The sequence below is a fragment of the Geobacillus sp. CX412 genome, from assembly GCF_027942335.1.
Taxonomy (GTDB): Bacteria; Bacillota; Bacilli; order Bacillales; family Anoxybacillaceae; genus Parageobacillus_B; species Parageobacillus_B toebii.
The window spans coordinates 2,248,441-2,306,111 of sequence record NZ_CP103461.1 but is presented as its reverse complement, the minus strand read 5'-3'; the positions used below and the strand labels follow the sequence as shown (position 1 = coordinate 2,306,111).

The 57,671-nt window shown below is 42.8% G+C and carries 50 protein-coding genes, 8 pseudogenes and 1 riboswitch (2 of these 59 only partly in view); of the genes and pseudogenes, 52 read left to right on the top strand and 6 right to left on the bottom strand.

What is annotated here, in order from left to right:
- From yfmF to NXM86_RS11885, 24 genes and pseudogenes are all read left to right on the top strand, one after another.
- Positions 1-360, top strand: the end of a protein-coding gene (yfmF, locus tag NXM86_RS12000) for an EF-P 5-aminopentanol modification-associated protein YfmF (protein ID WP_171698677.1). It extends 921 nt beyond the left edge of the window; 360 of the gene's 1,281 nt are visible here — the last part of the coding sequence; its start codon lies beyond the left edge, outside the window; it ends in the stop codon at positions 358-360.
- A 2-nt stretch (positions 361-362) separates the two neighbouring features.
- Positions 363-1,655, top strand: a complete 1,293-nt coding sequence (yfmH, locus tag NXM86_RS11995) for an EF-P 5-aminopentanol modification-associated protein YfmH (protein WP_015863513.1) — start codon at positions 363-365, stop codon at positions 1,653-1,655.
- A gap of 40 nt (positions 1,656-1,695) precedes the next feature.
- Positions 1,696-2,412 carry an elongation factor P 5-aminopentanone reductase gene (ymfI, locus tag NXM86_RS11990; RefSeq protein ID WP_015863514.1) on the top strand — a complete coding sequence of 239 codons (717 nt, stop codon included), beginning with the start codon at positions 1,696-1,698 and terminating at the stop codon, positions 2,410-2,412.
- 61 nt (positions 2,413-2,473) lie between these two features.
- A complete protein-coding gene (locus NXM86_RS11985; RefSeq protein WP_062678189.1) occupies positions 2,474-2,722 on the top strand; it encodes a DUF3243 domain-containing protein in 249 nt (82 codons plus the stop codon).
- 132 nt (positions 2,723-2,854) lie between these two features.
- The gene (locus NXM86_RS11980) at positions 2,855-3,646 is read left to right on the top strand and encodes a DUF3388 domain-containing protein (RefSeq protein WP_015863516.1); all 792 of its coding nucleotides are present in this window, start codon (positions 2,855-2,857) and stop codon (positions 3,644-3,646) included.
- 24 nt (positions 3,647-3,670) lie between these two features.
- Positions 3,671-4,555 (top strand): helix-turn-helix domain-containing protein, encoded by an 885-nt coding sequence (locus tag NXM86_RS11975; protein WP_081188547.1) that lies wholly within the window; start codon positions 3,671-3,673, stop codon positions 4,553-4,555.
- A gap of 56 nt (positions 4,556-4,611) precedes the next feature.
- Complete coding sequence (gene pgsA / locus NXM86_RS11970; RefSeq protein ID WP_015863518.1) at positions 4,612-5,190, top strand: CDP-diacylglycerol--glycerol-3-phosphate 3-phosphatidyltransferase; 579 nt, start codon at positions 4,612-4,614, stop codon at positions 5,188-5,190.
- 36 nt (positions 5,191-5,226) lie between these two features.
- Positions 5,227-6,477 (top strand): competence/damage-inducible protein A, encoded by a 1,251-nt coding sequence (locus NXM86_RS11965; protein WP_498958084.1) that lies wholly within the window; start codon positions 5,227-5,229, stop codon positions 6,475-6,477.
- A 163-nt stretch (positions 6,478-6,640) separates the two neighbouring features.
- Positions 6,641-6,928, top strand: a pseudogene (locus tag NXM86_RS11960) (recombinase RecA); the annotation flags it as partial.
- A 975-nt stretch (positions 6,929-7,903) separates the two neighbouring features.
- Positions 7,904-8,668: pseudogene (recA, locus tag NXM86_RS11955) on the top strand (recombinase RecA); the annotation flags it as partial.
- Between the two features lie 460 nt (positions 8,669-9,128).
- Positions 9,129-10,685 carry a ribonuclease Y gene (gene rny / locus NXM86_RS11950; protein WP_015863523.1) on the top strand — a complete coding sequence of 519 codons (1,557 nt, stop codon included), beginning with the start codon at positions 9,129-9,131 and terminating at the stop codon, positions 10,683-10,685.
- 83 nt (positions 10,686-10,768) lie between these two features.
- A complete protein-coding gene (locus NXM86_RS11945; RefSeq protein WP_015863524.1) occupies positions 10,769-11,563 on the top strand; it encodes a TIGR00282 family metallophosphoesterase in 795 nt (264 codons plus the stop codon).
- Between the two features lie 114 nt (positions 11,564-11,677).
- On the top strand, positions 11,678-11,938 hold the full coding sequence (gene spoVS, locus NXM86_RS11940; RefSeq protein ID WP_015863525.1) for a stage V sporulation protein SpoVS: 261 nt from the start codon (positions 11,678-11,680) through the stop codon (positions 11,936-11,938).
- A gap of 92 nt (positions 11,939-12,030) precedes the next feature.
- Positions 12,031-12,954 (top strand): dipeptidase, encoded by a 924-nt coding sequence (locus NXM86_RS11935; protein ID WP_081189847.1) that lies wholly within the window; start codon positions 12,031-12,033, stop codon positions 12,952-12,954.
- 202 nt (positions 12,955-13,156) lie between these two features.
- Positions 13,157-14,893: a 2-oxoacid:acceptor oxidoreductase subunit alpha gene (locus tag NXM86_RS11930; protein ID WP_081189848.1), complete on the top strand. Its 1,737-nt coding sequence runs from the start codon at positions 13,157-13,159 to the stop codon at positions 14,891-14,893.
- A gap of 2 nt (positions 14,894-14,895) precedes the next feature.
- Positions 14,896-15,762: a 2-oxoacid:ferredoxin oxidoreductase subunit beta gene (locus NXM86_RS11925; protein WP_089097088.1), complete on the top strand. Its 867-nt coding sequence runs from the start codon at positions 14,896-14,898 to the stop codon at positions 15,760-15,762.
- A 184-nt stretch (positions 15,763-15,946) separates the two neighbouring features.
- The gene (gene miaB / locus NXM86_RS11920; RefSeq protein WP_081189850.1) at positions 15,947-17,518 is read left to right on the top strand and encodes a tRNA (N6-isopentenyl adenosine(37)-C2)-methylthiotransferase MiaB; all 1,572 of its coding nucleotides are present in this window, start codon (positions 15,947-15,949) and stop codon (positions 17,516-17,518) included.
- A 1-nt stretch (position 17,519) separates the two neighbouring features.
- Entirely contained in the window at positions 17,520-17,957 is a 438-nt protein-coding gene (locus tag NXM86_RS11915; RefSeq protein WP_081189851.1) for a YlbF/YmcA family competence regulator, read from the top strand.
- A 177-nt stretch (positions 17,958-18,134) separates the two neighbouring features.
- The gene (locus NXM86_RS11910; RefSeq protein WP_015863531.1) at positions 18,135-18,683 is read left to right on the top strand and encodes an outer spore coat protein CotE; all 549 of its coding nucleotides are present in this window, start codon (positions 18,135-18,137) and stop codon (positions 18,681-18,683) included.
- 921 nt (positions 18,684-19,604) lie between these two features.
- A complete protein-coding gene (locus NXM86_RS11905; RefSeq protein WP_498958082.1) occupies positions 19,605-20,774 on the top strand; it encodes an ISL3 family transposase in 1,170 nt (389 codons plus the stop codon).
- A gap of 59 nt (positions 20,775-20,833) precedes the next feature.
- Positions 20,834-21,343 (top strand): acetone carboxylase subunit gamma, encoded by a 510-nt coding sequence (locus NXM86_RS11900; protein ID WP_062678181.1) that lies wholly within the window; start codon positions 20,834-20,836, stop codon positions 21,341-21,343.
- 386 nt (positions 21,344-21,729) lie between these two features.
- Positions 21,730-24,311, top strand: a pseudogene (gene mutS / locus NXM86_RS11895) (DNA mismatch repair protein MutS).
- A 13-nt stretch (positions 24,312-24,324) separates the two neighbouring features.
- Positions 24,325-26,184: a DNA mismatch repair endonuclease MutL gene (gene mutL / locus NXM86_RS11890; RefSeq protein WP_089097092.1), complete on the top strand. Its 1,860-nt coding sequence runs from the start codon at positions 24,325-24,327 to the stop codon at positions 26,182-26,184.
- A gap of 197 nt (positions 26,185-26,381) precedes the next feature.
- The gene (locus tag NXM86_RS11885; RefSeq protein ID WP_156482437.1) at positions 26,382-26,540 is read left to right on the top strand and encodes a hypothetical protein; all 159 of its coding nucleotides are present in this window, start codon (positions 26,382-26,384) and stop codon (positions 26,538-26,540) included.
- A 600-nt stretch (positions 26,541-27,140) separates the two neighbouring features.
- On the opposite strand, the gene NXM86_RS11880 is transcribed toward NXM86_RS11885, so the two are convergent.
- Positions 27,141-27,500 carry a response regulator gene (locus tag NXM86_RS11880; protein ID WP_062753312.1) on the bottom strand — a complete coding sequence of 120 codons (360 nt, stop codon included), beginning with the start codon at positions 27,498-27,500 and terminating at the stop codon, positions 27,141-27,143.
- Between the two features lie 106 nt (positions 27,501-27,606).
- Positions 27,607-27,679: riboswitch (cyclic di-GMP riboswitch) on the bottom strand.
- Between the two features lie 97 nt (positions 27,680-27,776).
- On the opposite strand from NXM86_RS11880, the gene NXM86_RS11875 reads away from it, so the two are divergent.
- The 3 genes and pseudogenes from NXM86_RS11875 to NXM86_RS11865 all read left to right on the top strand — a co-directional run.
- Complete coding sequence (locus NXM86_RS11875; RefSeq protein ID WP_081189809.1) at positions 27,777-27,980, top strand: WGxxGxxG family protein; 204 nt, start codon at positions 27,777-27,779, stop codon at positions 27,978-27,980.
- A 203-nt stretch (positions 27,981-28,183) separates the two neighbouring features.
- Positions 28,184-28,318, top strand: a complete 135-nt coding sequence (locus NXM86_RS11870; RefSeq protein ID WP_498958081.1) for a transposase — start codon at positions 28,184-28,186, stop codon at positions 28,316-28,318.
- Positions 28,319-28,550: 232 nt separating this feature from the next.
- A pseudogene (locus tag NXM86_RS11865) lies at positions 28,551-28,802 on the top strand (helicase); the annotation flags it as partial.
- A gap of 124 nt (positions 28,803-28,926) precedes the next feature.
- Here NXM86_RS11865 and NXM86_RS11860 read toward each other — a convergent pair.
- Positions 28,927-29,067 carry a hypothetical protein gene (locus tag NXM86_RS11860; RefSeq protein ID WP_498958080.1) on the bottom strand — a complete coding sequence of 47 codons (141 nt, stop codon included), beginning with the start codon at positions 29,065-29,067 and terminating at the stop codon, positions 28,927-28,929.
- Between the two features lie 775 nt (positions 29,068-29,842).
- On the opposite strand from NXM86_RS11860, the gene NXM86_RS11855 reads away from it, so the two are divergent.
- Both NXM86_RS11855 and NXM86_RS11850 read left to right on the top strand, forming a co-directional pair.
- Entirely contained in the window at positions 29,843-30,235 is a 393-nt protein-coding gene (locus NXM86_RS11855; RefSeq protein WP_141103841.1) for a phosphate-starvation-inducible PsiE family protein, read from the top strand.
- Positions 30,236-30,379: 144 nt separating this feature from the next.
- Positions 30,380-30,613: pseudogene (locus NXM86_RS11850) on the top strand (tyrosine-type recombinase/integrase); the annotation flags it as partial.
- A 214-nt stretch (positions 30,614-30,827) separates the two neighbouring features.
- On the opposite strand, the gene NXM86_RS11845 reads toward NXM86_RS11850, so the two are convergent.
- Both NXM86_RS11845 and NXM86_RS11840 read right to left on the bottom strand, forming a co-directional pair.
- Positions 30,828-31,643 (bottom strand): DUF817 domain-containing protein, encoded by an 816-nt coding sequence (locus tag NXM86_RS11845; protein ID WP_081188988.1) that lies wholly within the window; start codon positions 31,641-31,643, stop codon positions 30,828-30,830.
- Between the two features lie 16 nt (positions 31,644-31,659).
- The gene (locus tag NXM86_RS11840; RefSeq protein ID WP_498959037.1) at positions 31,660-31,824 is read right to left on the bottom strand and encodes a helix-turn-helix domain-containing protein; all 165 of its coding nucleotides are present in this window, start codon (positions 31,822-31,824) and stop codon (positions 31,660-31,662) included.
- A gap of 69 nt (positions 31,825-31,893) precedes the next feature.
- Between NXM86_RS11840 and NXM86_RS11835 the strand changes: the two are divergent.
- The 10 genes and pseudogenes from NXM86_RS11835 to NXM86_RS11790 all read left to right on the top strand — a co-directional run.
- Positions 31,894-32,022, top strand: a pseudogene (locus NXM86_RS11835) (ISNCY family transposase); the annotation flags it as partial.
- 153 nt (positions 32,023-32,175) lie between these two features.
- On the top strand, positions 32,176-33,060 hold the full coding sequence (locus NXM86_RS11830; protein WP_015863536.1) for a YitT family protein: 885 nt from the start codon (positions 32,176-32,178) through the stop codon (positions 33,058-33,060).
- Between the two features lie 520 nt (positions 33,061-33,580).
- The gene (locus tag NXM86_RS11825; protein ID WP_062753305.1) at positions 33,581-33,895 is read left to right on the top strand and encodes a hypothetical protein; all 315 of its coding nucleotides are present in this window, start codon (positions 33,581-33,583) and stop codon (positions 33,893-33,895) included.
- Between the two features lie 420 nt (positions 33,896-34,315).
- Positions 34,316-36,139: a potassium transporter KimA gene (locus NXM86_RS11820; protein ID WP_171699246.1), complete on the top strand. Its 1,824-nt coding sequence runs from the start codon at positions 34,316-34,318 to the stop codon at positions 36,137-36,139.
- A gap of 302 nt (positions 36,140-36,441) precedes the next feature.
- Positions 36,442-37,293 carry a LysM peptidoglycan-binding domain-containing protein gene (locus NXM86_RS11815; protein ID WP_498958079.1) on the top strand — a complete coding sequence of 284 codons (852 nt, stop codon included), beginning with the start codon at positions 36,442-36,444 and terminating at the stop codon, positions 37,291-37,293.
- Complete coding sequence (locus NXM86_RS11810) at positions 37,218-37,457, top strand: C40 family peptidase (RefSeq protein WP_498958078.1); 240 nt, start codon at positions 37,218-37,220, stop codon at positions 37,455-37,457. Before NXM86_RS11815 ends, NXM86_RS11810 begins: the two co-directional genes overlap by 76 nt.
- Before the next feature lie 214 nt (positions 37,458-37,671).
- Complete coding sequence (locus NXM86_RS11805; protein ID WP_498959036.1) at positions 37,672-38,301, top strand: YhbD family protein; 630 nt, start codon at positions 37,672-37,674, stop codon at positions 38,299-38,301.
- A gap of 4 nt (positions 38,302-38,305) precedes the next feature.
- Complete coding sequence (locus NXM86_RS11800; protein ID WP_498958077.1) at positions 38,306-39,010, top strand: bactofilin family protein; 705 nt, start codon at positions 38,306-38,308, stop codon at positions 39,008-39,010.
- A 15-nt stretch (positions 39,011-39,025) separates the two neighbouring features.
- The gene (locus NXM86_RS11795; RefSeq protein WP_498958076.1) at positions 39,026-39,751 is read left to right on the top strand and encodes a bactofilin family protein; all 726 of its coding nucleotides are present in this window, start codon (positions 39,026-39,028) and stop codon (positions 39,749-39,751) included.
- Between the two features lie 54 nt (positions 39,752-39,805).
- A complete protein-coding gene (locus NXM86_RS11790) occupies positions 39,806-40,036 on the top strand; it encodes a hypothetical protein (protein WP_498958075.1) in 231 nt (76 codons plus the stop codon).
- 49 nt (positions 40,037-40,085) lie between these two features.
- Here the strand turns inward: NXM86_RS11790 and NXM86_RS11785 are convergent, their stop codons facing one another.
- Entirely contained in the window at positions 40,086-41,600 is a 1,515-nt protein-coding gene (locus NXM86_RS11785) for a glycine betaine uptake BCCT transporter (protein ID WP_089097102.1), read from the bottom strand.
- Positions 41,601-41,834: 234 nt separating this feature from the next.
- Here NXM86_RS11785 and NXM86_RS11780 point away from each other — a divergent pair, with 234 nt between their 5' ends.
- The 11 genes and pseudogenes from NXM86_RS11780 to NXM86_RS11730 all read left to right on the top strand — a co-directional run bounded on the left by NXM86_RS11780 (position 41,835) and on the right by NXM86_RS11730 (position 55,258).
- On the top strand, positions 41,835-43,187 hold the full coding sequence (locus NXM86_RS11780; protein ID WP_089097484.1) for an MDR family MFS transporter: 1,353 nt from the start codon (positions 41,835-41,837) through the stop codon (positions 43,185-43,187).
- Between the two features lie 97 nt (positions 43,188-43,284).
- Positions 43,285-44,976, top strand: a complete 1,692-nt coding sequence (locus NXM86_RS11775) for a methyl-accepting chemotaxis protein (RefSeq protein ID WP_089097103.1) — start codon at positions 43,285-43,287, stop codon at positions 44,974-44,976.
- Between the two features lie 151 nt (positions 44,977-45,127).
- Positions 45,128-46,075 carry a tRNA (adenosine(37)-N6)-dimethylallyltransferase MiaA gene (gene miaA / locus NXM86_RS11770; protein WP_062678323.1) on the top strand — a complete coding sequence of 316 codons (948 nt, stop codon included), beginning with the start codon at positions 45,128-45,130 and terminating at the stop codon, positions 46,073-46,075.
- A gap of 34 nt (positions 46,076-46,109) precedes the next feature.
- Positions 46,110-46,334 (top strand): RNA chaperone Hfq, encoded by a 225-nt coding sequence (gene hfq, locus NXM86_RS11765; protein WP_498958074.1) that lies wholly within the window; start codon positions 46,110-46,112, stop codon positions 46,332-46,334.
- Positions 46,335-46,613: 279 nt separating this feature from the next.
- Entirely contained in the window at positions 46,614-47,546 is a 933-nt protein-coding gene (gene spoVK / locus NXM86_RS11760) for a stage V sporulation protein K (protein WP_015863549.1), read from the top strand.
- A 198-nt stretch (positions 47,547-47,744) separates the two neighbouring features.
- The gene (locus NXM86_RS11755) at positions 47,745-49,304 is read left to right on the top strand and encodes a fatty acid--CoA ligase (RefSeq protein ID WP_081188994.1); all 1,560 of its coding nucleotides are present in this window, start codon (positions 47,745-47,747) and stop codon (positions 49,302-49,304) included.
- Between the two features lie 15 nt (positions 49,305-49,319).
- Entirely contained in the window at positions 49,320-50,465 is a 1,146-nt protein-coding gene (locus NXM86_RS11750; protein ID WP_081188995.1) for an acyl-CoA dehydrogenase family protein, read from the top strand.
- Positions 50,466-50,480: 15 nt separating this feature from the next.
- Positions 50,481-51,629 (top strand): annotated as a pseudogene (locus NXM86_RS11745) (CaiB/BaiF CoA transferase family protein).
- Positions 51,565-53,184, top strand: coding sequence for a long-chain fatty acid--CoA ligase (locus tag NXM86_RS11740; RefSeq protein ID WP_498958073.1), 1,620 nt, complete (start codon positions 51,565-51,567; stop codon positions 53,182-53,184). Before NXM86_RS11745 ends, NXM86_RS11740 begins: the two are co-directional and overlap by 65 nt.
- A 55-nt stretch (positions 53,185-53,239) precedes the next feature.
- Entirely contained in the window at positions 53,240-54,091 is an 852-nt protein-coding gene (locus tag NXM86_RS11735; RefSeq protein WP_498958072.1) for a 3-hydroxyacyl-CoA dehydrogenase family protein, read from the top strand.
- Between the two features lie 18 nt (positions 54,092-54,109).
- Entirely contained in the window at positions 54,110-55,258 is a 1,149-nt protein-coding gene (locus NXM86_RS11730; RefSeq protein ID WP_498958070.1) for a thiolase family protein, read from the top strand.
- Positions 55,259-55,298: 40 nt separating this feature from the next.
- Here NXM86_RS11730 and NXM86_RS11725 read toward each other — a convergent pair.
- Positions 55,299-55,917, bottom strand: a pseudogene (locus tag NXM86_RS11725) (trimeric intracellular cation channel family protein).
- Between the two features lie 181 nt (positions 55,918-56,098).
- Here NXM86_RS11725 and hflX point away from each other — a divergent pair.
- Positions 56,099-57,346 (top strand): GTPase HflX, encoded by a 1,248-nt coding sequence (hflX, locus tag NXM86_RS11720; protein ID WP_081189001.1) that lies wholly within the window; start codon positions 56,099-56,101, stop codon positions 57,344-57,346.
- 16 nt (positions 57,347-57,362) lie between these two features.
- Positions 57,363-57,671, top strand: the 5' portion of a protein-coding gene (locus NXM86_RS11715; RefSeq protein WP_498958069.1) for a methionine gamma-lyase family protein. The gene runs 960 nt beyond the window's last position; the window shows 309 of its 1,269 coding nt (coding positions 1-309); its start codon is at positions 57,363-57,365; the stop codon falls past the right edge of the window.

The window sequence follows — 57,671 nt, the reverse complement described above, 5'->3', positions numbered from 1 at the left end:
TCGCGTTTAGAAAGCCATAAAGGGTTATTAATGGTGATGTCCGGCATCGAACCGTCCAATTATCAAAAAGCGTTGCAAATTATTGAAAAACAAATGGAAGCGATGAAAAACGGTGATTTTACCGATGAAGAAATCACGCAAACAAAAGCGGTTATTCGCAATCAATTGTTAGAAACGATCGATACGCCGCGCGGATTGGTGGAAGTGCTTTACCATAACGTTGTCTCAAAGCGGAAACGGCCAATTGAAGAATGGCTATCAGGTGCAGATCGCGTATCGCGGGAGGAAATCGTGCGCGTTGCAGGCAAGGTCGAGCTCGACACGATTTACTTCCTGACCGGAATGGAGGGAGCGGAATAATTATGGAGAAAATTGTATACGAACAGCTGCAAGAACAACTGTTTTATGAAAAAATGGAAAATGGTTTAGATGTGTACATTTTGCCAAAAAAAGGGTTTCATAAAACGTACGCAACGTTTACGACCAAATATGGATCGGTCGACAATCAATTCGTTCCGCTCGGAAAGACCGAGATGAAGCAGGTGCCGGATGGAATCGCTCACTTTTTAGAGCATAAACTGTTTGAAAAAGAAGATGGCGATGTGTTCCAGCAGTTCAGTAAACAAGGAGCATCCGCAAACGCCTTCACCACGTTTACGCGTACGGCCTACTTGTTTTCGAGTACAGCAAATGTGGAAAAAAATTTAGAAACGCTCATCGATTTTGTGCAAAGCCCATATTTTTCCGATCAAACGGTAGAAAAAGAAAAAGGAATTATCGGCCAAGAAATTCGCATGTATGATGACAATCCGGACTGGCGCGTTTATTTCGGCGTCATTGAAAGCTTGTATCAAAACCATCCGGTGAAAATTGATATTGCCGGTACGGTTGAATCCATTTCTCATATTACGAAAGAATTGTTATATGAATGTTACGAAACGTTTTACCATCCGAGCAATATGCTGCTTTTTATCGTCGGGCCGGTCGATGAACAAAAAATAATGCAGCAAATTCGCGATAACCAAGCAAAAAAATCGTTTCCGCAAGCTAGTGAGATTCAGCGCTTTGTGTACGATGAACCGAAAGAGAGAGCGGAAGAAAAGAAAGTCATTCCGATGCACGTGCAAACGAGTAAATGTCTTGTCGGAATCAAGGCGCCAACTGTTCACCCAGCCGGTAAAGAAAAATTAATTCATGAGTTAGCGTTCAATGTTTTGTTAGATTATTTATTCGGAAAAAGTTCGCCGCATTATGAACGGTTGTATCAGCTTGGGCTTATTGATGAAACATTTATGTACGATTATACAGAAGAGCGGGAATTTGGCTTTGCCATGGTCGGCGGGGATACGAGCGATCCAGATCGGCTTAGCGAAGAAGTGAAACAAATATTGTTGTCGTTTTCCGGTGATTCCATGACAGAATCAGAATTAGAGAGAGTGAAAAAGAAAAAAATCGGTGCGTTTTTACGCTCGCTTAACTCTCCAGAATATATCGCCAACCAGTTTACGCGATACGCATTTAACGAAGTAAGCTTGTTTGATGTTATTCCAGTATTACAATCATTAACGATCGAACAGATGGATCAAATTGCAAAACAATGTTTCCGCGAATCCCAAATTGCGGTATGCCAAGTTGTTCCAAAAGAAAGAAAGTAGCATCCTTCATTATGGAGGGTGCTTTTTTAGGGGGATTATCATGAAATATGCGCTTATTACTGGAGCAAGCGGAGGAATTGGGACAAGCATCGCCCGCCAACTTGCTTCTGATGGTTACGGGCTTTTTTTGCATTATCATCGCCGGTATGAACGAGTAGAAAAACTGAAAAACGAGTTAGCAAATGTCCATGTCATTCCTGTCCAAGCGGATCTTTCGGATGAAAATGGAGCAAGCATGCTTCTTTCTCAAATCAATCGTCCCATCGATGTCATTATTCATAATAGCGGAAACAGCTATTACGGTCTCATTACGGATATGAGCGATGAGCTTGTTAGGAAAATGGTTCAGCTTCATGTGACAAGTCCGATTTTATTGACGAAAAAACTACTGCCGCGGATGATTGCGAACAAGCGGGGAAACATCGTTGTTATTTCTTCGATTTGGGGACTTACAGGTGCTTCTTGCGAAGTCGTCTATTCCATGGTCAAAGGCGGACAAAATGCGTTTGTAAAAGCGCTCGCAAAAGAAGTGGCGCCCAGCGGAATTCGTGTGAATGCCGTCGCTCCAGGGGCCATTGATACAGATATGTTGCGCCGGTTCAGTGATGAGGAATTGCAATCCATTGCGGACGATATTCCGATCGGGCGTATCGGCACACCCGATGAGGTTGCGAAAACAGTGTCATTTTTGCTTTCCGATGCTGCTTCATACATAACGGGACAAATTATTTCCGTCAATGGCGGTTGGTACTGTTAAGTATATTTTATCAAAAAGCAGGCAAACTATCCTTGAAACGAAAATGAAGGAGGTTAAACATATGTCTGTATTAGATAACTTTGAACAATGGAAAGACTTCCTGGCAAATCGTCTTGAACAAGCGCAACAACAAGGATTAAGCCAACAAGTGATTTCAGACATCGCTTATCAAATCGGTGATTACCTAGCAAAACAAGTAGATCCAAAAAACCCGGAAGAACGGTTGCTTGCGGACCTTTGGAAGGTTGCAGACGAACAAGAGCAGCACGCTATCGCCAACATGATGGTAAAATTAGTGCAACAACAATAACGTGTAGAGAGGGGTTCCCTCTCTTTTTTCATTCCAGTCCCTTTTCTGTTGCTTTTCCATTCGATATTATAGTAGTATGAATTTATCATAGGGAGTTTGTGCGGGCATTAAGGATGAGGGAGGAAAGATGGGATGGGGAAGCAAGAGTGGTATTTGGAATATGAGATACATATTAATCGCCCGGGTTTGTTAGGCGATGTTGCTTCATTATTAGGAATGCTGTCTATTAATATCGTTACGATTAACGGTGTCCGCGATTCGCGGCGCGGCATGCTTCTACTTTGTGATAATAACGAACAAATCGAACGATTGTCTACCATTTTGCAAACGATGGATAATATTACAGTGACGAAGCTGCGCCAGCCAAAACTGCTTGATCGCCTTGCCGTCCGCCACGGCCGCTACATTCAGCGGGATGCCGATGACAAAAAAACGTTCCGCTTTGTCCGTGACGAGCTTGGGCTGCTTGTTGATTTTATGGCGGAAATTTTTAAAGAGAAAGGCCATAAACTTATTGGCATCCGCGGAATGCCGCGCGTCGGCAAAACCGAGTCGATCGTTGCGGCAAGTGTTTGTGCGAATAAACGATGGCTTTTTGTATCCTCAACGCTGATTAAGCAGACGGTGCGCAGCCAGCTGATCGAAGGCGAATATAGCGAAGATAATATTTTTATTATTGACGCCATCGTGTCTACTCGGCGGGCAAATGAGAGACATTGGCAACTGATTCGCGAACTGATGCGCCTTGAGGCGACAAAAGTGGTGGAACACCCAGATATTTTTGTCCGCCATACCGAATACACTCTTGATGATTTTGACTATATTATTGAGTTGCGCCATGATCCAAATGAAGAGATTACGTACGATGTCATTGATCAGCCGTCACTGTTTGGAAACGATGTTTTTTCAGAATTTGATTTTTAATCAAAAAATGGAAGGTGTTTGTCGTTGACGGAACTAGGTAAACGTTTGAAGGAAGCAAGAGAAGCGAAAAACATTAGTTTGGACGAGTTGCAAGAGATGACGAAAATTCAAAAGCGCTATTTAATCGGTATTGAAGAAGGAAATTATGCGATTATGCCGGGGAATTTTTATGTTCGGGCGTTCATTAGGCAATACGCCGAAGCAGTTGGGCTTGACCCGGACGAAATATTTGAACAGTACAAACAAGATATTCCACAATCATATGATGAAGAAATCCCTCAGCAATTATCGCGAGTAAAAACGCGGCAACAAATTTCACCGAACAGCACGAAATGGTTAGATTTGCTTCCAAAATTGCTTATTGCTGCAGGGATTGTCGGCATTGCTGTTGTGATTTGGCTGTTTTTGCAACAAAATAACGCAGAGGACAAACCGCAAAATCAAATTGCCGGGGAGACGACGGAGGTAGAACGCTCGAAAAATTCACCGCTTGAAAAAGCGAAAAAAGAAGAAAAAGAGAAAAAACAAGAAGCTGAGGACAAACAACCAAAAGCGGAAAAAGAAACGGAAAAATCACCTTCTTCAGCTGCGACGCTTACTGTTGTCGAAACACGCGGTAATTTATCGACAATCGAATTAACAAATACAAACGAATTTGTTATTGAATTGACGTCAAAAGGAAACTCTTGGGTAGAGGTATATAATACAAAAGGCCACTCCTTTTTCAAAGGAAATTTAACGAACGGGCAAACGCAAACGTTTGACTTATCAGCAGAGGCGGAAGTGTTTGTAAAAATCGGGAGAACGCTCGATGTCGACATAAAAGTAAATGGACAACCTTTCACCTATCCAATGGACCCAAAAGACGAAGTATATCAAAAAATGAAATTTATCTTTAAAAAATCATAAAGTCATCTTTCCTGTAGATGGCTCTTTTCACATGTTTGCTAGCGGAGGTATTCAGAGTGAATTTACCTAATAAAATAACAGTCGCAAGAATTATGCTAATACCGTTATTTTTGATTGTCATGTTAGTTCCGTTTGGATGGGGCAGCGTGAAAATAGGAACAGACACGCTGCCAATTGCCCATCTGATTGGTGCGCTTATTTTCATTATTGCCTCGACAACTGACTGGATTGACGGATATTATGCCCGTAAATATCAGCTAGTAACTAATTTAGGAAAGTTTTTAGATCCGCTTGCGGATAAACTGCTTGTATCGGCAGCGCTCATTGTACTTGTTGAGCTAAAGGCCGCTCCTTCATGGATGGTGATCATCATCATTAGCCGTGAATTTGCGGTTACGGGGCTTCGGCTTGTGCTTGCAGGAGAAGGGGAAGTAATGGCTGCCAACATGCTTGGTAAAATTAAAACATGGACGCAGATTGTCGCCATTTCCGCCCTTCTTTTACATAATTTCCCTTTTTCTCTTATTTCATTTCCGTTTGCCGATTTAGCGCTTTGGGTTGCAGTCATTTTTACGATTTGGTCCGGATGGGATTACTTTGCGAAAAATAAACATGCTTTTTTGCATTCAAAGTAGAAAGATGTACGCAGTCAAACAAAGGGGGCATTTTCATTGAATGCGGAGATTATTGCTGTCGGCTCTGAGTTATTGCTTGGGCAGATTGCCAACACGAATGCACAGTTTTTATCTGAAAAGCTCGCTGAACTTGGAATCAATGTCTATTTTCATACCGTTGTAGGCGACAATGCCGGCCGGCTCGAACAGGCGGTAAGAGTGGCGCAGGCGCGTGCCGAACTCATTATTTTTACTGGCGGGCTTGGGCCGACGAAAGATGATTTAACGAAAGAAACGATCGCCCGCCTGTTAGGGCGCGAGCTTGTGATCGATGAGGAAGCGCTTCGTTCCATTGAAGCATATTTTGCCCGCACAAACCGGACCATGACAGAAAATAATAAAAAACAGGCGCTTGTATTACAAGGATCTACTATATTGAAAAACGAACACGGAATGGCACCTGGAATGGCAATTACGCTGAATTCAATTACGTATATGCTTCTTCCCGGCCCTCCAAAAGAAATGCAGCCGATGTTTCTCAAATATGGCCGACCGTTTTTAATGGAACAGCTTGGCCGTCATGAGCGCATTGAATCGCGTGTATTACGCTTTTTCGGAATCGGTGAGTCGCAGCTGGAAACAGACATTGAAGATCTTATTGATCAACAATCAAACCCGACGATTGCCCCGCTTGCTGGTGACGGAGAAGTAGCGTTGCGCTTGACCGCGAAACACCATTCCGAAATCGAAGCAAAAAAACTTTTAGATAAAACGGAACAAGCGATTTTAGAGCGCGTCGGCCGCTATTTTTATGGCTATAATGACGAAACGTTGTTTAAAAAGACCGTGAAGATGTTGAAGGAAAAAAAGAAAACGATCGCGGCGGCAGAAAGCCTCACAGGCGGACTTTTCTTAACCGAATTAACGGCCATTCCCGGCGCTTCTCAAGTTGTCCGCGGCGGAGTTGTCTGCTATGCCAATGAAGTAAAAGAGAAAGTTCTTCACGTTCCTGCTTCTGTTTTGACAACGGATGGAGCAGTAAGCGAACGTTGTGCGCAGCTATTAGCGGAAAATGTCCGCGCACTTTGTCATGCTGATATTGGCATCAGTTTTACAGGCGTAGCAGGACCAGACCCGCTTGAAGGAAAGCCAGTCGGCACTGTATATATTGGCATTTCCACCCCTGAAAACGAGACAGAAGTCTATGCCCTTGCATTACCCGGTCAGCGTGATGCGATTCGAATTCGTACCGCGAAATATGGTTGCTCCATTATATTAAAAAAATTGGCGGCTGCATATGAAGGGTAGCTGCCTTTCCTCTTTGATGTTCCCCCGCTTTTTATTTCATCACAAATGGAGAATGTTTCTATTTTCTCCACAAGAAAAACGAATGAACGTTCGATTTTTTTCTTGGCAACAGCCCTAAAAAACGGTATAGTATAAGTAGTTGAGAAAAAGGAGGAGTTTGTTAGTGAATCAAGACCGTCAAGCCGCCTTAGAACAGGCGTTAAAACAGATCGAAAAGCAATTTGGAAAAGGCTCGATCATGAGACTTGGAGAACAAACAGACCGGAAAATTTCCACTGTATCAAGTGGATCGCTTGCACTGGATATCGCTTTAGGAGTCGGCGGATATCCGCGTGGACGCATTGTTGAAATATATGGGCCTGAATCTTCCGGGAAGACAACAGTTGCGCTTCATGCGATTGCCGAAGTGCAAAAACAGGGGGGACAAGCTGCGTTTATTGATGCGGAGCACGGTGCGACCTGTTGCTAACCCAAGTATGGTGGAAACACCATACGAAAAGTTAGCGGGACCGAATTACAGTAGGTCCTAACTGCACCACCGAGAGCTCGGTGAAAGTCCGAGACAGGAATGAAGGTTGGCATTCCTGCCCTAATACCCCGACGTGCGGTAATGGTGCGCAACATTACCGTGCGAAGCTCGGAGAGGACGGCGAAAAGCAGACCTGAGAAGTGGTTAGCGAAGTAGCCGGGGGTCCATAAAACTCCTATGGCCAGAGAACGCAGAGTGCGTTGGAACGAACCGCCGGAAGTACGGCTCGTAAGGCGTGGAGCACCGAATAAAGAAGGTGCTCACCTCCTTAGAGAGGCTCAGCCCCGGATCGAGTATTCGTGTTTGCTCGATCTGGATTGATCCCACAGAGGATCTTTGCCTTGAGTCCTCCAACCGTGGACGAAAAGGTGGCTGACGGGTCAGAGGCGGGGCCTAAGGGAGTATGTAAGGATAGGTGGTGCGGTACAGGTGAACCACCCCAGTGGATGTTAAGGGGTGCGCACCCCGATGCCACTAAGCAGTAGGAAATGACTGCTGAAGGGGTGGGGCAGCAGCCCGTAGTAGTGATGAAGCAGGGTAATGCCTGCGGAGCGAAGGGGCATAGTCGAGTACCTTTTGGTTACTAACCCCAGACGTCGATTAGGAAGCCGTGAGGAAATCCGCAAGGATTTCGGTGAGCAAAACTGATTAACAACGTGTATGGTACAAATCCCGACGGAAAGGATTTGATACTATCAAACACACGTTTCAAGAACTAATCAGCCCGAGGTCGGAAGAAAAGTATAGGAAGTATATACACGGGTGAAGTCTTGGGTGTAATTAGTAACCGGGGGTACTCGATGGAACGCCGTGTGCGGGGAAACTCGCACGCACGGTGTGAAGCGGGGGAAAATAGCCCCTCCGGGTAATGCCGAGGGTGACTATTACCTATCGCTATCGCTTGATCCAGTTTATGCACAAAAGCTAGGCGTAAACATCGATGAGTTGTTGCTTTCCCAGCCGGATACAGGAGAACAGGCATTGGAGATTGCCGAGGCATTAGTAAGAAGCGGCGCGGTTGATATTATCGTTATTGACTCTGTTGCGGCGCTTGTACCGAAAGCGGAAATTGAAGGAGAAATGGGCGATGCCCACGTTGGTTTGCAAGCGCGTCTTATGTCACAAGCATTGCGCAAATTATCCGGAGCGATTAATAAATCAAAGGCAATCGCTATTTTCATCAACCAAATTCGCGAAAAAGTCGGAGTGATGTTTGGAAATCCGGAGACGACACCAGGCGGCCGAGCTCTAAAATTTTATGCTTCGGTCCGTTTAGAAGTGCGCCGTGCCGAACAAATTAAACAGGGCAATGACATGGTTGGAAATAAAACAAAAATTAAAGTAGTAAAAAATAAAGTTGCCCCTCCATTTAAAACGGCTGATGTAGATATTATGTACGGAGAGGGAATTTCCCGAGAAGGCGAAATCATCGATATGGCATCAGAGCTGGATATCGTGCAAAAAAGCGGTTCTTGGTATTCGTATAAAGACGAGCGTCTAGGCCAAGGACGTGAAAATGCAAAACAGTTTTTAAAAGAAAATCCGCATATCGCTGAAGAAATTGCACAAGAAATCCGTAGACATTACGGAATTGAATCGCCTTCTGTTTCGAACAACGCAAACGAGACGCAACAAGAGGAGCTTGGATTTTTAGAAGACTAAACCTAGGGAGGAAATGCTGTTTCCTCTCTTTTTTATTTTTTCTGATTTGTGACAGGGAGAAACTTCTATATCTTGACAATAAATTTTGCCACCTTTAAAATTAACATGTATATTTTATACAAAGAATCAGCCACGAAAGTCCGTGACTCCGGCTAAATGAAAGTGGCTCATGCACAAAACATGAATGTATTTTGGATTGAGCCAACTGTATAAAAACACTAATGATGTTTTTTTATTGTCTGTAAACATTTAGCAGAAACTGGAGCGCGTCCGCATGAAAAATGGAAAGAAAGTTCTCGCTTGATCGGCTTTAGCGGCGCATACGTTCGGCTAATGGGCGGATATATGTGTTGCTGATTTCGATGTCAGTAAGTATGGTACTGTATGTTGAAACGTTTGTAACAACGTACATGCCGACAGTTATTTCGAAATAATTTTATAGCAAGAGGAGGTGAAAAAAATGGGGTCAATCATCATCTCCGCTTTGCTTGCCTTAGTTGTCGGTGCCGTTGTCGGCTTTTTTATTCGAAAATCCATTGCAGAAGCGAAAATTGGCGGTGCACAAGCAGCTGCAAACCAAATCATTGAAGATGCGAAACGAGAAGCTGATGCGCTGAAAAAGGAAGCGCTTCTTGAAGCAAAGGATGAAATTCATAAACTTCGTACAGAGGTTGAACGTGAAATTCGCGATCGAAGAAGCGAGTTGCAAAAACAAGAAAACCGATTGCTGCAAAAAGAAGAAAATCTTGACCGAAAAGATGAGGCGCTGAATAAACGAGAAGCGCTCTTAGAATCGAAAGAGGAAGCACTGAATCAAAGACAACAACATATTGAACAGATGGAAAGCAAAGTGGAAGAGCTCGTTCAAAAGGAACAAATGGAATTGGAACGAATTTCTGGTCTAACACGCGAAGAAGCACGCCAAGTTATTTTGGAGCGTGTCGAAAAAGAGCTATCTCATGAAATTGCAATGATGGTGAAAGAAGCCGAGACCCGCGCGAAAGAAGAGGCGGATAAAAGAGCAAAAGCAATTTTATCGCTGGCGATTCAGCGCTGTGCGGCTGACCATGTCGCCGAAACGACCGTATCTGTCGTTAATTTGCCAAACGATGAAATGAAAGGCCGGATCATTGGTCGTGAAGGACGGAATATTCGTACGCTTGAAACGCTCACCGGTATTGATTTAATTATCGATGATACGCCGGAGGCAGTTATTTTATCGGGATTTGATCCAATCCGCCGTGAAACGGCTAGAATTGCTTTAGACAAACTTGTTCAAGATGGACGCATTCACCCGGCAAGAATTGAGGAAATGGTCGAAAAAGCAAGACGTGAAGTGGATGAGCATATTCGTGAAGTCGGCGAACAAACCACCTTTGAAGTTGGCGTTCACGGGTTACATCCGGATTTAATAAAAATTTTAGGACGCCTCAAATTCCGGACAAGCTACGGGCAAAACGTCTTGAAGCATTCAATTGAAGTGGCGTTTTTAGCCGGGTTGATGGCGGCGGAACTTGGCGAAGATGAAATGTTAGCAAGACGTGCTGGCCTCCTGCACGATATTGGCAAGGCGATTGACCATGAAGTGGAAGGAAGCCATGTTGAAATCGGTGTAGAATTGGCGACAAAATATAAAGAACACCCGGTTGTCATTAACAGCATCGCTTCCCATCATGGTGATACGGAGCCAACTTCCGTCATTGCCGTGCTCGTTGCAGCGGCTGATGCACTTTCTGCGGCAAGACCGGGAGCGCGCAGTGAAACATTGGAAAACTATATTCGCCGCCTCGAAAAATTGGAGGAAATCGCTGAATCGTACGAAGGTGTGGAGAAATCATATGCGATTCAAGCAGGTCGAGAAGTGCGTATTATGGTGAAGCCGGATATGATTGATGATTTAGAAGCGCATCGATTGGCGCGGGAAATTCGTAAACGGATCGAGGAGGAACTCGATTATCCGGGACACATTAAGGTTACCGTTATTCGTGAAACAAGAGCGGTAGAATATGCAAAATAAAGTGGCGATATTGCCACTTTATTTTTTTTATATTTTGTGCCAAACTTGAACTAGTTAGATTTCAGCTTAGAAAGGGATATACAATGAAATTTTTGTTTATTGGCGACGTTGTCGGTTCACCGGGAAGAAAAATGATAGAACAATATTTGCCAAAGTTAAAAGAAAAACATAAACCGAACATCATTGTCATTAATGGGGAAAATGCCGCAGGCGGAAAAGGAATTACGGAAAAAATTTATCGTACGTTTCTTGAGCAAGGCGCCCATGTCGTCACGCTTGGCAATCACGCATGGGATCAACGCGATATATTTGAATTTATCGATGATGCAAAGTCATTAATACGGCCGGCTAATTTTCCGGAAGGTGTCCCAGGAAAAGGGATTGTATATGTACAAGTAGAGCAAATGGAAGTAGCTGTTATTAACTTGCAAGGGAGAACGTTTTTGCCCGCCATCGATTGTCCATTTAAAAAAGCAGATGAGCTAATTGAAGAAGCAACCAGGCGCACGCCGATGATTTTGATTGATTTTCACGCGGAGGCAACAAGTGAAAAGCAAGCGATGGGTTGGTATTTGGATGGACGTGTTTCTGCAGTTGTTGGTACACATACGCACGTTCAAACTGCCGACGCTCGTATTTTGCCGAAAGGAACGGCGTATATTACTGATGTTGGGATGACCGGTCCGTATGATGGAATTTTAGGAGTGGATCGTGAGGCGGTGTTGCGGAAATTTTTAACCTCATTACCCGTTCGTTTTGAGGTAAAAGAGGGGAGAAGCCAATTAAACGCTGTGCTCATTGATATTGATGAGAAAACGGGACGAGCAAATAAGATCGAAAGAATTGTGATAAATGATGACAATCCTTATTTAGAATAGTCATTGTTTTAGGAATTTTTAAAAAATATTTATAAACTTAGCAGGAATACTCGCTAAAACAGTGAATATAGTAACAGTAGAACTATTTTTGAGGAAATGAGGGAGGAGCTAGAAATGGAAATATTAAAAGTTTCAGCAAAGTCGAATCCTAACTCTGTAGCTGGTGCACTTGCCGGGGTATTGCGCGAACGCGGATCAGCAGAAATTCAAGCAATCGGCGCAGGTGCATTAAACCAAGCCGTTAAGGCAGTAGCTATTGCACGAGGATTTGTGGCACCGAGCGGCATGGACCTTATTTGTATTCCTGCATTTACGGATATTATTATTGATGGGGAAGAACGTACGGCGATTAAATTAATTGTAGAACCTCGTTAATAGTAGTAACGCTTTTATGATAGAAACATAACCTGTTTGTGCCTTCTATTGGAAGGCAGGCAGGTTATTTTACTTTATAAAGGGGGATATGTATGATTTTCGATGCGCATTGTGACGCACTGATGAAATTATGGATGGATCGGTCTTTATCGTTCCAAGATGGCAAAAGTCTTCATGTCACCTTTCCATCACTTCTAGAGGCGAAAATAAAAGTTCAATGTTTTGCCATTTACATACCGGAAACTGTTCCGGAAGAAGCTCGTTTTACGGTTGCGCTAGAAATGATAGACATTTTTTTTGAACAAATGATTGAGCGATTTCCAATGTTGAAATTTGTTCGTTCGAAACGCGATATTGACGCATTGGAAGAAAATGAAATTGGGGCGATGTTAACGCTTGAAGGATGCGATGTGATTGGGACAAGCCTTGTAAAATTAAAAACATTGCTTCGCCTTGGTGTCTCGTCTGTTGGACTGACATGGAATTGGTCCAATGCTGTAGCAGATGGTTCTTGGGAAGTGCGCGGTGCCGGATTAACGGAATTCGGAAAACAAGTGGTGCGGCATCTTAACGAGGCAAAACGTTGGGTCGATGTTTCCCACTTATCGGAAAAAGCATTTTGGGACGTGATGGAAATCGCGCAATTTCCGATTGCTTCTCATTCTAATACATATCGCTTTTGTCCACATCCGCGTAATTTGCGAGATGAGCAAATTCGCGCGTTGATTGAGAAAAATGGGATGATTGGAATTACGTTCGTTCCGTACTTTTTAACGAAAGAAAAAGAAAAAGCGGCGATTTCTGACGTTCTCCGCCATTTGGAACACATTTGTTCACTCGGGGGAGCAAGGCACGTTGGGTTTGGCTCTGATTTTGACGGAATGGAAGAAACGGCAAAAGGACTCGAAAATGCGCGGTGCTATACAAATTTAGTCAACGAGCTGCAAAAACACTACTCAGAAGATGAGGTAGAACGGTTTTTATTTCGCAATTTTTATGACCATTTGCCGCAGTAAAATAAGAGATTGATGGCAATAGAAAAGAGTTTTTATAAGTAAGGTTGCATTTTTTTTCATATAGGTCTAGAATGAAATCGTTTGATATATTTTTATATGTTTAAATTTTTGTGAAAATCATTGCCTGCAAGTCTAGTGATTTTATTGGAAAAGTGCTACACTTATAATTGTAATTTTGACCGAACTTAAAGGGGTGTAAGAAATGATTAGTCAACTTTCATGGAAAGTTGGAGGACAGCAGGGAGAAGGAATTGAAAGTACCGGTGAAATCTTCTCCATTGCGCTAAATCGCCTAGGCTATTATTTATATGGGTATCGTCATTTTTCTTCGCGGATTAAAGGCGGTCATACGAATAACAAAATTCGTGTAAGTACAACACCAATTCGTTCGATTGCCGATGATCTTGATATATTAGTGGCGTTTGACCAAGAATCGATTGACTTTAATTTTCATGAACTTCGTGATGGCGGCATCGTGATCGCTGATGCGAAGTTTAACCCAACGATTCCGGAAGGTCAAAATGTAACGTTATATGCAGTTCCGTTTACAGATATCGCGACAAATTTAGGAACATCGCTTATGAAAAACATGGTCGCTGTTGGTGCGTCAAGTGCAGTTCTTGGCCTTGATATTAACGTATATCAAGAAGTGGTACAAGAAATTTTCGGAAGAAAAGGCCAGCAAGTTGTCGAAAAGAACATGGAAGCGATCCGAGCAGGGGCTCAGTATATGAAAGAACAGCTCGGTGATCATGTTCAAACAATGAAATTAGAAAAAGCGGATGGGAAAAAGCGGATGTTCATGATCGGCAACGACGCGCTTGCATTGGGCGCATTAGCTGGCGGTGCGCGTTTTATGGCGGCATATCCGATTACTCCGGCTTCAGAAATTATGGAATATTTAATTAAAAAACTTCCGGAACTAGGAGGAGCTGTCATTCAAACGGAAGATGAAATCGCCGCATGTACGATGGCGATTGGTGCCAACTATGCTGGCGTGCGGGCATTCACCGCATCAGCAGGTCCAGGTCTTTCTCTTATGATGGAGTCGATCGGGCTTGCTGGAATGACAGAAACACCGCTTGTCATCGTTGATACACAACGTGGCGGTCCAAGTACAGGATTGCCGACAAAACAAGAACAATCTGACTTAATGGCCATGATTTACGGAACGCATGGTGAAATTCCAAAAATTGTTATGGCGCCAAGCACAGTGCAAGAAGCGTTTTACGATATGGTGGAAGCGTTCAACCTTGCCGAAGAATATCAATGTCCGGTGATCGTTTTATCTGATTTGCAACTTTCCCTTGGTAAACAAACGGTTGAACCGTTAGAGTACGATAAAATCGAAATCCGCCGTGGCAAACTGGTAACAGACGAACTCCCGCCGTTGGAGAAAAAAGATAATTTTAAACGTTACGAAGTTACCGAAGATGGCATTTCTCCGCGCGTAATTCCGGGAACGCCAAACGGAATTCACCATGTAACAGGAGTAGAACACGCGGAAACAGGAAGACCGTCTGAAGTTGCGGCAAATCGGAATGCACAGATGGATAAGCGTTTGCGCAAATTAAAACATATTCAATTCAACACACCAGTTCATAAAAACGTTAAACACGATGAAGCAGATTTGTTAATTGTTGGTTTTATCTCTACGCGCGGTGCGATCGAAGAAGCGATCGACCGTCTTGAGCAAGACGGCGTGAAAGTCAATCACGCGCACATTCGTCTTCTTCATCCGTTCCCAACGGAGGAAGTGTTGCCGCTTGTCGAATCAGCGAAAAAAGTCGTCGTCGTTGAGCAAAATGCAACAGGCCAACTTGCAAACATTCTTAAAATGAATGTTGGACATGCTGAAAAAATTTCTAGTGTATTGAAATATGACGGTAATCCATTTTTGCCGAACGAAGTTTATACAAAATGCAAGGAGTTGTTATAAATATGGCGACGTTTAAAGACTTTCGTAACGATGTAAAACCGAACTGGTGTCCAGGGTGTGGCGATTTCTCCGTTCAAGCTGCCATTCAGCGCGCCGCGGCAAACGTCGGGCTTGAACCTCATCAATTAGCAGTTATTTCCGGAATTGGCTGCTCGGGACGTATTTCCGGTTATATTCATTCGTACGGCTTTCACGGCACCCATGGTCGCGCGTTGCCGCTCGCCCAAGGAGTGAAAATGGCGAACCGTGATTTAACGGTCATTGCCGCAGGTGGCGATGGAGACGGATTTGCGATCGGCATGGGTCATACCATTCATGCGATTCGCCGCAACATCGATATTACGTATATTGTTATGGACAACCAAATTTACGGCTTAACAAAAGGGCAAACATCGCCGCGCAGCGATGTCGGCTTTAAAACGAAAAGCACTCCGCAAGGTTCGGTCGAACCGGCTCTTTCGATTATGGAAATCGCGCTAAGCGCTGGCGCAACGTTCGTAGCGCAAAGCTTCTCGAGCGATTTAAAAGAATTAACGAGCTTAATTGAAGAGGGGATTAAACATAAAGGGTTCTCGCTTATTAACGTATTCAGTCCATGTGTTACATATAATAAGGTAAACACATACGACTGGTTTAAAGAAAACCTTGTGAAAGTAAGCGAGATTGAGGGGTATGATCCATCGGACCGCATCATGGCAATGCAAACGGTAATGAAATATAAAGGATTAGTAACAGGGCTGATTTATCAAAATAAAGAACAAAAATCGTATCAAGAACTGCTTCACGGTTATAGCGAAACACCGCTTACGGAGGCAGATCTTCAACTAAGCAAAGAAAAATTCGATGAATTAATTTCTGAATTTATGTAATTTCGAAATGATTCACTCCCAATTAGGTATTGCCTAGTTGGGAGTGATTTTGTTATGATGATTTGTTCAGTGTTAAGCTGAATAAGAAAAGTATTGTTTAAATTTGTGATCAATTATATACTATGATAATGTGTATGATGAAAAGGAAACAATTGTTTTCTATAGCTATAGAAAGGAGATTATTATGAACGAAAAACAACGTTTAGAACAAACAGGACAAATTCAAACAGCTGATCATCCAACGGACAAAAAATCCGCTTTGGATGCGTTAAAGAAAAAAACGAGCAAAGATTACGAAAAATATTTTACTAGCGTATTTATTCCGCCAAATTTAAAAGAAGCGAAAAAACGCGGAAAAGAAGAAGTAAAATATGTTAAAGACTTCACTATACCGGAGCAATTCCGTGGCATGGGCGAAGGCCGCAAGTTTTATATTCGCACGTATGGCTGTCAAATGAACGAACATGATACCGAAGTAATGGCAGGAATTTTTATGGCGCTCGGATATGAGCCGACTGACCGCCCGGAAGATGCGAATGTCATTTTATTGAATACGTGCGCGATCCGCGAAAACGCGGAAAACAAAGTGTTTGGCGAGATCGGCCACTTAAAGCCGCTGAAGCAAAACAATCCGGATTTGCTTCTTGGGGTATGCGGCTGTATGTCGCAAGAAGAATCGGTCGTCAATAAAATTTTGAAACAATATCAATACGTTGACATGATTTTCGGTACGCATAACATTCATCGCCTTCCATACATTTTACATGAAGCATACATGTCAAAAGAAATGGTTGTGGAAGTTTGGTCAAAAGAAGGCGATGTGATCGAAAATCTTCCAAAAGCGCGCAGAGGCAACATTAAAGCATGGGTAAACATTATGTACGGCTGCGATAAGTTCTGTACGTACTGTATCGTTCCGTATACACGAGGGAAAGAACGAAGCCGCCGTCCGGAAGACATTATTCAAGAAGTGCGCCATCTTGCCGCCCAAGGATATAAAGAAATTACGCTTCTTGGCCAAAACGTCAACGCCTACGGGAAAGATTTCACCGACATGAAATACGGTCTTGGCGACTTGATGGACGAACTTCGTAAAATTGATATTCCGCGCATTCGCTTTACGACTAGCCATCCGCGCGATTTTGACGATCGTTTAATCGAAGTGCTCGCCAAACGCGGCAATCTAGTCGAGCATATTCACCTTCCAGTGCAATCCGGCAGCACGGAAATATTGAAATTGATGGGCCGGAAATATACGCGTGAGGAATATTTAGAGCTTGTCCGCAAAATTAAAGCGGCGATTCCAGACGTTGCGTTAACAACGGATATTATTGTCGGCTTCCCGAACGAGACGGAAGAACAGTTTGAAGAAACGCTGTCGCTCTACCGCGAAGTCGAATTTGATTCTGCATACACGTTCATTTATTCGCCACGTGAAGGCACACCGGCGGCGAAAATGGTTGATAACGTATCGATGGAAGTGAAAAAAGAACGCTTGCAGCGGCTAAACGCGCTTGTCAATGAAATTTCAGCGCGAAAAATGAAGGAATATGAAGGGAAAGTTGTCGAAGTATTAGTTGAAGGCGAGAGCAAAAACAACCCGGATGTCCTTGCTGGATACACGCGGAAAAACAAGCTTGTCAACTTCATCGGTCCGAAATCGGCGATTGGCAAACTTGTCAAAGTGCGGATTACCGAAGCGAAAACATGGACATTAAACGGGGAAATGGTAGAAGAAGCGATCGAGGTGAAATGAGATGGCAAAATATACACGTGATGAGATTTTAGCACAGGCGAAGGAACTCGCCAAAATGATTGCCGAGACAGAAGAAGTTGATTTTTTTAAACGCGCGGAAGAAAAAATACACCAAAACGAAAAAGTGCGCGCGATGATCGAGCAAATTAAATCATTGCAAAAACAAGCAGTCAACTTAAAACATTATGGGAAATATAAAGCGCTGAAAAAAGTAGAAGCACAAATTGACGCGATTTACGAAGAGCTTTCGCAAATTCCGATCGTTAGCGAATTCCAGCAATCGCAAACGGAAGTGAATGATCTGCTTCAATTAGTCGCTTCTACCATCTCCAATACGGTGACCGATGAGATTATCGCATCAACAGGCGGCAACGTGTTGCGCGGGGAGACAGGTGCGCAAATACGCTGTAGTGGAAACGGCGGCTGCGGCTGTCATTAAAATTTGACTGACGTCCTTGGTTTTCAAGGGCGTTTTTTTTATTGCGGAAAAAGTAGGCACATCATACGGGGACCCTGCATACAATGAACTATAAGGAATAATTTATAAACTTATGTGCACATTAGGCGAAATCATGCATAGGATGAAATGAAGATTCATTTGAGGAGGGTTTCTTATATGTCTGAATACAGAGAAATTATTACAAAGGCGGTCGTCGGGAAAGGTCGTAAATTTACGCAATCTACTCATACGATTACTGCTCCGAATCGTCCATCAAGCATTTTAGGATGCTGGATTATTAACCATCGTTACGATGCGAAAAAATGTGACAAGACAGTAGAAATCCATGGGAAATATGACGTTAACGTTTGGTATTCATACGACAACAATACAAAAACAGAAGTTGTCACAGAAACAGTAACATATGCGGATGTGGTGAAATTAAAATACCGTGACGATGATGATATTATTAGCGATGATACAGACATTATCGTTCGCGTCATTCAGCAGCCGAACTGCCTAGAATGCACCATTTCGCCAAACGGAAATAAAATTGTGGTCGATGTAGAACGCGAATTTATTTCCGAAGTCATTGGGGAAACGAAAATATGTGTCGCGATCCATCCAGACGGCTGCGGCAATGATGACGATGATTTTGACTACGGTGACCTAGATGAAGAACTAGAAGATTTAAGCCCAGATTTGCTTCTCGGCGATGAAGAGTAAAACTAGGAAGGAAGATCTTCCTAGTTTTTTTTGGTTGAAAAGGGATGGAATGGAGCTTAACTTTTTATTTATCTGTTTCGTATCAATATTTACATCATATTCATCACTTTTTTATATATATTAACTATTCAAAATAATAAAAAAATTATAAAAAATAAAAATTTTTTGTAGACATGTGATTTTATATGTGCTATTCTATTTAACAAATAAACCATACTAATTGTGGATTAATATATTTAGAGATTTTTGAAACGTGTTAAATTTATCCTCTGTTTTCTATCAAAAGCTAGAAATTGATGAGGCAAAAAATGCTTTTGATGGAGCATGCGTTGATGTTCTTCAGTTGTTTTAGTCATTGAAGCAACGTTTCCACACATTGAAATGCCTCAACCATCTCTTCATGATTTAACATCAGACATAATGGTTCTCCTATTCTCTGCCTACACGAAGCAACGGTCCTGCACAATGATTATGTTCCAGTCCAAACAGCGATTTTCGGTTATTCGTTCACTATAATCATATATAGCTATGAAAGCCCGCGATTGGAGCCACCGGTGAGGTAGAAAACAGTTTTGTTTGAACCGTGCAGACAGGCGCCAAATACCAGTGAGGTGTTTGTCCATGATGCTTAACGGGACAAAAGTGAGTGCTTATACGCAGGTGTAGGAAAAACTCTTTAGTGCGCCAGAATCTGTGGATTTTAGTCGTGCAGAGGTTCAGACTTTTCACTGTTCGTTTCTTTCGGAAAGTGAATGGTATTTTCGGCTCATTAACCATTTTTTAACATAAATAAAGAAAAAATGGCTCTTCACCACAAAATGTACTTGACAATCAGGTTATTTTCTGATCAAGGGTACAAAAAATGCGAAATTTCCTGTATGGTAAAGGTGACCAAACCATCAACCATGGAGGAAATTTCGCATGCAATCTCAGTTTATCAAAGATTTGATCACTTTACCAGGCTTTCTTATTCATGGAGAACGAAAAGAGGGAGAACGATGGATTTTTGAACTTTCCCTCCCTCCTCATTGTCCGATCTGCCCGACTTGCTTCGGACGGACAACCAAAATATCATCGAAACGAAAACAATGGATTCATGGCTATACCAATACGGTCGGTTTATTTTGGATTGAACTTCCCATAGAAAGACGGCGTTGCCAAGCCTGTTTTCTGACGTTCACCGTTTCTTATCCGGGACTTCCGTCTCACAGTATCGCGACGGAATCGTTTCAACATTGGGTCGCCCAGTTATGCATCGGAAAAACGATTCAAGAAGTCTCTCGCTTGTTACAACTCGCCTATACGACAGTAGAACGCTGGTTTTATCAATATGCCCCGGCTCTTTTACCAACATCGAATCCTACAGTAGTATGTGTGGATGAATTCGCTTTCCGAAAGGGACATGATTACGGAGTAGCGGTGATGGACACACAGACTCGGAATGTCCTTTCCATTGCTTCTGGAAAAAATGAAGAAGCCATTGTGGAGGCGCTTCAACCCGTCGCCTCCAAAGTGAAGTATGTTGTCAGCGACTTGGCTCCTGCCATGAGAAAAGCCATTGAAAAGGTATGTCCAAAAGCCATCCATGTTCTTGACCACTTCCATGTGATTCAGTTATTCACCGATGCACTGGAACGTTGTCGCAAATACCTTGCCAAAGGCGGAACCAAACATGGAAGCGTTCGCCGCGTGTGCCGATTGTTAAGCCAACGTCCAGAAAAATTAACAGAAGAAGAGAGACAGGAAGTTCGACAATGGTGCCAAGAAAGTGCTTATTTACGTGATGTCTATCAAGCACTTCAACATTTCCGTTACGTATCCAAAAGCCAAACAAGAAAGCAAGCCGAAACTCGTTTGACCCAATGGTTTGACCGGTACCTTTTTAGCGACTGTGCCGCCGTACGCAGTATTGCCAAGGCACTCATCACCCGAAGAGACGCAGTGCTTTCTTGCATCGTTTTTTCTTACTCAAATGGTCCAATGGAAGGAATCAACAACAAAATAAAATTGATCAAAAGGCGAGGATATGGGTATCGAAATATCCAGCGTTTTACTTTGCGTGTCCGTCTAGAGACCTCTATCACATTTTAACGTAAAAATCAAGTACATCTTTTGGTGATGAACCTAATAAGTTGAAATGAGGTGAAAATATGGAAAAATATGATAAATACGATCGCAAGACGATAGAGGAATTAATCGACGGTACGATAGATTTTGTCAAATTAAAAGAAATGCTCTCCAATTATAAAGACACTGACCGATTTGACAAATATATTAGCATCCTTCAAGAAAGGGTGCCGTGGGATGATCCGATTTTGCTTCCGGCCGGCCTTCATCTCTATATTGTGCAAAAGCCGGATGGCCGGCGCATCGTAAAATGCGATTGTGGATATGAATTTTGCGAGGCAAGCGACAACTGGAAGCTTCATGCGCTCATCTATGTTCGTGATACAGTAGAAAAAATGGCGGAACTGTATCCGAAATTGATGGCGCCAGATCCGGAATGGCAGGTGCTTCGCGAGTACTATTGCCCTGGCTGCGCAACACAGCTTGAGGTAGAAGCGGTGACACCGTGGTATCCGGTCATCAAAGACTTCGAGCCTGATATCGATACATTCTATAAAGAATGGTTAAAGCGCCCGCTTCCGCAGGCGAAATAAAAATAAAAAACAGACGGCGGCGAAAAGCTGCCGTCTGTTTTTATGCATTGCATTTTCTGAAATGGAATGTAAGAGGGAGAAGCTCATTATTGGAAAGACGAACATAGGAGCTGCCGGACTGCTTAACGCTTTAGCGATGCCAGAATTTGAACTTTCTCTTTTTCTTCTTTAAAATATGTTATAATGAAACGTGTTGAAACGCAGATGCATTAATGTATTCAAAAAATCTCCATATTGGTTCGAAACTAGATACATAGATGAAAACAAGATTTTGCGGAATTTAGCGGCTTTATGTTGATGGCGATACACGGATGGAAACGCCAAAATGACAGGGTGGCCGCTAATTTTATTGATAAAACGTAAATTTGCAAGGTTGGAGGAGAACGATGGCTACATATACGCCGATGATTCAGCAATACTTGGACATTAAGGCACAATATCCAGATGCCTTTTTATTTTTTCGCCTTGGCGATTTTTACGAAATGTTTTTTGACGACGCGATCAAAGCGGCGCAGGAACTGGAAATTACGCTGACAAGCCGTGATGGCGGCGGCGAAGAACGGGTGCCGATGTGCGGCGTTCCGTATCATTCGGCGCAAGGATATATTGAACAGTTGATTTCAAAAGGATATAAAGTCGCGATTTGCGAACAAGTCGAAGATCCAAAAACGGCAAAAGGGGTCGTCCGCCGCGAAGTCGTTCAGCTCATTACCCCTGGAACAGTGATGGAAGGGAAAGGGCTGTTAGATAAAGAAAACAACTACTTGGCGACGGTGACCATGTTTGATGATGGCACGTATGGTTTTGCTTATACGGATTTATCAACAGGGGAAAATCGCATAACGCTTCTTGCTTCATTGGATGATGTGATGAATGACTGTATGCGATCGGTACGAAAGAAATTGTCATTTCTTCTCAATTTCCAGAACAGTATCAGCAGCTATTAAAGGAACGCTATGATGTGACGATTTCATACGAGGATGAGACAGTGATTCCTGAAGGATTTACGTCGATCGTCGAAGCGCTTCAGCAAGATAAGCTAAAAATAACATTCGGCCGTCTGCTTCATTACATTATTCGCACACAAAAACGACGCCTCGATCATATGCAGTCTGTTCAAGTGTATCAAGTCGATCATTATATGAAAATCGATTTGTACTCGAAGCGAAATTTGGAATTAGCCGAGACAATCCGTTCCAAAGGGCGGAAAGGTTCGCTATTGTGGCTTCTTGATGAAACAGTGACGGCAATGGGCGGACGGTTGCTGAAACAATGGCTTGATCGCCCGCTTTTGGATCGCAAACAAATCGAACGGCGCTTACATATGGTCGAAACACTGATCCATCATTATTTTGAACGGCAGGAGCTGCGCGAACGTCTTCGCGAAGTGTACGACGTCGAGCGCCTCGCTGGCCGTGTTGCCTACGGAAACGTAAACGCGCGCGATTTAATTCAACTGAAAAAATCGCTTCAGCAAATCCCGGCGTTAAAAGATATTGTTGAAAACCTTTCAGATGATGAAGCGAAGCAGCTTGCCGACAAACTCGATCCATGTTCGGAACTTGTCGATCTGTTAGAGCGGTCGATTCAAGAAAATCCGCCATTGTCCGTCAAAGAAGGAAACATCATTAAAGACGGATATAACGAAACGCTTGATCGTTATCGCGATGCAAGCCGCAATGGGAAAGCATGGATTGCCCAGCTAGAAAGCAAAGAACGGGAATTAACCGGGATTAAATCATTAAAAATTGGCTATAACCGCGTGTTCGGCTATTACATTGAAGTGACGAAGGCGAATCTTCATTTGTTGCCAAAGGGACGTTATGAGCGAAAACAAACACTAGCAAACGCTGAACGTTTTATTACCCAGGAATTAAAAGAAAAAGAAGCGCTCATTTTAGAAGCGGAAGAAAAAAGCATCGAACTAGAATACGAATTGTTTGTGGACATTCGCGAACGCGTAAAACAATATATTCCGCGTTTGCAATCATTAGCGAAAACGATTAGCGAACTCGATGTCTTGCAGTCGTTTGCGACTGTAAGCGAAGAGCGTCATTACGTAAAACCGCAGTTTTCCGATAATCGTGAGCTGATCATTCAAGCGGGCCGCCATCCAGTAGTGGAAAAAGTGCTTGGGGCGCAAACGTATGTACCGAACGATTGTTATATGAATAAAGAGCGGGAACTGTTGTTAATTACGGGACCGAATATGTCCGGAAAAAGCACGTACATGCGGCAAATTGCCCTTACTGCCATTATGGCGCAAATTGGCTGCTTTGTCCCGGCAGAGAAAGCAGTCCTCCCAATTTTTGACCAAGTGTTTACGAGAATTGGTGCGGCGGATGATTTAGTATCTGGGCAAAGTACGTTTATGGTCGAAATGCTCGAAGCGCGCAATGCGATCGTTCACGCGACACAAAACAGCTTAATTTTGTTTGATGAAATCGGACGCGGCACGTCTACGTATGATGGGATGGCATTGGCGCAAGCGATCATCGAATACATTCATGATCATATTGGCGCGAAAACGTTATTTAGCACACATTATCATGAATTAACGGATCTAGAGCAATCGCTTGCCAAGCTGAAAAACGTTCATGTGAGAGCCGTTGAGGAAAATGGAAAAGTCGTGTTTCTTCATAAAATTGAAGAAGGACCAGCCGACCAAAGTTACGGCATTCATGTCGCCGAGCTTGCTGAGCTTCCGGCTTCTCTCATTCAGCGCGCCAAAGAAATTTTAGCCGAGCTTGAGCAGCAAGAACAGCGAAAAGAACAGCCAAGCGGCAAGAACGAGGCGGTCTTCGAACAGCTCAGCATGTTTGCCGAAGAGCAGCCTTCAAAAGAAGAATCCCATCTATCGAAAAAAGAGAAAAAGGCGCTTGAGGCATTAAAATCAGTCAATTTGTTGGAAACAACGCCGCTTGAAGCGTTAAACAAATTATACGAAATTCAAAAACTATTAAAGTAAAGGAGGCATAGCGATGGGAAAAATTCGTAAGCTCGATGACCAATTGTCCAATAAAATCGCCGCAGGGGAAGTCGTCGAGCGCCCTGCCTCCGTCGTTAAAGAGCTTGTTGAAAACGCGGTTGACGCCAATAGCACCATTATTGAAATTGAATTAGAAGAAGCAGGACTAGCGAAAATTCGCGTCATCGATAATGGGGACGGAATGGAAGAAGATGATTGCCTCGTTGCTTTTGAAAGACATGCGACAAGCAAAATTAAAGATGAGCACGATTTGTTTCGCATCCGCACGCTTGGCTTTCGCGGCGAAGCGCTGCCGAGCATCGCCTCCGTCTCGGAAGTTGAGATGAAAACAAGCACGGGAGACGGTCCAGGGACGAAAGTGGTTCTAAAAGGTGGAAAACTCGTTGTACACGAACGGACAACAAGCCGCAAGGGAACCGATATTACTGTATCTAACTTGTTTTTCAACACCCCGGCCCGTTTAAAATATATGAAAACGATTCATACTGAGCTTGGTCATGTCACCGATGTCGTCAACCGCCTTGCCATGGCGCATCCTGATATTTCGTTTCGGCTGCGCCATCACGGGAAGCAGCTGCTTTACACGAGCGGCAACGGCGATGTACGCCATGTGCTTGCCGCGATTTATGGCATGGATGTCGCGAAAAAGATGATTCCAATTCAAGCGGAATCGCTCGATTTTACCGTTCAAGGCTACATTTCGCTTCCTGAAGTGACGCGCGCTTCGCGAAATTACATTTCCACGATCGTCAACGGGCGATATGTGCGCAACATTCCGCTCGCAAAAGCGATCGAAGCGGGATATCATACACTGTTGCCGATCGGCCGCTATCCGATTGTATTTTTATCGATTGCGATGGATCCGATTTTAGTCGATGTCAATGTCCACCCGGCAAAATTAGAAGTACGTTTCAGCAAAGAAGCGGAATTAAACGAGCTCGTCACCCAAGCGATTCGCCAGGCGCTTCAAGCGCGGACGCTTATTCCTGAGATGACGATCAAGCAAAAAGAAACTCCAAAACCAAAAGCAGAACAAACGGCTTGGACGTTTGAACATGTCGTTAAAGAACCATTTGTTTCTCCACTCGTTCATGTAGATGAACCAAAACAAGTAGATGAGCCAAAGCAATCAAGTCCAGTGGAAGAACCCAAGGAGGAAATTCCTTCGTTTTTGCCGGCAGTGGAATCGAAACAAAATGATGTCGATGATGAACTAGTCGAAATGGACGAGCAAACGGAATCATCAGACGAACAAGAGCATGTGAATGACCGGCTTCCGCCGCTTTATCCAATCGGGCAAATGCACGGAACGTACATTTTGGCGCAAAATGAGAGAGGGCTTTACATCATTGACCAGCATGCTGCCCAAGAGCGCATTAAGTATGAATATTTTCGCGAAAAAGTTGGCGAAGTAATAAACGAAGTGCAGGAATTGCTTGTTCCGCTTACATTTCATTATCCGACAGATGAATATGTGCTAATTGACGCACATCGTGAAGAATTGGCGAAATGCGGCGTCTTTTTAGAACCGTTCGGGCACAATACGTTCATCGTCCGCTCCCACCCATCGTGGTTTCCAAAAGGGGAAGAAGCGGCGATTATTGAAGAAATGATCCAGCAAGTGATCGATATGAAAAAAGTCGATATTAAGCAGCTTCGTGAAAAAGCAGCGATTTTAATGAGCTGCAAACGTTCGATTAAAGCGAACGAGTATTTGCGCGATGACGAAATCTTCGCACTCTTGGAATCACTGCGCAAAACGACTGATCCATTCACCTGCCCGCACGGCCGCCCAATCATCATCCATTTTTCCACGTATGAGCTGGAGAAAATGTTTAAGAGAGTGATGTAAATATAAAAGCGCAACGCCTTGTTCCATCAAGGGGGGTGCGCTTTATTTTTTCGTTTGCCCTGTTTGTAAGCTCAAATCACTTTACGGATTGTTGTGTATGCAAACAAAAACACAGTAATTCGTTGTTCCGGAAGGGCGAACAGTAGATTAGGCAACGAAACAAAAGAGTAATTATGTTTCCAAAGAGGTGATAACGAATGAATGATAAAGAGCGGTTGAATGAAATTATAATTCGCTACAAGACTGTTAAACCGTTTGAATTTTATAACGACATCGGTGTTATCGCGATGGATGAAAAGGATAAAGATTGGCCTATTGAACAAGCGAAGAAAGCTGTGATATCTGAAGATTATTAGACCAACAACGAGCAATTAAAAAGAGAATTCAAAAATTTCTTTGGCTCTGTTGAGATAATCAAAGCAAAACAGATTGAGGTAGACAGAAAAATTAAGGACTTTACGAAAAGGGTTTATCGAGCGTTTCCGTGGGTTTTTCTTTAAGGGGCAACTAGAGAGTATGCGGGTAGCTTTTAGAAACAAAATAGCGGGTGGTGAGAACGTGCAGCAACTCACGATTTTTGATTTTCTTGAAGAAGTTGTCGAGAATGAATCGAGATATACCTTTGATAACGAAAAGGGATCATCGATGCAAATGCGAGGGAATTTTGATTCCCCGTTGGAACAAAGAACAAGGTCATTATGATTCTGTTTGTGCGCATTGCTTTTCAACTAAAGAACGTTTTTATCCAGCGAACATGTGTCAAAGATGCGGCTGCACAACGAACGTCTATCAAGTATGGCTGTACGACTATAACGCGGAAAATGTATGCAAATATTGCATAAGACAGGACATGTTGCTTTCGAAATTTTTTAAGCCGTCAATAAAAGGAAGTAATCTGAAGTAAACAAAATAGCAAGGTGAGTTTCAAAAAAGCACTTCTATAAAGAAGCGCATAATTACCTAAATAATTTATTTAAAGCCGGAATTAATTTGTTAAAATAAGGCTTGATTATGAAATCCTTAGCGCCTATTTGAAGAGCATCAATAATGAAACTTTTTTGCCCCATCGATGAACAAATTATTACTTTTGCTTTTGGATCAAATTTTAAAATATTTTTTAAAGCATCTAATCCATTCATAATAGGCATAATTAAGTCAAGTATAACAATGTCAGGTGATTTTTCTTTGTAAAGAGATACAGCATTACTACCATCAGAAGCTTCAGCGATAACTTGGTAACCATTAGCGGTTAAGAGATTCTTTAATAAGTTTCTCATAAACATTGAATCATCAGCAACTAATACAGTTTTATACATTTGAACCACCTTTGACTAAAAAAGTAAATATATATCCTTAAAAATGTACATATGACAGTGCGCCTAATAAGGAACCTTTAAAAAAATCACAATGATTTTTCATGGGAAAGACAACTGGCTGGCATGTCTATTGAAAATAGATTTAGCTCCTTTCGCTTTGCGTTTTGCCTTTTCGAGTAGTTTGGTGATGCAATATTAAATTTTTTGTATATATTTGTCGAAACTTGTCTAATAATCTAAAGAAATATTAACAAGTTTTATAGTTAAATTTACATAATGCTTTGTGGGATAGCTGTTTATGCTCAAAATAACAACATTGACATCGACAACAATACAAACAAAATAACTCACATGGCTCAAAATACGGACGTTGCTGATAACGATGGTGATAATGATGACGATACAGATTGGGGTTGGATTGGTTTGGTTGGTTTAGCAGGACTGTTAGGGTTGAGAAGAAGAAATGACAGAAGAGATTAGAACCAATAATTAATTTTTCTGATAGAAAAATGAAAGAAAAATGACAGAAAGATGACAGATTATTTTGTTTCGGACATGCTATGATTGTATCGTGGGATATGTTGAAGCAGGGCGTCACTCCGATGATATGATCCCCTTATAGTAGACAGAAAAAAGAAAGCCAATTAATCTGTCTACTATGGGGGGGATTTTTCTATGGGAAAATGCGAAAAACATATGATGCAAAGTTTAAAAAGAAAGCTGTGGATTTATATTTGGAAGAGGGCATGAGTCATAAAACGGTGGTGAAAGAATTAGGGATTGATAAGTCCGGTACATCGATGGGTGAAACGCTATGAATAGGAAGGAATACAAGGTCTGAAGGAAAAACGGGACAAATCGAAAGGACCAAATAAAGGAAGAACGAGAACTCATCCGGAAGATCCTGAAACAAAAATCAAGCGCCTTGAGGCGGAAGTAGAGATGCTAAAAAAGCTCTTAATTGATATGTTCTCTGAAGGATTTCTCAATAAATATGATTTATCTAACTTTAGTTTAACTGATCGTATATTTGGATATCATTTTTTGTGAGTCATATTCCAGGAGTACTTGAACCATCGGCTGAGCAACGAATTTCAAGTAGAGAGTCCTTACGAGCAATTGGAATATGTGTTGACTGCATCGGATGACCCTTCATACCGGACTAGGACTGCGAGTATCCGATTCAAGGCATCGACACGTTTTTTTGAGGCGATCAAAAAATACGGCCAGTCGCTAGAATTATCCGGCATGCTATTCAAAGATATTATTTTTAGCGGCGGTCGAATTCAACGTGATAAGAAGAAAGAGGTCCATGCCATTACAGAATAAAGGTTGAGCAACATGACATAAGACGGAGCACAAGTGCAGCAGCTGCACACGTCGTTCCGGCTTATTCCGTTTCAGTGGAACAACTTCTACTTTTCAATCAATCCACTTCTTCTAGAACGTCAAAAGCAACAAAATGCGTAGAGTTAGACTTTGTTAAGCGTTTGACTGCTTTTTCTTTCCGTGCTTGGAAACGTTGCATGATGGGCTTAAAGCAAGGCTTTGCTTGTTCATCCAGCATGATCATTTTTCCGTCAAGGATGCAGTCTGAAGGTAAATTAATATCCTTCATTTCTGGGTACTGGAAAGTACACTCATTTGGCGGCTAGTACTACCACTCCGGTAGTGTAGTAAGGCTCTGTGGCCGTCAAATTTGAGCTGATGAAGGTATCCTCTGGGTACTGCATCTGATTTATGAAGCAACATGGGCTTCAGCGGCTGGTGTCACACGCGATCCCCTCCATGCTCCCACAATACCATTAAGAAAATAACCATCAATATGAGAGTGATGGCAAAAATATAACATATATTTTTATATAACAGTAGTTGCATTTAGTCATCTGTTATAATACAATACTAATAAAAATAAATATTCGGAAAATTATTTTGAAGGTTCGTTCGACTTGAATGAGCGTCTTGTATCCGGTTACCATGTCGGCTGAGGATAAGCCGGTATTTGTCTTAATCAGGAACTTTTCATCCCGTAACCCCTCCTTGGCTAATGCTGCTTCATTGGAAACGTTAAGGTTTGTCCATCGTAATCGACATCGAAAAAGGATTGCATGTTCTTTTGGGTCAGGATTTCCGCGACCTTTATGATGGTATTTTTCGGATCGAGTTTTCTTCCCCGTTTACCAGGTTTGATGAGACATTCAGTATAGTGCTCTTTTAATTTTTTAGAGATGCGGTTTTGTAACCCCAAAAATGGTCCTTAACTGTCAAAGGTGAGTTATAATCCTCATTTCTCACTTTTTGAATTCGTTGATATATTCTTTAAAGAAAGCGAGGTAATGGAGATGAATGTAAAATCCCTCGAACAAGTATTTACCCAGACAGTAAAATTTTTCGAATGGCTGCTAGCGGGAATCATTATTGTAGCGGTAATTGCAGAAGGAACAATGCTCGTCCATGACCTATTCAGCTACATCATGGAAGGGGAAATCATGGAGAAATTTCAGGATTTTTTAGCTCATGCACTCTTGTATATTATTGGATTAGAGGTTGCACTTATGCTCATCAAGCACGATATGACACTCGTCATGGATATAATCATTTTTGCCATTGCCCGTAAGATGATCATCTTGAATGTGCATATGTGGGAGATTCTAGTCGGAATCTTAGCCATCTTTATCCTCTACTACCTTAAATGTTACGGACTGAGTTGCCGCTTTTTCCCCAACCGACCTTAATTTTTAACAATCAGAGTTAATTTTTTTCACAGCGTAAACGTTCCGAATTCATGGGGTCCAATTTTTTACATTCACTCGTTCAACGGCAGTTCGCTTTTTAGCTCTTTGTAATTCTGAATAGATTTTGAGCAATAAATTCAATTAAAAACTAGTAAATTTTCGGTACGGGGCATCCAGCGAATGATTGAAAGCTACAGCCTGCCGAATAAAAAACTTACGCCCCATACGTTTTGTAAGTGAATGCTGAAGGTCACGAACAACGACATTGAGAAAGTACGGCGGCTTGCCGGCCATAGCAATATCGCCACGACATCTCGATACTTAAAAGACAGCTATAGTGATTTGGCGGATGCGGTGGAGGCGTTGCTGAAATTTTAACAAAGTTGGTTGTGCATAGGTGTACCGATAACAATTGGGATAGTCCAGTACGGCCATGGCATCTTTGAACCTTTCTTCGAAGATTGCTATGGTCTTTGGCGTTTTCTTATCCCATTAGCCAGCACTTACTCCAGTTAAAGATGGTCAAATCGCTGGCGTCTGCTTAATTGAGTGATTCAAAAAAATTTTTATTTTTCATATTTCGCTATTTATCTCATTCCTTTAAATGATTATCAAACGCCTCTTGAACCTTATCCTTCTTGGGTGAAACAATTTTTCCCTTAACCTGCTTTAACGTCGCTACTATAAGAATGCTAACAATCACTAATAAGAACCATGAACTTACCTTTCCTAGATGAACGAGACTCCATGCATCGGTTTGGTTTGGATATTCCCAAGCTCCAAAGAACGTTGCGATATTTTCGGCTATCCATATAAAAAATCCGATGAGCACAAAAGAAAGTGCGAGTGGCATACGGTAACGAGTTCCATCAACCTCGAATGTGACCCATGATTGCCAAAAGACGATGATTACAAGTCCAGATAACCACCAACGAACGTCAATCCAATAATGGTGGGTGAAAAAATTCAAATAAATCGCAGCTGCAAGAGGTACAACTACCAAAAACGGTGGCCACTTAACCAGTTCAACCTTAAACCTCCTCCACGCCTGGCAAAGATAACTCGCTACACTTGCGTACATAAATCCACTATACAAAGGCACTCCAAAAATTTTGAAATATCCTTCCTCTGGATAAGACCAGGAGCCCATATGTACCTTGAAAAGTTCAAGAGCGAGCCCAATAAGGTGGAACAATGTGATAACCTTTAGTTCATCCCGTGTTTCAAGCCCAGAACGCACCATCCACCACTGCATCAGAAGGCAGATGATGAGCAGCCAGTCATACCGTGGTAGGAAGGGAAGTGGCATGAATTTTGTAAAAGCCAAAGAGGCAAAAATAACGACAGGAAACAAACATGATAGGGCCTGCTCCCAACCAAAACGAACGAGTTGTTTTAGGGCTCTCATGATTTGTGCCTCTTTATTATCCTTGAGTGTCTTCGTCGCTTTTGTATTCTAAAATATCTCCAGGCTGACATTCTAAAGCCTTACAAATCGCATTTAAAGTTGATAATCGAATCGCTTTTGCCTTTCCATTTTTCAATATAGAACGTGTTGCAAAACGCATAATGAATGCATAAATGCACATAAAAAATCCACCACCTTGGAAATCATATACAGTAGCCAAAAAACAACTCTCCAAAGGGTGGACACTATCATGATTTTCCATTTAAACAACGAACATGCATGGTCTTACGAAATGGATCCACTTTTAGCATCCTTATTTCGATATATTGACTCTCTGTCGTTGCCAGAAACACCGCATGTGACAGGAAGGCCGCCAGTGTTTGGATAATTATAATAGTTAAACAGTTTAGTAAAATTTGTTGCGCAAGGGGAGAGGGAACATAATATGCGCAATCATGAATTTAACGAACTATCTGCTTTTGTTATAATAAAAAAATGTACAGATCCATTTTATAGAAAAAGGAGGAAAAACATGACTGAATTGAGCAAGGTGCAGATTCAACATCAACGGTTATCTAAAGCTAAAATCGCTAAAAGAGCAACTGCTATTTTCATCGGGGCTGTTTTAATGGCAGTAGGACTTGAAATCTTTTTAGTCCCTAATAACATTATCGATGGAGGCATAACAGGCATTTCAATTATGCTTTCACATATTACGGGTTTTCGTCTTGGAATTTTTATTTTTCTTTTAAACCTTCCGTTCTTTTTTATGGGTTATAAACAAATTGGAAAAACTTTTGCTATCTCCTCATTGTTTGGGATTATCGTTTTATCCATTTTTACTTCTCTGTTTCATCCTATTCCAGCCTTCACAGACGACCTTTTATTAGCTACCATTTTTGGCGGAATGATTCTAGGTACGGGCGTAGGTCTTGTCATTCGTTATGGCGGCGCTTTGGATGGCACAGAAATACTCGCTATACTCATGAACAAAAAACTCCCTTTCTCTGTTGGCGAGATCATCATGTTTTTTAATATTTTTATTCTTGGTGCTGCTGGGTTTGTTTACACTTGGGATAGAGCAATGTATTCAATTTTAGCCTATGCGATTGCTTTTAAAACGATTGATGTTGTCATTAAAGGATTAGATGAATCGAAGTCGGCATGGATTATTAGTGATATTCCTGTAGCCATTGGGAATGCTATCATGAACCGATTAGGGCGCGGTGTTACATATTTAAGCGGAGAAGGAGCATTCTCTGGTGACGGTAAAAAAGTGATATTTTGTGTGATTACTCGTCTTGAGGAGGCCAAACTTAAAGAAATTGTCGAAGAAAATGACCCAAATGCTTTTTTAGCTATAGCAGATATGGCTGAAGTACGCGGTGGACGTTTTAAGAAAAGAGATATTCATTAAGGTGTCTTTTTCTAAATTGTAATCGAACAAAATTACGGAAACGGTACGTTTATTGGTGCAACATCAAAAGGTGTAAAAGTTGTTAAAATGAGTGATAAATATTGGAAAGACCGATATATAGGTGCTAAGCGAGTCATTAAGTAGATAAAAGGCTATATTAAAGCTTCTTGTTAATTGGTAGAAAAACGGCAGACTTTTAGTGGATATTTTGTTTGAAGCAGGGCGTCGCTCCGATCGGGGCGGCGCTTTTATTTTTAGGATAAAGCATGGAGTTTTATAAAGGAGCGAACGAAATGGAGTTTTCTGAATAAACTGGCTAAAAAAGAATAAGTCCAAACTTAGTGAAGAGTATTATGGCAAACTTGAAAAGGCAAAAATATTTGTATGGATAAAAAAATGGTGAAGCAAGCGATCCATCACTGGATATTATTCAGTCATTTCGTGTTTTATCAAATGTTGTTGGAAAATATATAAAAGAAAAAACATAATAGCAATTTTTTGTTAATTAAGGGTGATAAGTATGGAAAAGTTAAAAATCGGCGATTGGGTTTATTATGCAGGGGATGAATATCAATTAGAGGGTGCGTTGGGTTATGTTGATCGAGTGGTTGATTCTTATTGTGTTGTCGAATTTATACAAGACCGCAAAGGGAAACGATTAAAAAGGCGAAAAAGTTGCTCGATAGGGGAATTAATCCCGGCCAAAAGTAAATCACCGATGACGAAAGAGGATTTTGATACATTGATGGATTTGGCGTTGGCGACCAAAGATTTTGAATGGTGTAAACAGTTGCTCGAACAGTTGAAAGGACAAAAAAGCGGCAAAGTAGGTTGATTCGTCATTCAAAGTGAAAGCCACGATAAAAATTTGTTGTAAGAACTACACAGGAGAAAGCTGGTTTGGCCATATGGATGGGCAGATAAAAATCATTGTAAATCAGCCAGTTGATATGGATAAGGAAACAAAATGACCGTTTTGTTTCCGAGGAGGGAACAGGATGAGAAAAATTAAGTTTCAAGAAATTGCTAAAGGCTCTTCCCCGAGAGAATATTTAGAATCTATCAAACAGGATATATGCAGGACGAAAATGATCCAAATATTTACTGGGGAGAGCCTTCCAGTTATCTTAATTTACTAATTTAAGTAATCTACCATCGTTCTATAGATGATCGAAAATAATGAAGCCAAGGCTATTCATTTTCTGAGAAAAATGATAATATTCTTATGGAAATTCTACATACTGGTGGTGCATATATGTTTTCGTCGTTAAAACGATTTTTAATTGGCAGACCGTTGAAATCAACCGAACTAGGAGAACAAAAGCTGAACAAATTAAAGGCATTGGCTGTCTTATCTTCTGATGCTCTATCTTCGGTTGCGTACGGTACGGAACAGATTTTGCTTGTTCTTGCGTTGATTGGAGCGATTGCATTTTGGTATTCCATTCCTATTGCGATTGGAGTTCTTATTCTATTGGTGGCGCTTATTTTATCGTATCGCCAAATCATTTACTCTTATCCGCATGGAGGAGGGGCTTACGTCGTTTCCAAAACGAACCTAGGCATAAATCCGGGGCTCATTGCCGGAGGTTCTTTATTGGTCGACTATATTCTAACCGTGGCAGTAAGTGTGTCCGCGGGAACGGATGCCATTACATCCGCGTTTCCAGTTTTGCATCAACACACAGTAGGAATTGCTGTCGCACTGGTTGTGTTTATCACTATTCTTAATCTGAGAGGCGTAACCGAATCCGCTTCCGTTTTGGCATATCCCGTTTATTTGTTTGTGTTGGCGCTCGTAATTCTCATTATTGTTGGGATTTTTCATATTATAAATGGACAAGCACCGTCTACCTTACATACGCCGATCGGTACTGCGGTGCCTGGAATTACATTATTCTTGTTGCTTCGGGCGTTTGCATCTGGTTGCTCTGCGTTGACAGGGGTAGAAGCGATCTCCAACGCCGTTCCAAACTTCAAGGAACCGGCGGCAAAAAACGCTGCTAAAACGTTAGTGATGATGGGGTTCATTCTCGCTTTTCTATTTGTAGGAGTCACTTTTTTAGCATACTGGTATGGAATTGCTCCGAAAGCGGAAGAGACGGTTGTCTCCCAACTCGCTTCCGAAGTGTTTGGAAGAGGCTTTATGTATTACTTTATCCAAGGCACAACTGCCCTTATCTTAGTCTTGGCTGCAAATACCGGGTTTTCCGCATTTCCGCTGCTGGCATATAATCTGGCATCCGATAAATATATGCCAAGAATGTATCTTATCCGCGGCGACCGCTTAGGATATTCAAATGGAATCATCACGCTTGGTCTTGCTTCTATTTTGCTGATTATCGTTTTTAAAGGGCAAACGGAACAGCTCATTCCTTTGTATGCGGTTGGCGTATTCATTCCTTTCACTTTGTCGCAAACAGGAATGATTGTCAAATGGGTGCGCGAAAAACCGGCGGGGTGGGTCCCGAAGCTGCTTGTGAACTTGCTGGGAGCGATCATTACACTAACTGTACTGTGCATTTTCTTTATCACAAAATTTGCTCAAGTATGGTCTGTGCTTGTATTTCTTCCGATAATCGTATTTGTTTTTCACCGAATCCATAAGCACTATGATGCTGTGGCAGAACAACTGCGGGTCAATCCAAATGAGATTCCGGATAAAATAGAAGGAAATGTCGTCATTGTACCTGTTGCGGGAATCACAAAGGTAGTAGAGCAATCGTTAAATTACGCCCAAGCCATTGGGGATTATGTATTGGCTGTATATGTGGGATTTGACCGGGAAAGCATGCTTCGAATGGAAGAGAAATGGAAGAAATGGAGGCCAGACGTTCGCCTTGTTACACTAATTTCTTATTATCGCGATCTTATCACGCCAATTTCCAAGCTAGTGGATACGATTGAAAGCAAGGCAGGGGAAAGAAATTATACAGTAACGGTTTTGATTCCTCAATTTATACCGAAAAAAGGGTGGCATAACTTTTTGCATAACCAATCCAGCGTTTTGTTGAGATTGTACCTTCTATATAAGAAAAATGTGATTGTCTCCACAGTTCCTTATCGGCTTTATAAGTAGAAGTTCATATTCGATTGCATGCGGGGATGATTGCTGAATGATCATCCCCGTTTTTATTAATGGCTTCGTTCAGAGACGGAAGTATTCTTGGTTAAAATGATAAAACTTCTATTTAATCCAAAAATAATAATTACTAGGAAAAAGATACTGAAAACAAAATGATATTTTTAACCTGTAATGTAACTGTAATAGATTTGTAACCACTTCTTATTCTTTTTGTTATAGATTAGCAACTTTTTTTAAATATAATGATTGACGTCATAGAAACGAATACCAAAAATACATCTGTGGGGGAGCGCAAAATGAAAAAATCATTTATTCTTACAGGTACAATCATAAGTTCTTTATTAGCGGGCCAAACTGCTTTCGCTAGTAATTATACCGTCCAAAAAGGCGATACGCTTTGGGGAATATCGAAAAAATACAACACTACTGTAGAAACATTAAAACAAATGAATCATTTAACTTCTGATTTTATTTTCCCTGGCCAAATATTAAAAGTTAACGAAAGTGAAGATACATATGTAGTGAAGGCTGGCGACACCTTAAGTAAAATTGCAAGGCAATTTAATACGACTGTTGCTGCGTTATTAAGGATGAATCCCGAAATTTCTAATCCAAATTTTATTAAGGCAGGCCAAACTATTCGTTTGTCAGGATCAGCTTCAGTTCCTTCTACTAAGGAATCAGGTGCTAGCGGTTATTACATCGTTAAAGAAGGAGATACTCTTTCTGGCATCGCTAAAATGTTTCATACAACAGTTCGTTCATTGCTCGCTTTAAACCCGGAAATTACAAATCCTAATTTTATTCGAGCGGGACAATCTATTAAAGTTGCTGGAGAAAAAGCTCCTGCTCAATCTTCCAATCAAAAAATTTCTAAATCTTCCCCGGGTTCGATGTCTACCACTCCTTCCAATAGCACAAAAGCTGTGAATTCTTCTTTGGCTGATCGAGTCATTCAAATTGGTGAAAAATATTTAGGCGCTAAATATTTATATGGTGCCAGCCCATCTCGCACAGATGCATTTGATTGCTCATCTTTTACTATGCGGGTGTTGGTGAAGCTGGAATTTCTTTGCCACGCACTTCGACAGCACAATCACAAGCAGGCACGACGGTTTCTTTCAATCAGCTTCAAAAAGGAGATTTAGTCTTCTTTGATACAGACTTCGATGGAACGATCAATCACGTTGGAATTTATGCGGGTAACGGCCAAATGTTAAATGCTTCAACTTCTAAAGGCGTTTCTTATGCATCGATCGGTTCTTCTTATTGGCAAGAACGATTTGTGAAGGCAGTCCGTGTAATCAATTAATCTATGAAAAAGAGGCTGACTTCAAAAAGTCGATTCAGCGACTTTTGAGTCAGCCTTTTTTTTGTCAGTCTTATTCAACAAGCACCCTCGTTCGTTCCATAAAGTTCTCACACCATTCATTAATTTACAATTGAAAAATCAAAAGGCAAATCGAATTTTTGATTTACAACGTAACATTGTTATGTTACATTATATTGCATAGGAGGTGCACATGATGAAGGAGGAATTAATCTCGAAAAAAGAATTGCTCGAGCGAACAGGGATCTCTTATGGACAGCTTTATCGATGGAAACGGAAAAAGCTGATTCCCGAAGAATGGTTTATTCGCAAATCGACATTTACAGGGCAAGAAACGTTTTTTCCAAAAGAAAAAATACTAGCGAGAATCGAAAAAATTAAACAGATGAAAGATGATCTGTCACTCGATGAACTAGCAAATATGTTTTCGCCGAACCCTGCCGCGATTACTCTCCATAGAGACGAAATTATAAAACGTAACATTGTTTCGGAAGTGGCGCTGCAATTGTATATGGAACAAAAAGGAGAGCAGCACACTTTTTCCTTTACTGAACTGCTGCAGCTTTATATTCTTGATCAATTGCTGCAAACCGGGGAAATTAGTTTGGAAGAAGGAAAAAGCGTATTCGATGTGTTCGAGAAACATTATGCCGCGCTTCAAGGACGAAGTTGTGAATTGCTTTTCCTGCGAAAAATGGGAGTAGCAATATGTCTATTAGTAGCAAGCGGAAATGACGTCTATGTCGAAGAAAAGGCGAAAATCATTGTTCGTCTTCATGTGCCTACTTGCGTAGAGCAATTAAAACTGATGATATCGGAGGGATAAACAGATGGAAAGGAAGGATTTAGTTATCTCTGGCGCTGGAAGTGCTTCGGGTGGTCTATACAATTTGGTTAAAATTTCTGGAACCGGTAAGGTGCATGGAAATATCAACTGCAACGATATGGCGATTCATGGTACGGCAAAAATGGAAGGGAACGTAGAGGCAAAGGCGGCGCACATATCCGGAAAAGCCCGCATTGCGGGATCATTAAAAACGGAACATGTAAAAATCCATGGGAGCGCCCGGATTGACGGCAATGTACAATGCAAACAATTTGATTGTCATGGGAGCGCAAATGTAGACGGGAATTTATCGGCGGACGAAGTGCATATTCATGGAGAGGCAGTCATTAAAGGGGACTGTGACGCGGAACAATTTCAAGCGAGAGGGGAGTTTTCCATCGGCGGCTTATTAAATGCGGGGACTATTCAAATAAAGCTTTTTGGACATTGCCAAGCAAAAGAAATCGGCGGGGAGCGCATCGAAGTCAAACAGCCGGGAAGGACATGGCTGAAGAAACTGCTCTTTCCTGTCGGCTTGACCGCTGAAAGCATCGAAGGAGATGAAATTTATTTAGAGCATACGAACGCAAAAGCAGTCAGAGGCAACCGGGTGACGATCGGTCCTGGATGCGACATTGAAGTCGTGGAATATCAAGGTGAGTTTCAATGTAATCCAGGGGCGAAAGTCGGTGCTTATCAAAAAGTGTGAAGGAGGGAAAAAACCATGGGAGATATGCGCCATTTAACGGTAAACGGATCCGCGCTCACTTCGGGAGGAACGTTTCATAAAGTGACGATTCGCGGCGACGCCACCATTAACGGTGATTTATCGTGTGATCGCTGCAAGGTGTTTGGCAATGCCGATGTGAGCGGCAACATCGAGGCGAAGTCGTTCCACATCTTCGGTCAAGCCAATGTACGGAGAAATATTCAAGGAGGGACGATCAAGCTATTGGGGGAAATGAATCTACGCGGAAATGCCATGGTATACGATTTTCATCTCCGCGGCGCCGCCCATGTGGATGGTGATGTAACAGGAGGAACAATTCATGGTTACGGAGAAATGAAAGTGTTCCGCGATTGTGAGGCGGACGTTTTTTCTGTCAAAGGCGCGGTGGAGATTGGCGGCACCCTAAACGCCGAGCAGGTCGAATTGTATCTCCATTTTGCGGATAGCCGCATCGCCGAAATTGGCGGGAAAACGATTCAAGTCAAACGGAGTAAAGCATTGAGTATTCTTCACTTTTTAAAACGATTTGCTCCCGATTCGGCAAAGTTAAAAGCGGAAACGATTGAAGGGGATGACATTTATTTAGAACATACCAACGCCAAAATTGTCAGAGGCGACCGCATCATCATTGGCCCAGGCTGCAACATTGATCTTGTGGAATATCACACAAGCTTTCAGCAAGACGAAAAGGCGACCGTGAAAGCAAAAAGAAGATCATAATTTACGGATCGATTAAAAGAAGCGTTTCACGGAATGGCAAACAGGGTTCCGTCCATGAGCATTCATGCCCTTCATGCGATTCTTTCGCCGGAAGCGCGCGCCCATATCCCAGCGCCTATACTCGAAAAAATAACGGCCGCGTTGGCTTCTTCCATCGCGCATATGTTCTTATGGAGCCTAATTCCCGCAGCGCTGACGCTTCTGTTCGTCTTTTTCATGCCAAACGATCGGTTCGCATCGATGCATGCCGCACAAAGCGGCAAGGTGCAGGTCGGGAAGGAATAAATTTCGTGTAATGAAAAAGCGAATGCCGGCAATACACGGCATCCGCTTTTTATTTATACTCTTTTTTGGTAATCGGTTCTTTTTGAAACGAACGAATTAATGAGATGACGATCAAAATCATAATGATCGCAAACGGAAACGCAGCGATGATTGATGCGGTTTGCAGTGCTTCTAAGCCGCCTGTCCAAAGCAAGATAGCAGCTGCTGCCGATTGAACGATTCCCCAAATAAATTTTACCGAATTTGGCGGATTCAACATTCCTTTTGTTGTTTGCATACCAAGAACGAACGTAGCGGAATCGGCTGATGTGACGAAAAATGTACAAATTAATAAAATAGCTAATCCCGACAAAATAGTGCCAAATGGGAATTGCTGCAACGTGAAAAACAGTGCTGTTTCCATCCCTTTTTCGTTAATGACATCGATGATGCTGATATGTTGAAACCGTTCTAGATATAACGCCGAACCGCCAAAGACAGAAAACCATAAGGCACTAAATACGGTCGGAACGGCTAACACACCGATCATAAATTCACGTATGGTACGACCTCTTGAGATGCGGGCGATGAACGTTCCAACAAACGGCGCCCACGCAATCCACCATGCCCAATAAAATATTGTCCACGATTTGGGCCAGTCGCTTTGTTCAAACGGCGCCAACCGGAAACTCATGGACGGCAAGTTTTGCAAATAGGAACCAATCGTCGTTGTAAACACATCCATAATAAAATTCGTCGGGCCAACAAAAAGCAAAAAAAACATCAGCAGGACGGCAAGAATGATGTTTATGTCACTCAATATTTTAATTCCTTTATTCAATCCTGTTTGCGCGGAAAGCATAAATAAAAACGTAACAACGATAATGATCAACAATTGAGTTGTAAAGTTGTTTGGTATGGATGGAAATAAATGCGATAATCCTCCGGCAATTTGAATTGCTCCAAGCCCTAACGAAGTTGCAACACCAAAGATCGTTGCGTATACAGAGAGCGTATCAATCGCGACGCCGACAGCGCCATTTATTTTATCGCCAAATATTGGCCGCAATACACGGCTAATAATCCCAGGTTCTTTTTTGCGGAATTGGAAATACGCAAGCGCTAGAGCAATTACACAATAAATCGCCCACGGATGAAGCCCCCAATGAAAAAAGGCATATCGCATCGCCATGCGGGCTGCTTCCGGCGTTTCTCCTTCTCCGGCAGGTGGCGCATAATAGTGGGAAACTGGTTCAGCCACCCCCCAAAACACTAACCCGATTCCCATACCGGCACTAAACAACATCGCAAACCATGTGATGTTACTATACTCTGGCTTTTCATTGTCTCCGCCAAGACGAATATTTCCGTATTTAGAAAAAATTAAGAACAAACCAAAGGCAAGAAATGTCGTTGCTGCCAATAAATAAAACCAGCCGAATTTATCAATTAAAAAGGAATGCATTGCTGTACTAACAGCACCTAAGTTATAGTCGGGCAGTTTATTGGCAGGAATCACTCCCCAAAAAATAAATAAAATAGCAATTGCTATTGAAAAATAAAACACGCTTGTTGTTTTTTTCATCTAATTCCTCCTTTAGTATTAATATATGCCGATGAGGATCGTGTTAGCGTTTTCGGGTGCCGGAGAAGGAAGGAAAAAAGCTTTCCGTTTCTATGGTAACGAAAAAATACAGAAATGGCAATGGATTTGCTTTTATTATAACTATAACAGGAGACAAGCATTTTTTTGGTAGGGAAACGGTTATGTCATGTAAAATAAAATATTCATGGCAGATAAAAAGGAGGATAGACAATGGTGAATAACAGAATATCCGTAATGGTGAGCATTGTGCTCGCGATGCTCGTGGCATCGATGGATACAACGATCATGAATACGACGATGCCGATCATTGCCAAAGAACTTGGAGGATTTTCTCTTTACGCGTGGTCGTTTGCTTCCTACATGATCACGACAACCGTTCTTTCTCCAATCGCCGGGAGACTTTCCGACATATTTGGGAGAAAGAAAGTATTTAGCTTCGGCATTATTTTATTTCTAATCGGTTCTCTTCTTTGCGGGATGTCGCAAAATATGGTCCAGCTTGTTATATTCCGTGCTGTCCAAGGAATTGGCGCAGGTTTTATGATGCCGTTTCCTGCCATTATTGCCGGGGATTTATTTCCGATTGAAAAGCGCGGAAAAATTCAAGCGTTTTTTACGGCAATGTGGGGGATTTCCGCAGTTCTTGCGCCAATGTTAGGAACCTTGTTTGTCGAATACGCATCATGGCGCTGGATTTTTTATGTGAATATCCCGATTTGCTTGCTTTCCTTGCTCACACTATTGCCATATAAAGAAGTGTACGAACCAAAACGGGCGGTGATTGACTATATTGGAGCGGTATTATTTGCGGCCGCGATCAGCCTTTTTCTATTGACGACGGTAGTCGAAAGCAACCATTGGATGTATGGCGGCATTGGCGCTGTGTTATTAGTTATTTTTTACTTATATGAAAAAAAGCAAACGTCTCCGCTCGTTCCATTGACGCTCGTGCAGCATAAAACGTTAAAATGGATGAACATGAACGGATTTGTCAGCTGTGTCGCTTTATTTGGCACGTCTAGCTACATTCCGCTATTTTTGCAAAATATCGCCCATCAATCGGTGTTTGCAAGCGGTGTCGCCCTTTTAGGCATGTCGATTGGTTGGATGATTGTGGCAGTGCCGGCGGGAAAATGGATTTTGCGCTATGGGTATCGCATGTTATTGATTATCGGAAACGTTCTTCTTGTGCTTTCTGGACTGCTGCTAGCACTTTTAAATGAAAGCCACGGATTTTTGTATGTCTTTTTTGCCATGTTCATTCAAGGGCTGTCGTTTGGATTGACATCTACTGTCGGTGTCATCGGCTCGCAGCAGCTTGCCGATGCGCATGAAAAGGGAATCGCGACTTCATTTTTCATGTTTTGCCGCAACATCGGCACAGCCATTGGTGTAACGATTATGGGCGCCTTTTTAACGAAAGCGGCTGATTTTATGACTGGCATCCATCATCTGTTTTTATTTGGATTTATCGGCAGCATTGTGGCTTTATTCACATCGTTTTTCATTCGTGATGAGTCGGAACAGAAAAAAAATAATTTGCTTCGTTCCGGGGAAATGTCCTAAATATTTAACATGATATACCGATAATAAAGAAGGGAGGGTCATTTCCTTCTTTTTTGTAGATGGGTTGTTAGATGTGAATAAACGGGGGGATCAGATGATGAAGATGACAGTCCGAAAAAAATTGTATGCAGTATTTGCCGCCGTATATATGCTGTTAATCGCACTCGTTGGCATTGCTTATTATCAGATTTCTACTATTAATGCTAGTTATACGCATCTTTTAAATGATAAAGTTTCCAATCTTATCGATGTTAAACAGCTAGAAGTTCTGATCCGGCGCGAGCAAGGGAGCATGCGCGGTTATTTGCTTACCGGCGATCAAACGTCATTGACAAACTTTACGAAAGCGCACGATGAATATGAAAAACTAAGCAATAAACTGGAGAAAACGTTGACAAAGGCGGAAACAAAAGAGTTGCTAGCACGATTGAATGAGCTGGAACAACAGTTTTACGAACTAGGACAAAAAACGTTTCAATTAAAACAGGAAAATAATGTGGAGGCTTATACACAGTTAATTACAACAACAGGAAGGGATATTACTACACAATTTGATGAAGCGGCACAACAACTAGTGGAAATCCAACAAAAAGATATGAATCAGGCTGACAAGGATGCAACGTCAAAAGCGGCATCCATTAAAGTATGGATGATTATTATCGGAGTCATTGCGCTCGCTATTGGCAACCTCCTTACCATTTACATGAGCCGCAATCTTTCTCGTCCGCTCCTCACCCTTTCTAAAGCGGCAAAACGAATCGCCGATGGTGATTTGACTGGGGAGAAAGTTATAATTCGCAACCGCGATGAAATCGGGGAGCTCGCAGCGGCGTTTAACCAAATGGCGGAAAATTTACGCGATGTGCTAGAAAAAGTAGCGATGAGTGCTGAACAAGTCGCAGCGTCTTCCGAACAATTGACGGCAAGTGCGGAACAGACGAGCAAGGCGACGGAACAAATTGCATTAACGATTCAAAATGTTGCTGCAGGTGTGGAAAAGCAAGTGCAGAGCGTAGAAGAAACATCGGAAACGATCGATCAAATGTCTGAAGGAATTCAGCAAATTTCCGAGCGTGCCCAAAACGTGTCGAAAATTGCGATGCAAACGTCGGAAAGAGCATCAGAAGGCGGAAAAACGATTCAAACAGCTGTTGCGCAAATGAATACAGTAAATGACACCGTTGAACGCCTTGCCGGGATTGTGAAAGGATTAGGAAACCGATCCGAGCAAATCGGAAAAATTATCGAAGTGATTAGCGGAATTGCGGAACAGACGAATCTTTTAGCGTTGAACGCGGCGATTGAAGCGGCACGGGCGGGCGAACATGGACGAGGATTTGCTGTGGTGGCTGATGAAGTTCGGAAATTGGCGGAACAATCCGCACAGTCGGCGCAACAAATTGCTTCATTAATCGCGACGATTCAAGAGGAAACAAATGAGGCGGTTCGATCGATGGAGACAGTACTGAAAGAAGTAGAAACTGGTACTGGAGCCATCCGCACTTCTGGTGAAGCATTTCAACAAATTCAAACAGCTGTCCACGAAGTCGCGGCACACATTCAAGATGTTTCCGCTTCTGTTCAACAAATGTCAGCCGCTGCGGAACAAGTAGTGCAATCGATGCAGCTAGTGACGCAAATTGCTGAATCTGCCGCGTCTGGAACCCAAGAAGTATCCGCCGCAACAGAAGAACAACTCGCTTCCATGGAGGAAATTTCTGCTTCTGCCGCTTCCTTATCGAAAATGGCGGAAGACGTAAAATCACTTTTAAAACGATTCAACATGTAATGAACGTCCATAACGACGTTCGTTTTATTTTTGAAACGTTTTACCGGACCGACTAACACATTAAATTTTTTCTATATGTAAATCTTTTGTCCATTTGGATATAATAAATAAATGTATATATTACTGATGGAAGAAAGTAGTGGAATTGCAAATGGGAGAGAAGCTTGTCGTCATCATTGGACCGACCGCTGTAGGAAAAACAAAACTAAGCATCGCTTTAGCCAAGCGGTTAAATGGGGAAATCATCAGCGGGGATTCGATGCAAATTTATAAAGGAATGGATATCGGAACAGCAAAAATTAAACCGGAGGAAATGGAAGGGATTCCGCATCATTTGCTTGACATTAAAGAACCGTGGGAATCGTTTTCCGTTGTCGAATTTCAACAAATTGCCCGCTCGCTTATTCACGAAATTTCCGGGCGTGGGCGTCTGCCGATGATTGTTGGTGGTACAGGGCTTTACATTCAATCCGTCATTTATGATTACCGTTTTTCGGACGCCCCTTCCGATGAAGCGTATCGTCGTCATTTGCGACAGATCGCCGAGGACAAAGGAGAAATGGTTCTTTATGAGATGCTTAGTGCCATTGATCCGGAAAGCGCGGCGCGAATTCATCCGCGCAACATTCGCCGCGTCATCCGCGCACTAGAAATATATCATTGCACAGGCAAGACGATGACGGAATGGCAGCGCGGGCAAACGAAAAAACTTCTTTATGATGTGGCAATTATCGGGCTAACGATGAAACGCGAACAGTTATATCGTCGTATTAATGAACGGGTAGATCAAATGATTGCCGAAGGGCTTCTGGAAGAAGCGAAAGCATTATACGACCGTGGCATTCGCGATTGCCAATCCGTCCAAGCGATTGGTTATAAAGAGCTGTATGACTATTTTGATGGGCGCGTTTCCTTAGAAGAAGCGATTGAGCGGCTAAAACAAAATTCACGCCGCTATGCGAAACGCCAGCTGACATGGTTTCGCAATCAAATGCCTGTTCAATGGTTTGATATGACGGATGCAGCAAAGTTTGATGAGAAAGCGGAGGAAATTTTTCAGTACATAGCAGGAAAGCTTCAATTAGAAGCGAATATATAAAAATTAGGTAGAGAGAAAAAGAGGAGGACGTCTCATGAAAAATTCCATTAACATTCAAGACCAGTTTTTAAATCAGTTGCGCAAAGATGGAACACAAGTCACCGTATTTTTGCTAAATGGCTATCAGCTAAAGGGTTACATCAAAGGGTTTGACAATTTTACCGTTTTGTTGGAAGTCCAAGGAAAGCAGCAGCTTATTATAAAGCATGCGATTTCTACGTTCGCGCCGGAAAAAAACGTTCAGTTTGAAACAGAATAATCGGCGTGTCTAAAATTTTTGGATAACAACGCGAACAGCGAAGTGCCCGCCTTTTTAGACGGGCACTTTTTTACGCGTAAAAATCGACCGTGCTGAATAAAATATACAAACTTTTATTTCTTCGGAAATCGCAAAAATAGACAATCGTTAGTAGATGTTGTCGTTTGGTTTCTTTCATTTGGGCGATTGTCACGAATTGGTGATGATGAACGTATACTGATAAAGAACAAGGCGACAAAAAAGGTAGCCATGAAAATGGTGAAGTGAGGTGACGCTCCATTGTCTGAATTAACAATGAACAAGGCAAAAGGTCAAATTAATATTGTGCTCAATTCGAAAAATATTAATCATCTAGTCAAAGAAGATCGGAATGATTTTATTAATTATGAAGAACATCACATATTAAAAGATATTCAAAAAGAACTTGATCAACTTATCGGCCTTGATCATGTAAAAAAAATCATTAAAGAAATTTATGCGTGGCTATATATTAACAAAGTTCGCAAAGAAAATGGGTTAAAATCGAATAAACAAGCGCTTCATATGATTTTTAAAGGAAATCCCGGCACAGGAAAAACGACGGTAGCACGTTTATTGGGAAAACTGTTTTTTGAAATGAACGTTCTTTCGAAAGGGCATTTTATTGAGGCAGAACGGGCCGATTTAGTCGGAGAATATATCGGACATACAGCAAACAAGACGAGAGATTTAATTAAAAAGGCGCGCGGCGGCATTTTGTTTATCGATGAAGCGTACTCGCTTGCCCGCGGCGGAGAAAAAGATTTCGGAAAAGAGGCAATCGACACTCTTGTAAAGGGAATGGAAGATTATTGTGATGATTTAGTGGTCATTTTAGCAGGGTATCCGAAAGAGATGGACTATTTTTTATCATTAAATCCAGGTTTGCCTTCCCGCTTTCCATTGACCATCGAATTCCCTGATTATACGGTCGACGAACTAGTGAAAATCGCAAAACAGATGTTGCATGAACGGGAATACGAATTTACACCGGAAGCGGAACGAAAACTATATTATCATATCGAAGAAGTGTTGGAGGATAAACATCGCGGAAAATTCAGCAACGGGCGCTACGTGCGCAACTTGATTGAAAAAGCAATTCGCAAACAGGCGGTGCGCCTGTTGCGTGAAGGGCGATATGATAAAAAGGAACTAATGCTGATCCGCGATCGGGATCTTATAGTTGGTTCGTAAGCAAGAAAGGGAGTATCTCCCCTTTCTTTTTTTATGCAAAATGAAGGAGTTTTTTATAATATGTAGAATAGAAATAAGTAAGGCAAGTGGATCATTAATTTTCTGAATAGTTAGTATATTTATTTCATTATGTATATTCTTACTATTAATTCAGTAAGATAATAAAGATACTTTAGAACGATAAAGGGGGTATGGCGCTTGTACATGACGATTGGAGAAGTGTTTGCCCAGACGGTGAGGAAATTTCCGAAAAAAGAAGCGGTTGTCGATATGGCGAAGGGACGACGCTATACGTACGAACAGTGGGAAAAAGAAGTGCATCGTCTTGCGAACGCGCTTTTAGAAGCTGGTGTTCAAAAAGGGGACCGTGTATCGACCGTTTTATTCAACACATTGGAGCTTGGCACTGCATTTTTTGCCTGCGCGAAAATTGGCGCGATTTTCAACCCGATTAATTTTCGTTTGAAGTCAAAAGAAATCGCTTACATTTTAGAAGATGCGACGCCGAAAGTCGTGTTGTTTGAAAAAGCGGTCGAACCGCAAATTGCAAGCATTCATCATGAGTTCCCGCACATTTTGTTTTGGTACATCGACGATGATACGCCGTCTTATGCCGCCAACTACCACGCTCTGGTCAGCAATGCGCAAACAACAGCTCCATCGATTGAAGTGTTCGAAAGTGACATTTACGCGATGATGTATACAAGCGGAACAACCGGCAGACCAAAAGGAGTGCTGCACCGCCATCGCGATATGATTGAACAAAGCATGATTTGTAATGCCGTCATGCGCATTCGCGATACGGACCGTGGGCTTGTCAGCGCACCGATGTTTCATTGCGCGGAGCTGCATTGCTGCTTTTTGCCGCGCGTTCACGCGGGTGCCGCGAATATCATTCTTCATCATTTTGATCCGAAGTTAGTATTAAAAACGATTGAACAAGAAAAAATTACGTTGTTGTTCGCCGCACCGACGATGTGGAATATGCTTTTGCAAGAGAATCTTAGAGCTTACGATTTATCATCGCTTCGCCTCGGATTGTACGGCGCCGCCCCAATGGCTCCTGTTCTTGTCAAGGAATGTAAAGAACGGTTGGGCATTGATCTTATTCAAGCGTACGGCATGACGGAAATGGGGCCGGCGGTGACGTTTTTGCTCGAAGATGAACAGTTGACAAAAGCCGGTTCTGCCGGGCGCGCCTGCCTAAATCATGAAGTTCGTATCGTCAAGCCGCGGGAAGATGGCCCGTCCGACCCGGATGACGTGCTTCCGCCGGGAGAAGTCGGCGAAATTATTATGAGAGGGCCGTGTATGATGGTCGGCTATTACAATCGGGAGGAAGCGACTGCAAAGGCGATGTATAAAGGCTGGTATCATTCCGGCGATTTAGGATATATGGATGAAGAGGGGTATTTGTATGTCGCGGACCGTGTCGATGACATGGTTATCAGCGGCGGGGAAAACGTTTACCCGCGTGAAGTCGAAGATGTGCTATACGAACACCCTGGCGTGCTGGATGTTGCTGTTGTCGGTGAGCCGGATGAAATATGGGGAGAAAAAGTTGTTGCGTTTGTTGTAAAGAAAGATCCGAATGTGACGGAGGAGGACTTGGAGCAATTTTGCAAAACTAGCGATCGTCTTGCTCCTTACAAGCGGCCGCGCGCATATTATTTTGTCGACGCACTGCCGAGAAACGCAAGCGGGAAAATCCAAAAGTTTTTGCTCCGCGAGCAAGTGAAAAACGCTGCCAAAAGCTGAAAGCGAGGGGATGTGATGACAGCCGCATATTTACGCGAAGAACATCACATTTTCCGTGATGCGTTTCGCAAGTTTTTAGAAAAAGAAGCATATCCATACTATTCCGAATGGGAAAAGAAAGGAATCATTCCCCGTTCGTTTTGGACGAAAATGGGAGAAAACGGATTTCTCTGCCCGTGGGTTGATGAGGAATACGGCGGTTTCAACGCTGATTTTGCGTATTCGGTAGTGATCAACGAGGAGTTAGAAAAAGTTGGGGCGAGCATGGTCGGCATCGGCTTGCATAATGATATTGTCGTTCCGTATCTTGCTTCTTACGGTACGGAAGAACAAAAACGAAAGTGGCTTCCGAAATGCGTATCCGGTGAAATCATTACCGCGATCGCGATGACCGAGCCGGGAGCGGGGTCGGATTTGGCTGGGATTTCCACAACGGCAATCAAAGATGGGGATTACTATATTGTCAACGGTCAAAAAACGTTTATTACAAACGGCATTCATGCCGATTTAGTCGTCGTTGCCTGCAAAACGAATCCAAATGCCAAACCACCGCATAAAGGTATCAGCCTTCTTGTTGTTGAGCGCGATACCCCAGGATTTACGCGCGGACGAAAGCTTGACAAAGTCGGGCTGCACGCACAAGATACGGCAGAATTGTTTTTTAATGACGCAAAAGTGCCAAAAGAAAACTTGCTTGGAGAAGAGGGAAAAGGATTCTATTACTTAATGGAAAAGCTGCAGCAAGAGCGGCTTGTTGTGGCGATTGCCGCGCAAACGGCAGCGGAAGTAATGTTTGAATTGACAAAGCAGTACGTAAAGCAGCGGTCCGCATTTGGAAAACGAATTAGCGAGTTTCAAACCGTCCAATTCCGACTTGCCGAAATGGCAACGGAAATTGCCATTGGCCGGACGTTTGTCGACCGTGTCATTGAAGAGCATATGCAAGGGAAGAATGTGGTGACACATGTTTCGATGGCGAAATGGTGGATTACGGAAATGGCGAAACGAATCGCTGCAGAAAGCATGCAGTTGCATGGCGGCTATGGGTATATGGAAGAATACGAGATTGCCAGACGCTACCGAGATATTCCGGTCAGCGCGATTTACGCTGGGACGAATGAAATGATGAAAACGATTATTGCAAGAACCTTAGATTTATAGAAAGAAGGTGACGATGTGTTAGACGGAGTAACGGTCATCGATTTTTCCCACTACCTTCCTGGTCCATTCGCCAGCCTGCGTTTGGCTGATTTAGGAGCAGAAGTCATCAAAATTGAACCGAAAACGGGAGATATGATGCGTTCACTTTCGGAGGAGTGTGTGTTTCGCGCAAACAATGCAGGCAAAAAAAGCATCGCCCTTGACTTAAAAAACGAAAAAGATTTACAGACGGCAAAACAGCTGATCCAAAAGGCCGATGTCATCATCGAAAGCTTCCGTCCGGGAGTGATGAAACGGCTTGGTTTAAGTTATGAAGATGTCTCTGCAATCAACGAAACGATCATTTACTGTTCGATTAGCGGCTTCGGTCAACAGAGCAAGTATAGTTTACTTGGAAGCCACGATTTAAATTATATGGCGATTACCGGCGTGTTGGCGCAGCTAAAAGATAAAGAAGGGCGCCCTGTTCATCCGGCGATTACGCTTGCCGATTTGATCGGGAGCATCCATGCTGTCGAACAAATCGTCGCCGCGTTATATCACCGTGAACGAACCGGAAAAGGAACGTATATTGACCTTTCGTTAGTCGATGGCTTGCTTTCGATGATGACGAATCATTTTGTCATCGAGCATGATACAGGAAGAAAAAACGGCATCGCCGAGCTTGCTGGCACGATCGTTTCCTATCACTTGTACGAAACGAAAGACGGGCGATATGTGAGCCTTGCGGCGCTTGAGAAAAAATTTTGGGAAAACTTTTGCCATGCTGTCGAAAAGCCGGAATGGATCTCGTATCATTATTCGCCCGCAAAAGAAGAAAATCCAATTTTTCTAGAAATTGTGCGCTTATTTCAAACGAAAACGCTTCAAGAATGGATCGAATTTAGCCAAACGGTAGATTGCTGCCTTGCTCCTGTGTTGGAAACAGATGAAGCGAAATCGTTATTTGCAAGAGACAGCTACCGGAAGATGATTCATATTGCCGGCCGGCGCATAGAAGTGGCGACCCGTTATGACGAAACATTATTACAAAAACGAAAAAAAGGCGCCGTCACTGAATGAACATGGAGACCAATTGCGAAAGAGGGAGTGATGCATAATGATGAAAGTGCCATTAAACATTTCGACAATGTTAGAAAGAGCGGAAATGTTCTTTCCGGCTAAACAAGTCGTTTCCCGCATGAAACGTGGCATTGTCCGCCATACATATAAAGAAATCGGTGAGCGGACAAGAAGGCTTGCCAGCGTATTGACAAGTTTGGGTGTTTCCGTCGGCGACCGCGTCGGGACGTTTGCCTGGAATCATCATCGTCATTTGGAAGCGTATTTTGCGATACCAGGAATCGGCGCGGTGCTGCATACGATTAATATCCGTCTGTCGCCGCAGCATATTGCCTATATTATTAATCATGCTGACGACCGTGTATTGTTAATCGACGATGATTTGCTTCCAGCGATTGAAGCAGTGAAAGACAATATTCCAAACGTACGTGCTTTTATCATTATGACGGATGAAGCGGAACTTCCAGAAACAACGCTTTCTCCTGTTTACCATTATGAAAAATTATTGGAACAAGGAGATCCGAAATTTCCGTTTAAAAAAGATCTAGATGAATACGAGCCGGCTGGAATGTGTTATACATCAGCAACAACTGGAAATCCAAAAGGGGTTGTGTATACGCATCGCAGCACGGTACTGCACAGCATGGCGCTTGGATTAGCAGATACACTAGGATTATCGGAAAAAGACGTAGCGATGCCGGTCGTACCGATGTTCCATGTCAATGCATGGGGCATTCCATTTGCAGCGACATGGTTTGGTACTACATTAGTTATGCCTGGACCGGCATTTACGCCGAAAGTATTGGCAGAATTAATTGAAACAGAAAAAGTGACCGTGACTGCGGGAGTGCCGACTATTTGGCTCGGTTTGTTGCAAGAATTAGAAAAAGGAAACTATGATGTAAGCAGTTTAACGCGGATCGTATGCGGCGGTTCGGCGGCGCCAAAAGGAGTGATCCGCGCGTTTGAAGAAAAATACAATATCCCGTTTATCCACGCCTATGGCATGACAGAAACAAGCCCGCTCGTTCTAGTATCGCGTCCAAAAAGCTATCAGCAAAACTTGCCTTATGAGGAACAATTAGAATTCCGTGCAAAACAGGGCATTCTTGTCCCAGGTGTGGAAATGAAAGTGATTGGCAAGGACGGGGAGGTGCGCTGGGACGGAAAAGAAATGGGCGAGCTATGTTTGCGCGGTCCGTGGATTGCGGCGGAATATTATAATGACGACCGGACAAGAGAGGCGTTCCGTGACGGATGGCTGCATACAGGGGATGTCGTCAATGTCGATGAAGAAGGGTTTGTCAAAATTGTGGACCGCACGAAAGATGTGATTAAAAGCGGTGGAGAGTGGATTTCTTCCGTTGATTTAGAAAATGCGTTAATGGCGCATGAAGCGGTGTTTGAAGCGGCAGTTGTCGCTGTGCCGCATCCGAAATGGCAAGAACGCCCGATTGCATGTGTCGTTTTAAAAGAAGGAAAAACGGTGACGAAAGAAGAGCTTTATGACTTTTTGCGGCCGCAGTTTACAAAATGGTGGCTGCCGGATGACATTGTCTTTATGAAAGAAATACCAAAAACGAGCGTCGGAAAATTTTTAAAACGGAAGCTGCGTGAGGAGCTGCAAAACTATTATTCTAGTAAGAATTCTCAATAACAAATGATGTGCCATAAACGAGCGATAGACTTGAACTTTGAATGGAGGAGACGTTATGGCAAAGACGATTGCAGTGGTTGGTGCTGGATTAATGGGAAGCGGCATTGCCCAGTCGGTAGCGATGGCGAAAAAAAGCGTCCGTTTATACGATATTTCCGAAGCGGCCCTTGAGAAAGGGATTGCTTCGATTCAAAAAAGCTTGTCCCGGTTTGTAAAAGCGGGAAAATTAACCGAACAAGATGCGCAGCAAACGTTGCAGCGCATTCGCACTGGCACTGATTTGCAAGAAGTGGTAGAGGGGGCGGATGTCGTCATTGAAGCGGTGCCGGAAGATTTATCGTTAAAGAAAGACGTATTTCAGAAGTTAGACCGTTATACGAAACGGGAGGCCATCTTAGCAACGAACACATCAGAATTAAGCGTGACAGCAATTGCCGCGGCGACGACAAGACCGGATAAAGTGATCGGCATGCATTGGTTTAATCCAGCCCCTGTTATGAAGCTGATTGAAATCGTTAAAGGAGAGACGACATCCGAAGAGACGGTAGCAGTTATTCAACAGTTGTCCGAAGAAATCGGCAAAGAAACGGTTGTTGTCAAAGACCGACAAGGGTTTGTCACGACAAGAGCGATTGCCGCACATATGATCGAGTGCATCCGCATGTATGAAGAAGGAGTCGCATCCGCCGAGGATATTGATAAAGCGGTTCGTCTTGGATTGAACTATCCGATGGGGCCGTTGGAGCTAGCCGATATGGTCGGATTAGACACAATGCTGTTTGTTAGCGAAAATTTAACCGAAGCTTACGGAGACCGTTTCCGGGCGCCGCAAATTTTGCGCAAGCTGGTGGAAGCAGGACATTTAGGAAGAAAAACAGGAAAAGGATTTTATACGTACAACGAATAGACGAAAGGAGGAAAGGCGATGAGAGAAGTTGTCATTGTCGAAGCCGTGCGCACGCCAGTCGGCAAGCGAAACGGCGTGTTTCGCAACGTACATCCCGTTCATTTAGCGTCAACGGTGCTCAATGAAGTCGTAAAAAGAGCTGGAATCGAAAAACGGCTTGTCGAAGATATTGTGATGGGATGTGTCACGCCCATTGCAGAGCAAGGATACAATATTGGGCGGCTTGCTGCGCTGGAGGCGGGATTTCCAATCGAAGTGCCAGCCGTGCAAATCAATCGGATGTGCGGGTCAGGGCAGCAGGCAATTCATTTTGCTGCCCAAGAAATTCGCTCTGGCGATATGGACATTACGATTGCTGCCGGCGTCGAAAGCATGACGAAGGTGCCGATTTTAAGCGATGGAAACGAAAAAACGATTCCGCCGTCGCTCCATGAAAAATACGAATTTGTCCATCAGGGCGTTTCTGCGGAATTAATCGCCGAAAAGTACGGGCTGACGCGCGAGCAGCTGGACGCATATGCATACGAAAGTCATCAGCGCGCGATTCGGGCGCAAGAACAAGGGATATTTGATCAAGAAATTGTGCCCGTGGAAGGTTTGGATAAGGACGGAAACGTGATAATAGTAACAAGTGATGAAGGACCGCGCCGCGATACATCGCCAGAAGCGCTCGCTTCACTAAGGCCTGTCTTTCGGGAAAACGGAAAAATTACAGCAGGCAATGCGAGCCAAATGAGCGACGGGGCGGCTGCGGTGCTATTAATGGAAAAAGAAACAGCGTGGAAGCTTGGCGTAACGCCAAAAGCGAAGATCATTGCGCAAACAGTCGTCGGCTCCGATCCGACATATATGCTTGACGGTGTGATTCCGGCAACAAAAAAGGTGCTTCAAAAAGCAGGATTAACGATTGATGATATCGATTTAATCGAAATTAACGAAGCGTTTGCCCCTGTTGTATTAGCGTGGCAAAAAGAAATTGGCGCTCCGCTTTCCAAAGTGAACGTAAACGGCGGCGCAATCGCGTTAGGCCATCCGTTAGGAGCGACCGGAGCGAAATTAATGACATCGCTTGTTTACGAACTCGAGCGGCGCAACGGCAAATATGGATTGCTGACGATTTGCATCGGTCACGGGATGGCTACCGCAACCATCATCGAACGGCTGTAACAAAAACCGGCGCTATCAATGCGCCGGTTCTTTTTAGTTTTTAGTACTGATCCGTGGATTGATTCCGCAATGAACGATGCGGAAGTTTCCAATTATACGTGTACGATAAAATTCTTAAAAGCGTGACAACAACAAACAATATATAAAGCTCGACGGGGGTGGAGGCAAGTTTTGTTCCGACCGCTACGCCGGCGACAATCGCCCATGCCGCGTAAATCTCCGAGCGGAGCACTAGCGGTTTTCTGCCGGCAAGGATGTCACGGATAATTCCGCCGCCGCTTCCCGTGAGCACCGCGGCAACAACCACCGCGCTTAACGGATGGTTCATTTTTACAGCATAAAGCGCTCCTTGAATGGCAAACGCCGAAAGGCCGAGCGCATCAAAAAAATTTCCCCACCGTTTCCAATGTACCAATGTTTTTTGGAAATAAATAAACGATGGTCATTGCCAATAACGCGATAAGAAACAACGTTCCTTGCTCCCATAACGCCGATACTGGCACGCCGATTAACAAATTGCGAATGGCGCCGCCGCCAAACGCGGTGACGATGCCAAGAATGTAAACGCCAAGTAAATCATACTCTTCTTCCATAGCGACAATCGCACCGCTAATCGCAAAGGCAATCGTGCCAATGATGCTTAACACTTCCCATGTCATAAGTGCATTCCTTTCATTCTCGTTGTACGGTAACATTGTACGGTGATATAAACGGAAAATCAATCCTTCAAACTACATTCGATATGATGACAAGCTGTATGCTCGTTATAATAGCGATTTGCGGCAAGATTTGTTATGATGGATGCAGGTTGAGTTACGCTGATGGAAAGAAGGTGCTGCATTGAACGAACGTGAAAAAGTGATTTTAGTCGGATGTCAACTTCCCCATATCGATGATGAACGGTTTTTTTATTCCATGGAAGAATTAGCGTCGCTAGTGCATACCGCAAACGGCGAAGTCATCATGACCGTTACGCAAAAGCGGGAAGCGATCCATCCAGCGACATATATCGGAAAAGGAAAAGTAGAAGAACTTGCTCACCTTGTCGAACAATTAGAGCCAGATGTCGTTATTTTTAATGATGAATTATCACCGAGTCAAAACCGCAACTTGTCAAGGCAGCTATCCGTACGCATTATTGACCGGACACAGCTTATTTTAGATATATTCGCGCAACGCGCACGTTCCAAAGAAGGAAAACTGCAAGTAGAGCTTGCGCAATTGCAATATTTATTGCCGCGTTTAAGCGGACAAGGAACGGAGTTGTCTCGCCTTGGCGGCGGGATCGGAACAAGAGGACCGGGGGAAACAAAGTTAGAAACGGACCGCCGGCATATTTATCGGCGCATCGATGAAATTAAAACACAATTGAAATTGGTTGCCGAGCATCGCGAGCGATACCGAGAACGCCGCAAAAAAAATCACGTTTTTCAAATTTCTCTTGTCGGTTATACGAACGCGGGAAAATCGACGCTGTTTAATCGCTTGACTGATGCGGATTCATTCGAAGAAAATTTATTGTTTGCCACCCTCGACCCGCTGACGAGAAAAATAACACTTCCAAGCGGCTATACCGCGCTCTTAACGGATACGGTCGGTTTTATTCAAGATTTGCCGACAACGTTAGTAGCGGCGTTTCGTTCCACGCTCGAGGAGGTAAAAGAAGCAGACTTAATTTTGCACATTGTTGATTCATCGAATCCAGATTATTACAATCATGAACAGACGGTTTACGAATTGCTTGATGAGCTGGGCGTCTCGGCCATTCCGATCGTTACCATCTACAACAAACGGGATATTGCCCATCGTAACTTTGTGCCAAGTACAAAAACAGATGCAATCATCATCAGCGCTTTTGACGCGCACGATTTACACAGGCTGCGGCAATTTATTGAAGAGACGATGATGAAGCAAATGGTTCATTATCATGTATCGATTCCGAGCAATGAGGGGAGACTGCTTGCTCAGTTAAAAGCGGAAACGATTTTACGTGAGTTGCATTATAATGAAGAAAGCGGTATGTATGAATGTAAAGGCTATATAATGCCAAAACATCCGTTATATGGACAATTGCAACAATATCAATAATAGAAAGGGTCATCATATGTTCACACAGTTACGACATGGAGAAAAAATCGCTGCACTTGTGAAAGAAATCGAAGCACAAATTGCACCAATCCACAATGAAATTGATGAACGGATCGATATCAATCAATATCGGGTATTAGAAAGTTTTCGGCGTCATAAAGTGAGTGACAGCCATTTCATTCCATCAACAGGGTATGGATATGATGACATCGGCCGCGATACGCTCGAACAAATATATGCGGACGTATTCGGAGCTGAAGCGGGGATTGTCCGTCCGCAAATTATTTCAGGAACACATGCGATTTCCATTGCTTTATTCGGCATT

Excerpts from the sequence above, each read along its gene's own strand:
- yfmH (WP_015863513.1), top strand. The coding sequence starts at position 363 with ATGGAGAAAATTGTATACGAACAGCTGCAAGAACAACTGTTTTATGAA.
- ymfI (WP_015863514.1), top strand. The coding sequence starts at position 1,696 with ATGAAATATGCGCTTATTACTGGAGCAAGCGGAGGAATTGGGACAAGC.
- NXM86_RS11985 (WP_062678189.1), top strand. The coding sequence starts at position 2,474 with ATGTCTGTATTAGATAACTTTGAACAATGGAAAGACTTCCTGGCAAAT.
- NXM86_RS11980 (WP_015863516.1), top strand. The coding sequence starts at position 2,855 with ATGGGGAAGCAAGAGTGGTATTTGGAATATGAGATACATATTAATCGC.
- rny (WP_015863523.1), top strand. The coding sequence starts at position 9,129 with ATGGGGTCAATCATCATCTCCGCTTTGCTTGCCTTAGTTGTCGGTGCC.
- NXM86_RS11945 (WP_015863524.1), top strand. The coding sequence starts at position 10,769 with ATGAAATTTTTGTTTATTGGCGACGTTGTCGGTTCACCGGGAAGAAAA.
- spoVS (WP_015863525.1), top strand. The coding sequence starts at position 11,678 with ATGGAAATATTAAAAGTTTCAGCAAAGTCGAATCCTAACTCTGTAGCT.
- NXM86_RS11935 (WP_081189847.1), top strand. The coding sequence starts at position 12,031 with ATGATTTTCGATGCGCATTGTGACGCACTGATGAAATTATGGATGGAT.
- NXM86_RS11930 (WP_081189848.1), top strand. The coding sequence starts at position 13,157 with ATGATTAGTCAACTTTCATGGAAAGTTGGAGGACAGCAGGGAGAAGGA.
- NXM86_RS11925 (WP_089097088.1), top strand. The coding sequence starts at position 14,896 with ATGGCGACGTTTAAAGACTTTCGTAACGATGTAAAACCGAACTGGTGT.
- miaB (WP_081189850.1), top strand. The coding sequence starts at position 15,947 with ATGAACGAAAAACAACGTTTAGAACAAACAGGACAAATTCAAACAGCT.
- NXM86_RS11915 (WP_081189851.1), top strand. The coding sequence starts at position 17,520 with ATGGCAAAATATACACGTGATGAGATTTTAGCACAGGCGAAGGAACTC.
- NXM86_RS11910 (WP_015863531.1), top strand. The coding sequence starts at position 18,135 with ATGTCTGAATACAGAGAAATTATTACAAAGGCGGTCGTCGGGAAAGGT.
- NXM86_RS11905 (WP_498958082.1), top strand. The coding sequence starts at position 19,605 with ATGCAATCTCAGTTTATCAAAGATTTGATCACTTTACCAGGCTTTCTT.
- NXM86_RS11900 (WP_062678181.1), top strand. The coding sequence starts at position 20,834 with ATGGAAAAATATGATAAATACGATCGCAAGACGATAGAGGAATTAATC.
- mutL (WP_089097092.1), top strand. The coding sequence starts at position 24,325 with ATGGGAAAAATTCGTAAGCTCGATGACCAATTGTCCAATAAAATCGCC.
- NXM86_RS11885 (WP_156482437.1), top strand. The coding sequence starts at position 26,382 with ATGAATGATAAAGAGCGGTTGAATGAAATTATAATTCGCTACAAGACT.
- NXM86_RS11880 (WP_062753312.1), bottom strand. The coding sequence starts at position 27,500 with ATGTATAAAACTGTATTAGTTGCTGATGATTCAATGTTTATGAGAAAC.
- NXM86_RS11875 (WP_081189809.1), top strand. The coding sequence starts at position 27,777 with ATGCTTTGTGGGATAGCTGTTTATGCTCAAAATAACAACATTGACATC.
- NXM86_RS11870 (WP_498958081.1), top strand. The coding sequence starts at position 28,184 with ATGCGAAAAACATATGATGCAAAGTTTAAAAAGAAAGCTGTGGATTTA.
- NXM86_RS11860 (WP_498958080.1), bottom strand. The coding sequence starts at position 29,067 with ATGCTGGATGAACAAGCAAAGCCTTGCTTTAAGCCCATCATGCAACGT.
- NXM86_RS11855 (WP_141103841.1), top strand. The coding sequence starts at position 29,843 with ATGAATGTAAAATCCCTCGAACAAGTATTTACCCAGACAGTAAAATTT.
- NXM86_RS11845 (WP_081188988.1), bottom strand. The coding sequence starts at position 31,643 with ATGAGAGCCCTAAAACAACTCGTTCGTTTTGGTTGGGAGCAGGCCCTA.
- NXM86_RS11840 (WP_498959037.1), bottom strand. The coding sequence starts at position 31,824 with ATGTGCATTTATGCATTCATTATGCGTTTTGCAACACGTTCTATATTG.
- NXM86_RS11830 (WP_015863536.1), top strand. The coding sequence starts at position 32,176 with ATGACTGAATTGAGCAAGGTGCAGATTCAACATCAACGGTTATCTAAA.
- NXM86_RS11825 (WP_062753305.1), top strand. The coding sequence starts at position 33,581 with ATGGAAAAGTTAAAAATCGGCGATTGGGTTTATTATGCAGGGGATGAA.
- NXM86_RS11820 (WP_171699246.1), top strand. The coding sequence starts at position 34,316 with ATGTTTTCGTCGTTAAAACGATTTTTAATTGGCAGACCGTTGAAATCA.
- NXM86_RS11815 (WP_498958079.1), top strand. The coding sequence starts at position 36,442 with ATGAAAAAATCATTTATTCTTACAGGTACAATCATAAGTTCTTTATTA.
- NXM86_RS11805 (WP_498959036.1), top strand. The coding sequence starts at position 37,672 with ATGAAGGAGGAATTAATCTCGAAAAAAGAATTGCTCGAGCGAACAGGG.
- NXM86_RS11800 (WP_498958077.1), top strand. The coding sequence starts at position 38,306 with ATGGAAAGGAAGGATTTAGTTATCTCTGGCGCTGGAAGTGCTTCGGGT.
- NXM86_RS11795 (WP_498958076.1), top strand. The coding sequence starts at position 39,026 with ATGGGAGATATGCGCCATTTAACGGTAAACGGATCCGCGCTCACTTCG.
- NXM86_RS11790 (WP_498958075.1), top strand. The coding sequence starts at position 39,806 with ATGAGCATTCATGCCCTTCATGCGATTCTTTCGCCGGAAGCGCGCGCC.
- NXM86_RS11785 (WP_089097102.1), bottom strand. The coding sequence starts at position 41,600 with ATGAAAAAAACAACAAGCGTGTTTTATTTTTCAATAGCAATTGCTATT.
- NXM86_RS11775 (WP_089097103.1), top strand. The coding sequence starts at position 43,285 with ATGAAGATGACAGTCCGAAAAAAATTGTATGCAGTATTTGCCGCCGTA.
- miaA (WP_062678323.1), top strand. The coding sequence starts at position 45,128 with ATGGGAGAGAAGCTTGTCGTCATCATTGGACCGACCGCTGTAGGAAAA.
- hfq (WP_498958074.1), top strand. The coding sequence starts at position 46,110 with ATGAAAAATTCCATTAACATTCAAGACCAGTTTTTAAATCAGTTGCGC.
- NXM86_RS11750 (WP_081188995.1), top strand. The coding sequence starts at position 49,320 with ATGACAGCCGCATATTTACGCGAAGAACATCACATTTTCCGTGATGCG.
- NXM86_RS11740 (WP_498958073.1), top strand. The coding sequence starts at position 51,565 with ATGATGAAAGTGCCATTAAACATTTCGACAATGTTAGAAAGAGCGGAA.
- NXM86_RS11735 (WP_498958072.1), top strand. The coding sequence starts at position 53,240 with ATGGCAAAGACGATTGCAGTGGTTGGTGCTGGATTAATGGGAAGCGGC.
- NXM86_RS11730 (WP_498958070.1), top strand. The coding sequence starts at position 54,110 with ATGAGAGAAGTTGTCATTGTCGAAGCCGTGCGCACGCCAGTCGGCAAG.